The sequence below is a fragment of the Klebsiella terrigena genome, from assembly GCF_012029655.1.
Classification (GTDB): Bacteria; Pseudomonadota; Gammaproteobacteria; order Enterobacterales; family Enterobacteriaceae; genus Klebsiella; species Klebsiella terrigena.
In genome coordinates, this window is the sequence record NZ_CP050508.1 from 624,205 (window position 1) to 679,811 (window position 55,607).

Below are 55,607 nucleotides of genomic sequence, written 5' to 3' on the forward strand. Positions count from 1 at the left end.
GTGCGCATGGCGTTGATGTCGCCAAACGGCACGTGACGGAATCCCGGCAGCAGCGGCATAAACGGCTTGCGGAACGTCGATTTGGCGGTAGCGGACAGCGCGCCCAGCGATTTGCCGTGGAAAGCGCCGCTGGTGGCCACAAAGGTAAATTTGCCGCGCGGGGACTGGTAGGCTTTAGCGAGCTTCAGCGCTGCTTCGACCGACTCGGTTCCGCTATTGCAAAAGAAGCTGTACTTCAGCTTGCCCGGCGTTAGGGCCGCCAGCGTTTTGGCCAGCATGGCCCGCAGCGGATCGAGCAGTTCCTGACTATGAAGAGGTTGCTTAGCGAGCTGGTGCTCTACGGCGGAAACAACGACTGGATTACGGTGCCCTACATTAAAAATTCCAAAGCCACCCAGGCAATCAATAAACTCTTGTCCCTGAGTGTCGACAAGCGTATTTAAACTTCCCGCCTGCCACTCTACGGCTCCGTAATCCCCGCCAGCGGTAACAGATTTTCGATACGCTAAAAACCCCGGATTCACGTGCTCTTTAAAGTACTCTCTGACCTCCTGGTTAAGTGCTTTCATCTCCTCATGATCGAGCGTTTGCTTCTCAATGAGATTCAGTGCGTGTGCGCTGCAGGCCAGAGCCGATGCGCTGGAAGGTAACCTGTTCAAAGTGGGCTCCTGGGATGGGCGTATCACATGATACTGAATTAAGTATTGCAGGGATTACGCCACTTCGGTGCAGCAGCTGAAAATCGGGATAAACGCAGCGTGAAAGCGCAATTGCGCAATATTTAATCTTATGGCGATATTATTGGCATGCTTTACTCCTGAGCGGACGCAGCATGCGCTCTGCGGGCTTAGCGTCGCGTGCATCGCCGCGGTGCGCTTTGCCCAACGCTGGGGCAGAAGAGGGCTGGCTGGTGGGCGGCGACGGCCTAATCGAGCTGGGAGATTTCCATCGCCGCGCGGTCGATGACGGCAATAATCTGCTTTAGCTGCGCTTCGCTGATGGCCTGCTGATTAACTTTCAAATCCAGCACGGCTTTAAAATTTTCCAGCGCCCGTTTCATCTGCGGATTTTTACGCAGCTCGCAGCCGACCATCCGCGCCTGAAGACGCTCCCGAATGTCGGCCAGGGACTGCTGGTTTTCCGCGTGCAGGCGACGACCCTCTTCGCTAATCGAGATTTTTTTACGCCCGTTTTCCTCTTCAACGCCGATCAGCCCCTGATCCTGCAGCAGGTCGAGGGTGGGGTAGATAACGCCGGGGCTCGGGCTGTAGTTGCCCTGGGTCAGGCTCTCTATCTCTTTGATCAGCTCGTAGCCGTGGCTGGCGCTGCGGCTGAGGATATCGAGGATAACCAGCCGCAGTTCGCCGTGGCCGAAGAAGCGCTGGCGGCGCCCGCCGCCTCTGCGCCCGCCGCGTTCAGCGTGGTGTTCGCGCGAGTCGTGGTCCTCTTCATGATGATTTCGCATCGTTATCTCCTGTTAGTTTTGATATATCTAATTTATATCTAAATGTCTTACCGTTGCAATGATAATTATTGTGTGAATTTTAATTTACTGATAATTAATGAATTTGTTTTATTTTTTGGATTTTTATGGCTTTTAGTCTGACTATATCAAAAAAGATCTTGCATTCTTTTTTAATGGCAATCATTATCATTTGCATCAGGTTTAGATATATCTATTTAACTTCACGAAGGCCGCCGATGATGACAACACTCAAAAAAACGCAGTACCCGCAGCGCGTACAAAATGAACTCCGTTTCCGCGAACTTACCGTGCTGCGCGTGGAGCGCGTGAGCGCTGGCTTCCAGCGCATCGTGCTGGGAGGCGACGCGCTGGAGGGTTTCGTTTCGCAGGGTTTTGATGACCACACCAAGCTCTTTTTCCCGCAGGAGGGCGCGACCTTTACGCCGCCGCAGGTGACGGATGAAGGCATTAACTGGGGCGAGGGCGTGCGCCCGGCCAGCCGCGACTACACGCCGCTGTACGATGCCGAACGCCATGAGCTGGCCTATGATTTCTTTATTCATGACGGCGGTCTCGCCAGCCGCTGGGCGCTGGCGGCAAGCGTCGGCGATAAGCTGGTCATTGGCGGGCCGCGCGGTTCGCTGGTGGTGCCGGAAGATTATGCCTGGCAGCTGTACGTGGGCGATGAGTCCGGTATGCCCGCGCTGCTTCGTCGCCTGCGGGCATTAAGCCAGCTGCCGGTTGTGCCGCAGGTAACGGCGATCGTCACCATCGGCGATGCGGCTTATAAAGACTATCTGGCGGAGTTTGACGGCTTCAATATTGAGTGGGTGGTGGGCCATAACCCCGCCGCGGTGGCCGAGCGTCTGGCGCAGGTGCGCGTCCCGGCGGAGGATTACTTTATCTGGGTGACCGGCGAAGGCGCGGTGGTGAAATCGCTGCTTGAGCGCTTTAAAGGGGATGAGATTGACCCGCAGCTGGTGCGCTCCCAGGCCTACTGGCACAGTAAGTAGTCAATGTAGCGAAATCCCGGGCTGCGGCGATTGCTCTGCCCGGGCTACCTGAGCAAAACTCCCTGCATTCTCTGCATTCTCTGCATTCTCTGCATTCTCTGCATTCTCTGCATTCTCTGCATTCTCTGCATTCTCTGCATTCCCGCAGGCACCGCGGCGCCTGCGGGAATATCTGTCTGTCTCTATTTCTCCGCCAGGGCCTTAAACACCATCGCCACCGCGTGAGCGCCCGGGTCCATATTGCCCAGCAGGCTGTCGCTGTTGAGATACGACGCGCGCCCGGCGTTGGCTTTGCTGGCGTGGAGGGTGCTTTCCGCGCCGGCCTCGGCCGCAGCAAACGCCGCCTGCAGATTGTCAGGCGCGGCCAGTAGCGAGGCCAGCGCCGGCTGCAGCGCGTCAATCATGGTGCGATCGCCTTCGTCCGCCCCGCCGTAAAATTTCATCTGCGCAAGGCCGGCGTTGAGCGCTTCGGCGACGCTGGCGCCCTGTTCCAGCTTCTGCCCGGCGGCGGTAAAGAAAATAGACATCAGCACGCCGCTGGAGCCGCCCATCACCACGGTCAGGCGTTCGCCGATCAGCGCAAACAGGGTGGCGAGGTTGGCGAGCGGCAGCTGCTGGCGATGCAGCAGGTCGGCCACGTCGCGCGCGCCCGCGGCGAAGGTCGACCCGGTGTCGCCGTCGCCGACTTTGGCATCCAGCGCGTTGAGGTGGGCCTCAAGGTCGGACAGCGTTGCGGTCACCGTTCCGACGTAGCCCGCCACGACGCTATGGTCTGAAGGCTGGAACTCCACGCGACTGCTGCGCAGCGAGCAGGGCATGACCCCGACGGCACGCGGCTGGACCGGCTTCTGCCAGCTGGCGGTTTCCACCTCGGAGAGCAGCGCTTTCTCAATGCTCTCTTCCAGCACGATCGCGGTGATCGAGAAGCCTTTCATATCCAGGGCGGTGACCAGAGACGCCGGGCCAATCAGCCAGTCAATACGCTGATGGAGCGGAGTGTTCGCCAGCTCGCGGGTGAGGATCGCCATTTCCGCGACCGATACGCCGCCGAGATTATTGAGCATCACCGCCAGGCGGCCGGTTTCCGGCAGGGCCGCGGTCAGCTTCTCCACCATCAGCTGCATAATCTGCGCGCTGTTCTGGGTGGCGATAACCGAAGCGCCGGGCTCGCCGTGAATGCCCATCCCCAGCTCCGCCTGTTCGGGATGGTGGCGCGGAGCCGTCTCGGCATCCTGCGGCAGGTGGCAGCTGGAGAGCGCGAGGCCGAGGCTGCGGGTGTTGTTCGCCGCGTACTGCGCTTCACGCAGCACGGTCGCCAGGTTGTAGCCGCGCTCGGCGAAGTAGCCCGCCACTTTATGCACCAGGATGGTCCCGGCAATGCCGCGCGGATGCTTGTTATCCGGCAGCGAAATATCGTCGCCGACGATCAGCATCTCGACGCTGTAGCCCAGGCGACGCGCTTTCTCCGCCGCGAGGCCAAAGTTCAGGCGATCGCCGGTGTAGTTCTTAACGATCAGCAGGCAGCCCGCTTCGCCGGTGACGGCCTGGATCGCCGTCAGCACCGCATCGACGCTTGGCGAAGCAAAAATATCGCCGCAGACGGCGGCGGTGAGCATGCCTTTACCAATAAAGCCCACGTGGGCCGGCTCGTGGCCGGAGCCGCCGCCGGAGATAACCGCGACGTTGCTCTTATTCAGATCGCTGCGCACGACCACGCGGATCGCCGGATCGCTCTCCAGCCGCGCCAGATTGTTCCACGGGCTGGCGATAATCGCCCCTTCAATAACGTCGCTGACGAGGCTGGTGCGCTGATTAAAAAAGAATTGAGACATAACGGTTCCTGGAGGTTGAGCGAAAACAAAATCCCCGGAGGCAGCGCCTCCGGCGTGAGGTCAATGGGGCCGACAGCGCGGGCTACCCGCGGATAATGCGCCTTTCGGCGACATCAAGGGTGATGGCATCGCCGCTGCGCAGCGTTTTCAGCGTCTCACCCTGCTGGCACAGACAGGCGATCCCGGCCTGGCGCGCGATGATCGCGCCGTGGGAAACGTCGCTGCCTTCCTGCAGACAGATCCCTTTTACCTGCCGGGGATCGAGCTGCACCACGGTAGAGGGGAAGATATCATCGGCGATAACGATCACCGGTTCATTCACCGCCAGCGGCACCTCGCTGCGGCCCTGAAGATGGCGCAGCGTGCGGTGGAGCAGATCTTCGATATCAATATAGCGCGCCTGCAGATAGGTATCGCTCAGCTGGCGATACTGCTGGCTGAGATCGACCAGCACCTGGTACCACGCCCACTCGGCGCAGCACTGCTCCTTGCTCAGGATGGCGCAGGCGGCGTCATAGAGTTCCGGGTCGTCGAGCAGGGTGTGGTGACCGGAGAAAATGGCCGCGATATCGGCGGAGTAGCGCTCCTCCGCCAGGCGGGTCAGGGCGTTGAGATCCGCCAGCGTCTGCTCAATGGCCTGCTTCAGGCGCCGCTGCTCTTTGGCGCTATTGGCGCTGTTTCGCCGCCGCGGCTCGGCATGCGGTAGGGGGTAGAGCAGCGCCTTCCCCTGGACGCGGGCAGCGGAGGGGACGATCGCCGCGGGGGCAGCGTCCGGCTGCTCGCCAAAGTGCTCCGCCGCCAGCGCCTGGAATGCGGCCAGCGCCGCCTCGGCATCCGGCCCGCGGGCCAGCAGCCGGAGCCTGTCGTCGCGGCGCACCTGCAGCAGCGCGATTTTATTGATGCTGTCCGGCGCCACGCACTTGCCGCCTTTCTCCAGCAGCAGATCGGCGTTGAAGCCGGCCAGCACCGCCACCAGGCGCGAGGCCGGACGAACGTGCAGGCCGTTGTGGTTGCTAATCACCACCGAAACCGACCGCGCGTCGTCATCTCCGGCAAAGGGGGTCGCCTCAGGGGCGGCCTGGGCGGGCGACGGTAATCCCAGCTGGACGCGCTTAGCCTCCAGCGCGTTCATGGCGTCCTCGATAACCTTGTCGATCGTTGATCCGGTTGCCGCGCTGACCGTTGCCGCCAGCGTACCTTCGACCAGCGGGGCCGCGCAGAGGCGAACCCTGGCGGCGATGGCCGGATCGAGAAGATCCAGCGCCGTCTCGGCGCTCAGCAGAGCGCTGCCGATATCCATCATCACCAGCACGTGATCGGCGTCGGCCACCGATTCAATGGCCTCCATCACCTTAATGGGATCGGTGCCGATCGGGCTCTCGGGATCGTCAATCCCGGCGGCGATCGCCAGCCGGCAGCCGTCACCGATTAACATCTGCCGGGCCAGCTCTCCGACGCCTTCGCCCAGTCGGGCGCTATGAGACACAATCACCAGGTTTACCATCGCTTTTTCCTTACTCTTTGGCTGCGGCAGCCAGCTCCTGAATCATAAACATCACCGAGGTCGCGCCCGGATCCTGATGCCCGATGCTGCGCTCGCCGAGGTAGCTGGCGCGGCCTTTGCGGGCCTGCATGGTGATGGTGGAGCGGGTGGCGATCTCCGCCTGCTTGCAGGCGGCGTCCAGCGCGGCCTGCAACGGCAGATGCTGTTCGCTGGAATGGCGCAATGATTCAACGACCGGTAGCCAGACGTCGCACATCGTTTTATCCCCCGGCTCCGCCTTGCCGCGGTTGACCACGCCGTCCGCGCCTTCGCGCATCATCTGATACAGCTCGTCGAGGCTGAGGCTCTGGTGCGCCTGGGTTACCTGCGCCGCGCGGATAAAGAAGGTGCCGAACAGCGGGCCGCTGGCGCCGCCGACGTTGGAAAGCAGCGTCATCCCGGTATTTTTGAGGATAAAACCGATGTCCTTATCGGCAATCGAAGGCAGTTTTTCCACCACCTTGCTGAAGCCGCGATGCATGTTCAGGCCGTGGTCAGCGTCGCCGATCTCTTTATCCAGCCCGGTAAGAAAATCCCGCTCTTTGGTAAAGATCTCGCCGCAGCGATAGAGCCAGTTAACGATCTGCGTTCTGTTCAGTGACATGTTGTGCTCCTTAATGGCCCCAGTTCAGCGCCGGGGTATGGACGGGGGCATCCCACAGGGCCAGCGTCTCGTCGTCGGCTTTCAGCAGGGTGATGGAAAAGCCCACCATATCCAGAGATGTGCAGTAGCTGCCGATAAGGCTGCGGGCGATAGCGATCCCGCTCTCCTCGCAGCGTTCGGCGAGGCGGTTGTAGACGCCGTACAGCTCCGACAGCGGCGTGGCGCCGAGGTTGTTGACCAGCGCGATGACGCGGTCGCCGCTCTGTAGCGCTTTTTTCCCCTGCTGGACGTCCTGCCAGCTGCCTTTGGCCAGATCCCACTGGCGCAGGGTACGGCTGTAGGTGCCGTTCTCCAGCAGGGTGGCGAACATTTCGTCCACGGTCTGGTCGAGCGAGCTGAAGGCGCGGCGGTCAATCCCCGGTTCGCCGTGGATGCCGACGCCGAACTCCATTTCATTATCCTGGAGCTCAAAAGAGGGCTGTCCGGCGGCCGGCACGGTGCAGGCCGCGAGGGCGACGCCGATGGAGTGGCCGAGGTTGTTGAGCCTGCGGCCCAGCTCGGCGCAGGCTTCCAGCGAATCGCCGCGTTCGGCGGCGGCACCCACCAGCTTTTCAATCAGCACGGTGTTGGCCACGCCCCGACGGCCGGCGGTATAGAGGCTGTCCTTCACCGCCACGTCATCATCGATGACCACGGTGGTGACCTTGACGCCGCTCTCATGCAGCAGCTCGGTGGCGGTTTCAAAATTCAAAATATCGCCGGTGTAGTTTTTGATAATCAGCAGCACGCCTTCGCCGCCGTCGATATTCATCGCGCACTCGAACATTTTATCCGGCGTCGGCGAGGTGAAGATCTCCCCCGGGCAGGCGCCGGAGAGCATGCCCTGGCCAATGTAGCCGCAGTGCATTGGCTCATGTCCGCTGCCGCCGCCGGAGAGCAGCGCCACCTTGCCGGCAACCGGCGCATCGGCGCGGGTGACGTACACCGGGTCCTGATGCAGCATTAATTGGGGATGGGCCTTCGCCAGGCCCGCGAGCTGTTCGCTCAGGACATCTTCGACACGATTAATCAGTTTTTTCATCTTCATGCTCCGTCACAGTGGTTCGATGCCGCCTCTCTGCTGGCGGAGGGGGTCATCGTGTAGGGGGTCGCCAGCCGATAGGCGCTGTCCGGCGATGTAGTGATTCTGGCTGAGTTGACGAAAAATAAAATCTGCCCGAAGTGGGTTTCATTACGGAACGTGATTGCTGATAAATGTTCCGTAATGAAACGTTTTTTGCGAAGAAAAAAGCAAAATGCGACCCAGAGCGGTTTTTTTCATCTCGCCGCGAGGCGGATAAGCGGCGATAACGAAGCGGGTTTTTAGTTTTTTTTCGCGGCCAGGGGCCGATTTCCCGGTGAGCTATGCTGCCTGCCGGGCAAATTTACGCTGCGCGGGCGGATCGGGATCGCAATCCCGGCGTTTTACCGTGATTAATGTTTCAATATGAAACGCAAAAATATTTTCTCTGTTCCATATCAGAACAAAAAGGCGAAATATTTTTTTGTTCTCCGCTCGCCCTACAGTGATTGCATCGCTCCGGTAGCGCTCCCGTTCCCCTCATTAGTAGAAGGCTGAACGCAGCGGCACCAGAGCTCATCATGTAAAAAAATGCTCTTATTTGAGGATGAAAGGAATGCTAAAAGTTATTCAATCTCCAGCCAAATATCTCCAGGGACCTGATGCATCCACGCTGTTTGGCGAGTACGCCAAAAACCTGGCGGACAGCTTTTTCGTGATTGCCGACGACTTCGTCATGAAGCTGGCGGGAGACAAGGTGCTGAACGGCCTGCACAGCCACAACATCAGCTGCCACGCCGCGCGCTTTAACGGTGAATGCAGCCATGCGGAAATCAACCGCCTGAGCGCGATTCTGCAGCAGCACGGCTGCCGCGGCGTGGTGGGGATTGGTGGTGGCAAGACGCTCGATACGGCGAAAGCCATCGGCTTTTACCAGAAGCTGCCGGTGGTGGTTATCCCCACCATCGCCTCTACCGATGCGCCAACCAGCGCGCTGTCGGTTATCTACAGCGAAGCGGGCGAATTTGAAGAGTATCTGATCTATCCGAAAAACCCGGATATGGTGGTAATGGATACGGCGATTATCGCCAAAGCGCCGGTGCGCCTGCTGGTGGCCGGGATGGGCGATGCGCTCTCGACCTGGTTTGAAGCGAAGGCCTGTTTTGACGCCAGAGCAACCAGCATGGCGGGCGGCCAGTCCACGGCGGCGGCCTTAAGCCTGGCGCGCCTGTGCTATGATACGCTGCTGGCCGAGGGCGAAAAAGCGCGCCTCGCCGCCCAGGCGGGGGTCGTGACCGATGCCCTGGAGCGCATCGTGGAGGCCAATACCTACCTCAGCGGTATCGGCTTTGAAAGCAGCGGCCTTGCCGGGGCGCATGCTATCCATAACGGCTTTACCATTCTGGAAGAGTGCCACCATCTGTACCACGGCGAAAAAGTGGCGTTTGGTACCCTGACCCAGCTGGTGCTGCAAAACAGCCCGCTGGAAGAGATCGAAACGGTGCTGAACTTCTGCCAGAAGGTGGGCCTGCCGGTGACCCTTGCGCAAATGGGCGTCAAGGAGGGCATTGAAGGGAAAATTGAAGCCGTGGCGCAGGCAACCTGCGCGCCGGGCGAAACCATCCACAATATGCCGTTCCCGGTGACCGCCAGCAGCGTCTACGCCGCGATCCTCACCGCCGACCTGCTGGGGCAGCAGTGGCTGGCGCGGTGATAGCATGGCGGTAAGTCTCTTCTCTGGAGAGTAAAGAGGCCTTTTCTCCCCTTCGGCAGCGTCTGCCGGAGGGGTTGTCGTTTTTAATACGGTCGTTTTTAACACAGCGGAAACGGATATGACTGCGCAGACTCAGAGCTTTTCTTCGGTGATAACCCAGTCATGGCATCGCTGCAGCAAGTTTATGCAGCGCGAGACCTGGCAGGCGCCGCACCAGGCGCAGGGGCTGACGTTTGAATCGATCTGTCGGCGCAAAACCGCGCTGCTGACGATTGGTCAGGCCGCGCTCGAGGACGCCTGGGAGTTTATGGATAGCCGTCCCTGCGGGCTGTTTATCCTCGATGAGTCCGCCTGTATTCTCAGCCGCTGCGGCGATCCGCAGACCCTTGACCAGCTTGCCGAGCTGGGCTTTCGCGACGGCAGCTACTGCGCGGAAAGCATTATCGGCAGCTGCGCACTCTCCCTGGCCTCCATGCTCGGGCAGCCGGTGAAAACCGCCGGCGACAGCCACTTCAAGCAGGCGCTGCGCCCGTGGTCGTTCAGCTCGACGCCGGTGTTTGATAACCACGGCCGGCTGTTTGGCTCGATCTCGCTGTGCTGCCTCACGCAGCAGCAGGCGACGTCGGACCTGTCGCTGACCCTCGCGATCGCCCGCGAGGTGGGCAACTCCCTGCTCACCGACAGCCTGCTGGCCGAGTCCAATCGCCATCTGAACCAGATGTACGGCCTGCTGGAAAGCATGGATGACGGGGTGATGGCGTGGAACGAGCAGGGCGTCCTGCAGTTTCTCAACGCGCGGGCCGCGACGCTGCTGCATCTCGACGTGCAGGCCAGCCAGGGGCGCAATATCAATGAGCTGGTGACGCTGCCGGCGCTGCTGCGTCGGGCGATTAAGCACGCGCGCGGGCTGAATCATGCGGAAGTGACCTTCGAAAGCCAGCACCAGTTTGTCGATGCGGTGATCACGCTGAAGCCGATTGTCGAAGAGCAGGGCAACAGCTTTATTCTGCTGCTGCACCCGGTAGAGCAGATGCGCCAGCTGATGACCAGCCAGTTGGGCAAGGTGAGCCACACCTTCGAGCAGATGTCGGCGGACGATCCGGAGACCCGGCGCCTGATTCATTTTGGTCGCCAGGCGGCGAGGGGCGCCTTTCCGGTGCTGCTGTGCGGGGAAGAGGGCGTCGGCAAAGAGCTGCTCGGCCAGGCGATTCATAATGAAAGCGAGCGGGCGGGCGGGCCCTATATTGCGGTGAACTGCCAGCTGTACGCCGACGGCGCGCTCGGGCAGGATTTTATGGGCAGCGCGCCGACCGACGACGAAAACGGCCGCCTGAGCCGGCTGGAGCTGGCCAACGGCGGCACCCTGTTTCTGGAAAAAATCGAGTACCTGGCGCCGGAGCTGCAGTCCGCGCTGCTGCAGGTTATTAAGCAGGGCGTACTAACCCGCCTCGACGCCCGCCGCCTGATCCCGGTGGACGTCAAGGTGATCGCCACCACCACCGTCGACCTCGCCAACCTGGTGGAGCAGAACCGCTTTAGCCGCCAGCTGTACTACGCGCTGCACTCGTTTGAGATCGTTATTCCCCCGCTGCGGGCGCGGCGCAACAGCATCACCTCGCTGGTGCATAACCGCCTGCGCAGCCTGGAAAAGCGCTTCTCGTCGCGCCTGAAGGTGGACGACGACGCCCTGGCGCAGCTGGTGAACTACTCATGGCCCGGGAATGATTTTGAACTGAACAGCATTATTGAAAACGTCGCGATCAGCAGCGATAACGGGCACGTGCGCCTGAGCAACCTGCCGGAGTACCTGTTTACCGAGCGTACCGGCAGCGATACCTCCTCTTCGCTGCTCCCCGCCAGCCTGACGTTTAGCGCCATTGAAAAAGAGGCGATTATCCATGCCGCCCGAGTGACCAGCGGCCGCATCCAGGAGATGTCGCAGCTGCTGAATATCGGGCGTACCACGCTGTGGCGAAAAATGAAGCAATATGATATCGACGCCGGCCAGTTTAAGCGTAAACATCTGGAGTAAGCGGAAATAGCGGAAGACGACTCTATTTTATTTTTCTTTTTCCGCAATTCGGCGGCGGCGTTATGGCGCCGCGTTAATGTACCGGTGTAATACTTAAGTATTACTTCCTGGTTGTATTCTGCGTCGAATAGATTAAATCCGGCTGTAAAAACAAACGCTAAATTTTATGCGCCTCTCAGCTTTCCTCAGTCCGTTAAGGGACTGTGCTATGGTTCTTTTAAAAACATCATCTTAGACTGTTTTCACCGTATGGCCCTGCATGACTCGGAATTACCGAAGTGATTAAAACGGCTGCGTTTAGCGCCGGCCTTACCGCTCTGTTTGTTGCGTAAAAATGGCAAAAATAAAGCCCGCGATACTGGATTTTTATAGGCTTATAAACTTCACTTAAACGGCATCTTCTTCGTTACGGTAATAAGCTTTATTCATCTATCTCATTTTTGATGCAAAGATTTAAATTATTCTCTCCAATTCACCCGGTATTATTCAAATATTGAGATAAATCAGACCCATTCTGAGTCATGAGGTTTAGCAATGAAACGAAAGTACAAGGGCATTGGCGTGCTGGCCTTCGCCGCGGGTTCTTTTTTACCGGGCGCCACCGCCCAGGCCGCTGACCAGAATGCGGCAGTGTCAAATGAAGGGACGGCCAGAAAGCCGAATATCATTTTGATTGTTTCTGATGACACCGGTTATGGCGACCTTGGGGTTTACGGCGGAGGGGAAGGGCGCGGTATGCCAACGCCAAACCTCGATCGTATGGCCGATGAGGGGATGACTTTCTTTGATTTCTACGGCCAGCCGAGCAGCACCCCGGGCCGGGCCGCGATGCAAACCGGACGTATCCCCAACCGCAGCGGTATGACCACCGTGGCCTTCCAGGGCCAGGGCGGCGGCCTGCCGAAAGAGGAGTGGACGCTGGCCTCCGTGCTTAAAACCGGGGGATACAAAACGTTCTTTACCGGTAAGTGGCACCTCGGCGAGGCAGATTATGCGCTGCCAAACGCCCAGGGCTATGACGAAATGAAGTATGCCGGCCTGTATCACCTGAATGCCTATACCTACGCCGACCCAACCTGGTTCCCGGATATGGATCCAAAACTTCGCGAGATGTTTGTTCGCGTGACCCGCGGCGCCCTCTCGGGTAATGCCGGTGAGGCGGCGAAGGAAGAGTTCAAAATCAACGGTCAGTACGTGAATACGCCGGTGGTTGACGGCAAAGAGGGCGTGGTGGGCATCCCGTTCTTTGACCGCTACGTTGAAAAGGCCTCCCTCGATTATCTCGACGCCAACGCTAAATCCTCTGAACCGTTCTTTATGAGCATCAACTTCATGAAGAACCACCAGCCGAATATGCCTGACCCGGACTTTATCGGTAAGTCCATGTCGAAGAGCAAATATGCCGACTCGATGGTGGAAATGGATGCGCGCGTTGGCCATATCATGGATAAGCTGCGCCAGCTTGGCCTCGATAAAAACACCCTTGTAGTCTGGACCACCGACAACGGTGCCTGGCAGGACGTCTATCCGGACGCCGGCTATACCCCGTTCCGCGGCACCAAGGGCACCGACCGTGAAGGCGGTAGCCGGGTTCCTGCCATCGCCTGGTGGCCGGGCAAAATTAAAGAGCACAGCCGCAACCATGACATCGTGGGCGGCCTGGACCTGATGGCAACCTTCGCTTCGGTGGCCGGCATTCAGCTACCGACGAAAGACCGCGCCGGCCAGCCTATCATCTTCGACAGCTATGATATCTCTCCGGTGCTGTTCGGGACCGGTAAAGATCCGCGCACCTCGTGGTTCTACTTTACCGAAAATGAGCTCACCCCAGGCGCCGCCCGCGTTGGCAACTACAAGGCGGTATTTAACCTGCGCGGAGATAACGGCGCGAAGACCGGCGGCCTTGCCGTCGATTCTAACCTCGGCTGGAAGGGGCCTGAATCCTACGTCGCGACCGTCCCGCAGATTTTTGACCTCTGGCAGGATCCGCAGGAGCGTTACGACATCTTCATGAACAACTATACCGAGCGGACCTGGACGCTGGTGACCTTCAACGAGGCGATTAACGGGTTGATGAAGACCTATATTCAGTATCCGCCGCGTAAGCCGCAGAGTGAAGCCTACAGCGGCCCCATCACCCTGTCGCAATACCAGCGTTTTAGCAGCGTTCGTGAACAATTACAGAAAGAAGGTTTCCAGCTGGCGATGCCAAACGGGAACTAAACTCTCTCCAGCCCGGTGCGACTCTGCCGGGCTTTTTATTTTTGTGAGCCCCATTACGCAGGTCCTGGTTGATGAAAAAAAGTACCACGATCCCCCTGACGCCGCTGCAGAACCACGGGCGATACCTGCCCGCCTACAAACGTCGCTATCACATGATGGCCAAACCCAGCGGTTCAACCTGCAACCTCGACTGTAACTACTGCTTTTATCTGCATAAAGAGCAGCTTTTGCAGCAGCAGCACGACAAAGGAATGAGCGATGAGGTGCTGGAAAACTTTATTCGCCAGTATATTCAGAGCCAGGACGGCGAAGAGATCATTTTCTCCTGGCAGGGCGGCGAGCCGACCCTGATGGGGCTGGAATTTTTTGAAAAAGTGGTGGCCCTGCAAAAGAAGTATCAGCCGAAGCACCAGCGTATTGAAAACGATCTGCAGACCAACGGCGTGCTGATAAACGACAGGTGGGCCGCTTTCCTTAAGGCGCACCGCTTTCTTGTCGGCGTCTCGATTGACGGGCCTCGCGAGATCCATGACCGCTTTCGCGTCACGCGCAGCGGTAAGCCCACCTTCGATAAGGTCATGGCGGGGATCGATGCGCTGAAGCGGCATCAGGTGCCCTTTAACGCGCTGGCGGTCGTCAATCGGGTCAACGCCCGCTTTCCCCGCGAGGTGTACCGCTTTCTGACCCGCGAGCTGGGGGCGACCTATATTCAGTTCACTCCGTGCGTCGAGGCGAGCGATTTTAAAACCACCGCCCCTCAGTTCTGGCGGGAAGAGACCATCCCGCTCACCGGCTCCCGCCGCGCCAGGCCGGGAGATCTCGACTCTATCGTCACCGACTGGTCGGTTGACCCCGACGACTGGGGGCATTTCCTGACCGAAGCCTTCGATGAGTGGGTGACCTACGATTTGGGCCGGGTGCAGGTCAACTTGTTTGAAACCGCCGTGGTGCAAACCATGGGGCTGCCTTCCCAGCTGTGCATCACCGCGCCATTTTGCGGCAAGGCGCTGGCCATTGAGAAAAATGGCGACGTCTATTCCTGCGATCACTACGTTTACCCTGAATATAAATTAGGCAACATTCGCGGCCACAAGCTGACGGATATGGTGTTCTCTGAACGACAGAAAGTATTTGGTATGGGCAAGAAAGAGACGCTGCCCGCCTACTGTAAAAGCTGCCCGCATCTGAACCTATGCTGGGGAGAGTGTCCGAAAAATCGCATCGTGCGCGCGCCGGACGGTGAAGAGGGGTTGAACTATCTGTGCCCTGGCTTCCGGCATTTTTACTCTACGGTGAAGCCCACGCTGGAGAAAATTGCCGCGATGTTGAAGTAGCCACGCGGCTATCGCTTCGGTTTGCTGCGCGTAAATGACAAAGGAACAAAATGAAAAAAACAATCTTAATCAGCCTGCTGCTGGCGAGCTTTGGTAGCGCTGCGAGTACCGACATGCTCTCGGCGTGGAAAGACACGTCGGCGAAGCGGGCAATTGAACAGTGGGTGCAAAACTCGACGCGCGAAGGGAGCCCGGACTTTATTCCGCTGAATAAACGCTACGTGGTGTTCGATAACGATGGCACCCTCTGGCCGGAAGCGCCGCTGACCTTCCAGCTCCAGTTCGCGGTGGACGAAGTCAAACGCCTGGAGCCGCAGCATCCGGAGTGGAAAAACGATCCGCTCGTCGCCGCGGTCATGAAGAATGATCTGAAGACGCTGGCGGCATCCGGCGAAAAGGGGCTGCTGCAGCTTCTTGCCCTAACCCACAGCGGGATGACGACGGAGGAGTTTAGCCAGCGCGTCAGCGACTGGTTCGATCATCATCAGGATAAGCGTAGCGGATGCCGCTACGACCAGCTCGGCTATCAGCCGATGCGCCAGCTGCTGGATTATCTGCGCGCCAACGGCTTTAAGACCTGGATAGTCTCCGGCGGCGGCATCGATTTTATGCGCGTGGTCTCGGAAAAAATGTACGCGATCCCGCCGGAGCAGGTGATTGGCTCCTTCGCATTAAGCGAATTTAGCCTCACGGATAATGGCACCCAGCTGCGCAAGACGATGAAAGGGGCCTTCAATGATGATGCCGCGGCGAAGCCGGTCGCTATTCATCTATTTATGGGCCAGCGCCCGGTTGCCGCCTTCGGCAATAGCGACGGCGATCTGGCGATGCTGCAGTACACCGCGGCGAATCCGCACTACAAAACCTTTGAGCTGCTGGTCCACCATACCGATGCGGCGCGGGAATACGCCTACGACAGCCATCCGCCCGCCAGCGGAAAGCTGGTGGAAGGGCTAAAGCAGGCGACGCAAAAAGGCTGGACGGTTGTTGATATGAAGCAGGACTGGAACACCGTGTTTGACCCGGCGCTGTGTAAAGCGCAATAGCCGGACAGGGGCAAAAAGCAGGGGCGCCGATGCGCCCCTTGTTGTCTCGATTAGCGCGGCTTTCTCCCGCTCGGCATCAGCGGCGGTAAAGGCTGCGGTTGCCAGAAGTTTTGCCACAGCCCGTACAGCCGGCGAAGGCTCCGCTCAAGCCCACGGCGGGTAAACCACATGCCGCCAATGAAAAGGACGGCCAGCGATCCCCACAGCAGATCCCACCATCTTTCCCCTGCCGTCGCGCCGCGCAGCGACGCTTCGGTGCCGGCCGCACGAGCCGGTGCGACCCTGAGTGTTTCTCCTGCGAGCTCGGCGACCTGCCACTGCTGGCTCGCGGTGTTCCACCAGCGCAGCTTAACCGGCGGCAGCACGAGGGTTCCGCTCTGGGTGGGAAGATAGCGCAGCCGCTCCACCCGACGCGTACCGGTAACGTCGCCGCGATCGCCCTGCAGCGGCGTGTTAATCGGCGTGAGGCGCTGGGTTTCTCTGCCCGCAATCGCGTAGAGCAGCGGCGGTATCTGCGCGGGCAGGGCATCCAGGGCATCGACGGTAACAATACGATCGACGACATCCCCGACGCGCAGCGCCGACGTCTTACCGGCGTGGTACTGGCGAATATCCTGCGTCATCGTCAGCCGACTGGCGGGTAAAAAATGGTCTGCCTGGGTGATGCCCGCCGGCCATTTTACGCGCCTTTCCAGCGCCGGAAGGTGCACGGTTACCGGCCCCTGGCTGGCGGACGCCACGGTGACATCAACCGCCGGCAGGCGCAGCGTTCCCTGCTCCCAGGCCGCGGCCTGGCGTTCGAGACGGATCCCGCTCCAGGTAATACCGTTCTTTTTACGCGTGACCAACTGAGAAGGGAGCGGGGTGCTCAGCAGCTCGCCGTTTTTCACCGCGAAATCCGGCCATTCCGGCGGAGGGTTAAACCAGCTGTCGGTCCAGTAGGTCACCGCCACGCGCACCGGCTGGCCGGGTACCAGCAGCGCCGGGGCGTCGAGCTCGCGGGTGATATCCATCGCCGCATGGGCCGGGAGCGTGGCGATCAGTAGCCACAGAAGCGCTTTTTTCATGGGGCCTTCTCCTCTGCGCCGTTGCGATACAGGCTCTGTAAAAGCCCCGTCGGCGAGACGTCCAGAGCCTCGAACCATTGGTTGACCTGCGGAGTGCTGCCGGCGACGGCGCCCATCTGTTTCTGATCGACCCCCTGATGCTTCTGCAGATCGTGGACGATCTTATCCGGACCATCGTCCATCGCATCGCCCTGCGCCTGCTGGCGTTCACGTTCCTGCTGGCGAATGCGCATCACAATTTGTGCAACTTGCTCGCGATTTTGCAGGGCCAGCGTCCAGTCCGGACGCAGGCTAAGGGCGCGATCGTAACTGTCGAGCGCCAGCTGCCACTGCTTTTGCTGAGCCTGGCTATTGCCGGTCCATAGCAGGGCTTCCGCCGTTTGCGGGGCCTCGCGAAATGAGCGCGCGGCGAGGGTGAAGCGGCCGGCCCGATACCAGGCGATACCCTGCCACAGCGGGTCGTGAAAATGTGCCGCCGCTTCGGCGTAATCGCCCTGCGCAAAAGCGTGCTGCCCCTGGACGTCCGGCGGTATCCACGCGTCCAGCCAGGCCGCTTCCCCGTGCGGCGACCAGAGCAGGGTCGGCAGCAGAAGGGTGACGTAGATGAGCTGGCGTCGCCAGAACAGCAGGAGGATCAGCATCGGGATGACCAACAGGTAGCCGCTATTCTGCCAGCGCAAATCCTGGCGGGCGTTATTTTGCTGCGTCACCGATTGCTGGATATGGCTGAGGATCGCCTGCATATCGTCGTTATCGTCGGTGACCAGGGTGACGGGAATGCCGCCGTCGCGTACCTGGCTAAACCGTTCGACGTTGAGCCGGGTATCCACGCCGCGGCTGGCATAACGCTCAGGCAGCGCGCCGCCCGCCGCGGTGCCGGGTACCCAAATTTGCAGCGGCAGGCGCTGGCCTTTCAGCCAGACAGCGTCCGCTGGCGACAGGGTATCGGCCACGAGGATCAGGCTGCGCGGTGCGTCCCGCCCGGCGGGAAGGTTCTTCAGCGCCAGCGCCACCGCCTGCGGCAGCGATGAGCCCTCGCCTTGCGGCAGGAGCGACGGCGTTTGCGCGTTGAGGAAAAGGCTATAAAACTGCGGGTCCTGGGTAAGCGGCGTGGTCAGAAATGCCTGCGAGCTGTAGACCACGAGGCCAAAATGCGCGCCGGGCAGGCGCTGCATCAGGGCGGCGATTTTGCTTTGCATCCGCTGGTGGCGAGAAGGCGCCAGATCCCCGGCGTACATGGCCGGATCCTGTTGCAGGATAACCATCACATTGCTTTGCGGCGTCAGCGCCGCCGGCAGCTCGCGTTGCCAGGTGGGGCCCGCGAGCGCGATAACGCCGAGGGCGAGCAGCCAGGGCAGCAGGTTGGCGAGGCGCCTGCGGCGATGGATAATTAACGAGCGAAAGGGTTTATCCAGCAGCCTATGCCAGGCGGAGCGTCCGCTATGCGGGAGCCACGCCAGCGCCGCGCAGAGCAGCAGGGCCGTTAAGCGCCAGGGGTAGATAAAGTGAACGTTGCTCATGCCATTTTCTCCCGGACATAGCGGCCCACAGCGAGCGTCAATAGCAGCAATAGCGCCGTGGAAAGCGGCCACGGATAGAGCGCTTTGTGCCACGACCAGCCCAGGCTTTGTACCTGCACCGGAGTGATGGCATCGATTTTTTGCCACACCTCGTCCAGCGCGCTGCCGGAGCGCGCGGCGGTCCAGGCGTGGCCGCCGGTGGTTTTGGCGATGCGCTGCAGTAGGGCAAGGTCGACCTTGTCGTTGTCGCGGCTGTTAGGATCGCCGAAGGCGATGGTATGCACCTGTACGTGGTGCTCTGCGGCGAGCTTCGCCGCCAGCATAGGGGGAAGCTGCGAGGCGGTGTCGTTGCCGTCGGTCAGGAGAATCGCCAGCTTATCGGCCCGGCTATCGGGGCCTGCATCCAGCACTTTTACCGCCACGCCAAGGGCATCGCCAATGGCGGTCTGTTGGCCAATCATTCCCGGCGCCAGCTGATTAATCCGCGTTTGCAGCGCCTGTTTATCCTCGCTGATGGGGGCAAACGGCCAGGCCTTAGTGGCAAAAATAACCATGCCAATACGGTCCGAACGGCGGCTGGCGACGAACTTGCGCAGGGAGTCCTGTACCGCCTGCTGGCGCGTGATGCCGCCCTCGACGTCGGTTTTGCCCATTGAGCCAGAGACATCGATGATGAGCACGATGTCGCGCATTGGCCTGGTGATGTACTGCGGCGGCGTCAGGTATTCCGGGCGTGCCAGCGCGCAGATAAGCAGCGACCAGATTAACCAGAACAGGAGCGCTCCGCGCCTGCTGCCGCGCTCGGGACGGGCATCGAGCTTAAGCGCATCGATAAGCGAGGGTAGAAAGGGGACCCGCACCTGCTCCGGCACCGTTTTGCCCGGCTGCGGCAGATAACGGGTGACCAGAGGCAGAAGGAGCAGAAGCCCGGCCCAGGGCCAGGCAAAATCAATCCGCGTGAGCCATTCAGACATTCGGTAGCTCCTTTAGCCAGCGGGCAAGCTGGCGGCGAAGGCGCGCCGACTGTTCATCGCTCAGCGCGTTATCGGCCCGGCAGTAGCGGGCAATCATTTGCCGACGCAGGTCATCGTCGATGGCTATTGGCGCCAGGACTGCTTTCGGTGCCAGGGCCCGGCTCATCTCCTGACGAGGCCGGTGAACCAGCTGGATCCGCTTAATCAGCTGTAGCCAGCTATCGACGGTCTGCGGCTGGGCTAGCGCGCCCAGAGCTTCTCGCCGCCAGCGGTTGCGGCGCCAGCGGGCGTAGCGGGTGATACACAGCGCGATGGCGAGCAGCAGCAGGCCGCAGATCAGCAGATCCCAGCCGAGAGGGAGTGGGAACCATGACGCCGCCGGAGGGAGCACGGGGTCCCGCAGGGCAGGAACCACATAGCCTTTCTCAAACATTTAAATACCCTTTTGTAACTGGCGCAGCAGATCCTGAGCAACCGTCAGGTGATTCACCTTGATACCCAATCGGCTCAGGTCACGCTGCTGTTGCGCCAGCCTGACGGTAATCTGCTGTCGTATTTCGTGGCTGAGCGCGGGTGAAAGGGAGACGTTGGCCTCGCGTCCGGCGTAGCGGGCAGCCAGGGATCCGCTACGCGGCAGGCGCAGATGGAGATCGTCAAAAATAATGAAGGCGCTGATTTCACAGCGGCGACGAAGGTGGGCCAGCAGGGCCTGCGCGCGGGCGTCGAGATCGTGAAAGTCGCTCACAATCGCCACCCATGCGCCATGCGGAACGGCGTGGGCGGCGCGCTGCAGGATGTGCGCCAGCGATAGCGAGCCGTCAGGCTCCGCGGGATATTGTGCGGGCAGCAGCCGGTTGTAGCGCTGCAGATCGTCAAGGATGGCGGGCAGACCGCTGCGCGGGGAGCGGCATTTTTGCAGCGACAGCGTCGTATCGTTAAAGATGAGGCTTCCTACCCGATCGCCGTCGTGATGACAGCGCCAGGCCAGCAGCGCGGCGGCTTTCGCGGCGGCGACCGATTTAGTTTGCCCACGCGTCGCAAAATACATATCCAGGCGCTGATCGACCAGCAAAAAGACCGGGCGCTCGCGCTCTTCGTTATAGAGCCGTATCCACGGCGAACGCAGGCGCGCCGTGGCCTGCCAGTCAATCATGCGCACATCGTCGCCGGGCTGATAGCGGCGCAGGCTGTCGAAGTTAAGGCCGCGTCCCCGCTGGCGAGAAACGCGTTCGCCTGACAGCGCACCCGGCGGGATCTGCCCGGGCGGGTTGGCTATCAACCGCGCCAGCGGGGCGAGGTCGAGTAGCGCCTGGCGATCGATGCTCAGCTCGGCGGCCATCAAACCACCACGGCGTTAAGCAGCATGGCGACAACATCGTCGGCGCTGCAGCCGTCGGCATTGGCCTGATAGCTGAGCATCAGGCGATGGCGCATCACCGGCGGGGCAATATACTGCACATCGTCGGGGAGCACGGCGTCGCGGCCTTCAAGCCAGGCCTGCGCGCGGGCGCAGCGCTCCAGGGCCAGGGTGCCGCGCGGGCTAAGGCCAAAGGTGAGATAGCTCGCCAGCTGCTCGCTTACGCTTTGCGGCGCGCGGGAAGCGTTGACCAGATCGACAATATAGGTTTCGATGATCGATGAGACGTGGATATCCGCAATCTCCCGCCAGCAGGAGGCAATCTCCTGTTGCGAAAGCATCAGCGCTTCCGGCTGGGGCGGCGTTTTTTCAGGCGTCAGGCCGCGATATTTCTCCTGCTGCTCCGCGCGCACGAGCTGCATGACGCGCTGCTCGTGCTCTTTAGACGGATAGCCGACCTGCACTTTCATCAGGAAGCGGTCAAGCTGAGCTTCCGGTAGCGGCCAGGTTCCCTCCTGATCGACGGGGTTTTGCGTGGCCAGCACCATAAAGACGCCGGGCAGCGGCCAGCTTTTACCGGCGACGGTGACGTGCCGCTCTTCCATTGCTTCCAGCAGCGCGGACTGCACGCGGGCAGAGGCGCGGTTAATTTCATCTGCCAGGATGATGTTGCCAAAAACGGGCCCCGGGCGGAAACGGAACTGATCCTCTTCACGAGTCGCGTTTTGCTGATAGATCTCGCTGCCGGTGATGTCGGAGGGCAGCAGGTCCGGCGTAAACTGAATGCGGCGGAATTCGCCGCTAATGTGGCCCGCCAGTTCGCGCACGGCGCGCGTTTTCGCGAGGCCCGGCAGGCCTTCGAGAAGAATGTGGCCGTCGCAGAGCAGGGCGATGATCAGCATGCGTACCAGCGTCTCCTGGCCGAGAACCTGAGCGTTCATGCGCTGCTCCAGCTGGAGGATGTTATCGCGGATATTCATCGTGCTACTCCGTTAAAATCACGCGTCGCCAGGGTGACGATGCCCGCCAAAATGGGTTCGGCGTAGTTGAAGAAGGCTTTAATACCCGGGCAGAGATAGTTCAGGCCGAGCTCGCCGTCCGCCGCGCGAACCAGGCGATTTTTCGGGCATTCGCCGTGACACAGCTTCAGGTACGGGCACTCTTTACACTGTTTTGGCAAGGTAGCGCATTTACCCATACCGAACGCCTGCTGGCGCTCGGAAAAAGCCATGCGGGCCAGGGTGTTATCGGCGATATTGCCCATCTGATACTGGGGGTAGACGTAGTGGTCGCAGGAAAAAACGTCGCCGTTTTTTTCGATGGCGAGTCCTTTCCCGCAGAATTCAGAGGTGGTGCAGATTTGCGCCGGCATGCCCATCATCTGGGCGACGGCGGTTTCGAATAAATTAACCTGTACGCGCCCGAGGTCGTTGTTAACCCACTCTTCGAAGGTCGCGGTCAGGAAGCTTCCCCACTCCTCAGGGTCAACCGACCAGTCGGTGACGATGGCGTCGAGATCTCCCGGGCGAGCCCGGCGGCTGCCGACGACGGGAATGGTATCGTCGTGCCAGAAGTGGGGGGCGGTACGGGTGAAGTCCACCGGTTCAACGCAGGGGTTATACTGCACGTAGGTCGCGCCCAGCTCGCGAGTGACAAAGCGATACACTTCTAGCGGAAAGCGGGCGTTGGTGCGGTTTACGGTGACCAGAGCGTTAAAGGGGACGCCGTGGCGTTTCAGGGCATCGGCTCCGGCCATCACCTTGTCGAAGGTGGGCTTGCCGCTGCGGGTCAGGCGGTAGCGGTCGTGGAGCTCGCGGGGGCCGTCAATCGACAGTCCCACCAGGAAGCGGTGCTCTTTGAGAAATTCAGCCCACCTGTCGTTGAGCAAGATTCCATTGGTTTGCAGGTCATTTTCAATTTTCTGGCCGGGCTTTTGATACATTTTTTGGAATTTCACCACCTTGTGGAAAAACTCCAGCCCCATCAGCGTGGGTTCGCCACCCTGCCAGGAGAAGACTATCTGTTCGCCGTCCTGACCGTCGATATACTGGCGAATAAAATTCTCCAGTACCTCATCGCTCATGTTGGAGTGGGCCTCCTGCTGCAGCAGCTCTTCTTTGTGCAGGTAGAAGCAGTAGGTGCAGTCGAGGTTGCATGCTGAGCCGGTAGGTTTGGCCATCACGTGAAAGCGGCGTTGATATTGTGGTCCGTTACCCGCGTACTTTTCTGCCGAGGGTAGCGCTTTAACGGGCACAGTAGTGCTGTGTTTCATCAATAACTCCTGGATCGATAGGTCGAGGGTAAAGCGGAGAGAGGAAGCGGCAACGGGGGCGGCGAACCGCCCCTGAAGTAGAGGTGCCGTTATTTGTTGGCGTTAGCGCCCTGCTCGAGCATCGCGCCCACATCGGAAACGGTGAATGAGCCTGGTTTCTGACGCGGGGGGAACTCTTTGAAGGTTGCCAGCATATCTTTCGCTGACTTCTGCGCGCCGCCCAGCAGGAACAGACGGTCGTAGAACCAGCTGTCGTAGCCCATACCGTCGGTACCTTTTTCTAACGGATCGGCTTCAAGATCGAAGATCAGCGGCGTGCGCAGCCTGGTGAACGGATAGCGCCACAAATCAAGACCGGTATGTTCCTGAATCATAAAGTGGATTTTCCAGCGTCCCTGGCGCATAGCCAGCAGATCGCCGTCATCGCTCCAGTAGAAGAACTCGTTACGCTGGTCCTTCGCTTTACCCTGCAGGAAGTCGAGCTGGTTGTAGCCGTCCAGGTGAACTTTGTAGGTGATCGACGGCGTCTTATAGCCTTTCAGCAGCTCCTGCTTGATACCGGCGTCGCCCGCGGCGGCGGCCAGCGTCGGGAACCAGTCGTAGCTGGCGAACATATCGTTAATAACGGTGCCCGGCTTGATGTGGTTCGGCCATTTGATCATTGCCGGTACGCGGAAGCCGCCTTCCCAGCCGGTGTTTTTCTCGCCGCGGAACGGCGTTTCGCCGCCGTCTGGCCAGGTTGCTGTCATCGGGCCGTTATCGGTGGTGTAGATAACGATCGTATTATCTTCGATGCCCAGGTCTTTGATTTTCTTAAGCACTTCACCAACGGTCTTATCGTGCTCAACCATACCGTCGGCATAGGTTCCGAGGCCGGTTGCACCAATGCTGGCGTCTTTGAGGTGCGTTTTGTTGTGCATACGGGTGGTGTTATACCAGGTGAAGAACGGCTTCCCGGCTTTTACCTGGCGTTCCATAAAGTCGTTATTCGCCGCCAGGGTTTCATCATCCACGGTACCCATGCGCTTCACGGTTAACGGACCGGTATCTTCAATTTTGCCGTCAGCGCTGCTCTTGATGACGCCGCGTGGGCCAAACTGCTTGCGGAATGCCGGATCTTTCGGATAGTCCGGGTTTTCCGGCTCTTCTTCAGCGTTCAGGTGGTACAGGTTGCCGAGGAACTCGTCGAAGCCGTGCGCGGTCGGCAGGAACTCATCGCGGTCGCCGAGATGGTTTTTACCAAACTGACCGGTGGCATAGCCCAGCTGCTTGAGGATATTGGCGATAGTCGGGTCTTCTTTCTGCAGACCCTGCGGAGCGCCCGGCATACCGACTTTACTCATCCCGGTACGGAACGGCATCTGGCCGGTAATGAAAGCCGAACGACCGGCCGTCGAGCTTTGCTCGGCGTAATAGGAGGTAAACTTCGCCCCCTGCGCGGCGATGCTATCGATGTTCGGCGTTTTATAGCCCATCATGCCCTGGTTATAGGTACTCAGGTTCCAGTAACCGATATCATCACCGAAAATAACGACGATGTTCGGCTTAGATGCATTTTGCTTGGTGGGGGCGGCATTCGTCGCGGCATGTGCCACGGTGGCGGCGCCTGAGACTAACGTCAGCATACTGGCTAACATTGTTCTCTTGAACGGAATATGTTTAAACATTATCGAGTTCCTTTTATTTTACTTTGCGCAGGGTTACACGGCGTAAAATAGGTTGTTGGTGAAGTGCTTTGTTTATTTTTAAAATATCAATGTGAGATTTATTTAAAAATAAATCAGCTGCTTCAGCGATCGTGAAAACCAGGTGTTCATGTTTTCGTCGGTTTTCGCATTCTACGAAGATAGATGGTGGTATACGAGAGGGGAGTCTCTTAAGGGACTCAAAATTTTAGCCGGTCACTATTTCGCGGCGCAACAATATGAACAAAAGATGCTATAGTTAATTGACGAATTTAATCTTAGATACGTATTTTTAACTGTTTTTAAAAGGAATTGTGAGGTGATATGAAAACTGCCTATTCCGGGTTCATTGATAACTATAATGATACGGTGGCCAACGATATCGAAATTATCCAACCGTTAATTTCTGCCCGGCAGCCGAGAATCATCAGAGATAACGGCGTTTTCAAAGTGAATCAAGGTGAAATCGTTATTGTGGTTGACGGTATTGTCTCTGTGGAGATTGAGTACAACGTTGGCTTTGGCGCCGAAGACAAGGGCGGGCAGGGGCGTAAAAAAAAGGAGATGCTGCAGATCGGAAAAGGGCTGCGGGGGATGATCTTTGGAATTATTGAAAATTACGGTCCAGCAATCGCCCTAAAATATACTGCCAAAAAAAATGTTAAGATCGTGACCTGCGATAAGGAGCTGTTCGAGCGTTATTTTATTCAGCGCGACCGCTTTGCCTATCTGATGGAGATCATGGCATTTCAGCTGGCATTAATTATCGATGCCCATCATGAAAAAAATCTTCCCTCGCGATATGACACGATAAAGTCGATGATTTATCGCTATAAAAAGCAAAAGGATGAAGGGGTTTTACATGATAAAAGCCTGGCGAGCTTTATCCTTAAACGTACCAAAATGTCCCGTAGCCATCTTTTTAGAGTGCTGGCTGAATTAAAAACCGGGGGGTATATAAAAATCGAGAATGGCGTGCTGGTCGAGATTGTTAACGAGCTTCCCGATAAATATTAGGGTGCGCTGCTTAATAAACATGAGGCTATTCGGCCGGCGCGAAATTTTAAATATGGCCGGCGGCTGGACTTGATGCGGCGGCGCGGAGATGTTAGCCGGGGCAACAATGGGGATGGCGCATGGCATCGAAGGCAGCGGTGTGGCTGCGTGGGTATCGTACGAGCTCTCTGCCGACCTGCTGTGGGCGTTCTGAAAAGAGTAAGGGCCGACGATTGCTCGCCAGCCCTTGCTGTGTTTGGTGGCCCCTGCTGGACTTGAACCAGCGACCAAGCGATTATGAGTTCCTATAAGAACAACCGAAAATCAATAGTTTGCCTTGTTTATCATTGACATATATTGCCATCGTTTGCCAGTGCTTACCCATTGTTCGCCATTTCTACCGCCACTTCATCGCCACTATTCAATGCTTCTTTATGTCAGAAAGGTGTGCTTTCATCCATTTCAATGTCAGAAGATGAAACTGAGACATGATGAATTTCATTTCTTTCCATCTCCATCATTTGAGCCTCCTGCTCTCCATCATCGTACCAAGAAGAAGTGTCTACCTCTAAAGCTTCAGATATGACTTCGAATGTTTCAGGGGAGTCTAGATGAGAGGCCATGCGCAACGTGAATGGATAACTTTCGTCCAAACTAACCCCATCATTGCTGGGTCCATACTCTTGAGTAACATAAACGGTGCCGGTTGCATAAATATTGATGTACTCATCATCAATGGAAGTGATTCCAAATTCTTCGACCTCTGTGTAATCTACAAATGCATGATTCGCGATAGTCACAAGATTTTCAGGCATTGTGCTTACTGCTGTGTCGATGACTGCATCTCTGATTTTATCTTCGAGGGTACGAATCAATTCATCTCTACAATTATGTATACCATTTAGTATCTCTGTTGCGGTCTGAAGTATTTGTTTGGACTTTTCGAAAAATTCTTGAGGGGATGGGTGCATATATTTTTCAGTTATATGCGTGTATGTGTTTAAGAAGAAAAAGAGTTTAAGCATCTCATCTATTCTTTCATTAGATTCTTCTAGGAACTCTTCACCCAAGTATGCATCTGAAATTTTAGCCTGGGAGCAGTACTTTAAACGCTGTTTCCTGGATATTTTGTAATGTTCATGTTCTCTTTCATACCATGATGCTTGTAATAACTTATCATTTGGCGATTTTTTCTCAATGATGTGTGTTATTAGTTCGCGAATTGAAAATGCAAAGTTATGAAAACGTAATGGATTGCCGTGTGAGGCATAATTTCGTAAGCAAGCTGTGAATAATTCTTTTTCAAAATTAGTTTCTAAATGATTCAGGAAGTCATTTACAAAATCAAGAGACTGTAACTTTTTAAGTTTCATCGTTTAACCTTACATTCCTATCTCAGATTTGATATCGGATTCAATCGAACGGCTTCTTCTAAGTGGTCAGGGGCGAAATGAGAATATCGCATGGTCATTTTGATGTCGGTATGCCCGAGCACGCGTTGCAAGACCAGAATATTACCGCCATTCATCATAAAATGGCTAGCGAAGGTGTGGCGCAAAACGTGGGTAAGCTGTCCTGCCGGTAGTTCGATGCCTGTTCTTTCCAGAGCTGACCGGAACGCGCCATAACAATCACTAAACAATCGGCCTTTTTTATCATCAGGCAGAGACTCATAGAGCTCTTTGCTGATTGGAACGGTGCGATTTTTTCTGCCCTTTGTGTTGGTATAGGTGATTTTGTATTTCGCTAGCTGGCTTTTTTTCATTCTCTCGGCTTCAGACCACCGTGCACCAGTTGCCAGGCAGATTCTGACCACGCTTTCTAAATCAGGGTGGTCATGGCGTTTGCACTCACCGAGCAGTAGCGAAATCTGATCGTGAGTTAGCCAGGCCATTTCCATTTCTTCTGTGCGGAATGGGCGCATGTTTTTCAGTGGGTTTTCGCCCTTCCATTCTCCGAGGCGGTTTAGCTCATTGAACACTGCCCGGAAGTAGGCCAGCTCAAGATTAAGCGTGCGAGGCGATACCTCTTTCACTCTGTTTGAACGGGCATGCTCACCTTTCAACCGTTTTTCTCGGTAGCGGGAAAACATCTGCGCATCGAAATCGCGTGCGAGTGGTTCGCCCATACACTCAAAAGCATGGTGCATGGCTAACTGACGTTTCAAGCCATCTTTCAGTGTAATGCCATGAGCGCTATACCATGAGTCAACCAGCTCTTTTAACGTGCGCCTGTCTTCCTTTTCTTCCTGCCACGGGTTTTGAACGGTGTACTGTTCAAACGCCAGAGCCTCGCCCTTAGTAGCGAATTTCCTTCTGATGCGCTTGCCTTTTGCCCCGTTTGGATAAAGCTCACAAATCCAACCGCCAGCCGGATTTTTACGGACGGTCATCAGTTAACCTCGCTGTATACACCCACTACTCGCCCCAGCGCTTTAATATCATCAATGCCGCATTCGAAAGGAACCTTCCCGCCTGCAACATGTAGTTTTCTGCCCGGTAGTTTTGTTAACTCTCGAATGCTTATTGCTCCCTCAATGTCGACTAGCCATAGGCCATCAGACAATGATGCTTGCTTGTCCACAAAATAAATTTTCCCCTCGGAACGGATAGCCATCCCATCTGTGAGCGGTTTTGTGAAAAATTGGGCATCAATACTCAGTTGCTTGTCGGATTTGAGGATTTCCTCACTTAATGTGAACCCCTCAATCCTTTTGGCGTCGCTCGATTCTCTGTTATTTACAAATGCTTCCCCTTCTCCGGTAAGTAACCACCGAAGATTAGCACCTGTTTCAAGGGCGCAGTGAGCCGCAAAGTCATAGGAGATGGCGCCTCGGGTGTACCTATTTGACAATGAACTGGATGCGATATCGAAGTGGTTAGCTAATTGAGTTTTCTGTGAAAATCCGTACGCCTCGCAGATGCGGTCGAGTACATCTACGTTGCTCCATCCTAAAGAATCTATTCTCATTTCGATAAAACCTATTTACTATATCTCAATTGGGAGATATATTTTGGCTAAACCCACGCAATTGATGGCAAGTGTTGGCAAACAGAGTCAAATCAATTGCAAACTTTGGCTAACAGGGAATCATGCAATATGGCTTCTGAAATCGCAATCATCAAAGTGCCTGCACCTATCGTTACTCTGCAACAATTCGCAGAGCTTGAGGGTGTTTCTGAACGCACCGCCTACCGCTGGACAACCGGCGACAACCCTTGTGTACCAATCGAACCACGCACCATCCGTAAAGGCTGCAAGAAAGCAGGTGGCCCGATTCGTATTTATTACGCACGCTGGAAAGAAGAGCAGTTGCGTAAGGCGTTGGGTCATTCCCGTTTTCAACTCGTCATCGGCGCTTAATTCACTTTATGTGAATTGTAAGGATGCAACATGTTTGATTTTCAGGTTTCCAAACATCCCCACTATGACGAAGCGTGCCGGGCTTTTGCACAGCGTCATAACATGGCGAAGCTGGCCGAGCGTGCGGGTATGAACGTTCAAACTTTACGTAACAAGCTCAACCCGGAACAGCCTCACCAGTTCACGCCGCCTGAATTGTGGCTACTGACTGACCTGACTGAAGACTCAACCCTCGTTGATGGTTTTCTGGCGCAGATTCATTGCCTGCCATGCGTACCGGTTAATGAGCTGGCTAAAGACAAATTGCAGTCTTATGTCATGCGCGCAATGCGTGAACTCGGCGAACTGGCAAGCGGTGCGGTATCTGATGAACGTCTGACCTCTGCCCGTAAGCACAACATGATTGAAAGCGTTAATGCTGGCATTCGCATGTTGTCATTATCGGCTCTGGCGCTGCATGCGCGTCTGCAGACTAATCCCGCTATGTCGAGCGTGGTCGATACCATGAGCGGTATTGGCGCATCGTTCGGGCTTATTTGAGGTGCGTATGCTGAAAAGTGAACCGTCATTCGAGTCTCTACTCGTTAAGCAAAGCCCCGGCATGCACTACGGCCACGGCTGGATCGCAGGTAAGGACGGCAAGCGTTGGCACCCGAGCCGCTCGCAGGCTGATTTACTGGCTGGCCTCTCTACTCAAAAGCAGGGGGAATCATGGCTATCGAAGCTGTTTCCGCAACTGTTCAGCTAAAAGCGGGTGAACGTCTGGCCGGTCTCAATCATGTGGCTGAATTGCGCGCGAGATATTGGGGCGATAGCTGGAAAGAGGTTGAACGTTTTGTCGATGATATGCGCGATAAACGTGACCCACAATTTGAAGAAAATAATCGGGCGCTGGCCGCTATTTTCTTTCTGGCAAAAATACCGGCGGCTCGTCATGAGCTCGAATTAAGTGAGCTGACTACTGACGAGAAAAAGGCGCTTATTACAGCGATGAATAATTTTCGTGCAGTGGTGAGTTTATTTCCCAAACGGCTAACCATGCCGAATTAATACACGAATTTTATTAACTGACGTCAACCCGTCGGGCTTCCCATTGCCCGAATTCAGGAGAAAGCACTATGCAAAATATCGAAACCCGTCAATTCAAAGTTGATAAAGACGCGCTGGCCGTGTTGCTGGATGAGGCCAAATCTGAAGAGCGCAAGGGTCGCGCGCTGGCTGTATCAATCCGCCTTGAGGCACTGGCTACCCATATCACTAACAAAGGTTTAAGCGCTATCGAAGCGGCCGAGCTGTTGCGCCGCGAAGCCACCCGCTACGAAAACGAATCTCAGGAGCTGCACTAATGGCCGACGCAATGGATATCGCACAACAGCGCGAACAGGCAGAACGTGAGCGCCTTATCAACAACGCGCGCAGCCGTATCGCTGCGCCATCTCGTTTTACATGCGAGGTATGTGACGCACCAATCCCGGAAGCTCGCCGCATTGCGATTCCGGGCGTGGCCTTTTGCGTGACCTGTCAGCAAATCGCCGAGCTTAAATCAAAACATTACAGGGGCGTATAAATGGGTATTCGTATCGAAGTCGGCGAAAAGTGGGTTATTACCAGCGACCAATATCAATTCATCCTGAATGAAAAGAAAGTCGTAAAGACAGGCAATAAAGCTGGCGAGGAATGGCTCGACACTATCGGATATTACCCGAAGATTAACCAGCTTATTTCCGGTCTGGCACATCACTACATCCATAACTCGGAGCTTCAAACTCTGAATGGCATTGCCTCAGAAATTGAGAGATTGGGGATGTTATGTGAGTCAGCCTTTCATACTGGGATTGCGAAATAACATATGGTTAAGGGCGTGGCAGACGTTACTCATTACCACGGAACACCTGTATGGGGTGACGCCGGTAACGTTCACCGTATTGCGGTCACCGGTGCTGGCGCATTTGTATCGTATGCACGTCCTGACCAATTAGCTGCATCAATTAAATACGCCCTCTCTGTTGCTATAGATAATGGAGCTTTTTCAGCGTGGAAGCGTGGCCTTGTTATTGACTGGCAGCAATTCTATCAATGGCTGATTCCTTATTATCACCATCCCAAGCTGTCATTTTTTGTTATCCCTGATGTGGTTGAAGGTGGCGAAGCTGACAATGACGCACTTATCGCCAAATTACCACGCTGTTTCAAAGACAAAGCTGCGCCAGTCTGGCATTTGCATGAATCATTGCACCGTCTGGTTGAGCTTTGCCGGGAGTGGCCGCGTGTGTGCTTTGGGTCGTCAGGTGAGTACGCAACTATCAGAACCCAGCTCTGGCATCGCAGGATGTCAGAAGCGTTTGAAACCATTTACTGCAAACATAGTTTCTCAACGCAGGTGCACGGGCTACGTATGCTTGATGGTAGAGTGCTGGGAAACTACCCTCTAGCGACAGCGGACAGCACTAATCTTGCCTGCAATGTACCAAAGTTCGATGTTAAATATCCTGAGCTCACAAAGGTAATTCGTGACGCGGATTATTCGAGGAACCTTTCAGAAATAGAGCTTAAAGCGGTAATACTGAAACGCCGCTGCGCCATTCTCAAAAATACCATTGAGGCAGTAACACCACTGTCAATTTCAGAGTGGCAATCAAAAGGGCTGACTCCACGCCAATTGGAGTTAGCTATCGCATGACAAACTATGTTTACGCGTGGAATAAACCTAAGCAGGCCATAGCGAGCCCATATCTGACCTACGCAGAGCAACACCGCCGCGACCGCATGTTCGCGGCTTTGCTGCATGCGAGAAAAGTGCTTTCTCTTCAGCCTGAGTGTGTGCGTTTTGATGTTTATCGCACCGCTGCGGTGCTGGAGCAAAATCAGGGCAGTCAACGAGCCAATGCCTTTATAATCAGCTTCTGCAAAAAGGCATTGCCACGTCTGGAACTGGTCGCAAAAAAATATGAGTGCGCGGGTATCAATAGCAACGTATCAGCCGCTGTTTTTAGTGGTCATTTTGATACCCGGCTTATGCAATATCTAGCATCCCGCATGGTCAATATGGTCGCCAGATATAACCGCATCCCGGATATGTCGCGCGCCGATATTGACCTGCTGGCAGGTGATATAGCTAATTTCATTCGTTCTGAGCTGGCAAATATTGATGACTCAGGTTTTGGTGAGCTCAAAACGCTATACACCTGGTACATGCACGCTGGTTTTATTTCTCTGCAATTCAATGTCACCCCTCCCCATTGGGATCGCGTGACAAATAAATACTTTAACAAAGATGATATCGCCCCCGCAGTAATCCGTATGTTTACTGAGTCATGGTGGCGTAGTCGTCTGCGTCGTGTCGCGTCGGCATGGCGCGAACATCTACAAATTGCAGTCGGCAACGTCAGCAAGAAACGACACGCCTACGCGAGTAAAAACTGCGTGACTGACTGGCGCGAGCAGAAGCGCCGCACGCGTGAGTTTCTGAAGGGCTTAGAGCTCGAAGACGAGGACGGCAACCGAATCAGCTTGATTGAAAAGTATGACGGTTCGGTCGCAAACCCTGCGATACGCCGCTGTGAGCTTATGACCCGCATCCGTGGGTTTGAAAATATCTGCAATGAACTCGGTTATGTCGGGGAGTTTTACACCCTGACCGCGCCGTCTAAATACCACGCCACCACCAAAGCGGGCTACCGTAACAGCAAATGGAACGGAGCCAGCCCGGCAGATACACAAAGCTATCTTACTGGCTTATGGGCGCGTATCCGCGCGAAGCTGCACCGTGAAGAGATTCGTATTTTCGGGATCCGCGTAGCAGAACCCCACCACGACGGAACCCCTCACTGGCACATGCTTATGTTCATGCTGCCGGAAGATGTCGAGCGCGTGCGCCACATTATCCGTGATTATGCGTGGGAGGAAGACCGCCACGAACTGAGAAGCGATAAAGCCAAAAAAGCCCGCTTTCATGCTGAGGCCATCGACCCGGAAAAGGGCAGCGCTACCGGCTATGTCGCTAAATACATTTCCAAAAATATCGACGGCTATGCACTCGATGGTGAAACAGATGACGAAAGCGGTGAGCTGCTGAAAGAGACTGCCCCCGCCGTATCAGCATGGGCGGCGCGCTGGCACATCCGTCAATTCCAGTTTATCGGCGGTGCGCCGGTGACGGTTTACCGTGAATTGCGTCGTCTCGCTGATACAGAGACAGCGCACGGCCTGAGCGTTGAGTTTGCCGCCGTTCATGATGCCGCCGACGCCGGTGATTGGGCTGGTTACGTTAATGCGCAAGGTGGCCCGTTTGTCCGTCGTGATGATTTGCAGGTGCGCACGCTGTATGAACCGCGCGCCGAGTTTAACCAGTATGGTGAGGAAACCGTCTGCATCCGTGGCGTATACGATTCCGCCGTAGGCATAGACACCCCGATTTTAACCCGGCTAACGCAGTGGAAAATTGTGCCGAAGCGTGCCGTTGATTTGGCCGTTGACGTTCAGGGCGCTCCTGCGCCCTCTCGGAGTTCTGTCAATAACTGTACGGGAAGCGAAAGCGATCCACCGAAACTGGATTTAACAAAACCTCTGAGTCGGCGTGAAAGACGAGAGCTGACCAACCGACTCAGGAAGCAAAAGCTAGCAATACGGAAAGAATTCATCCACGGAGCGGATAAGCAAAACGCAGCTATAGCGAAAACTATAGACGAGATACATCTGACAACCGGCATCACTATCAGCCGGGGCGAAGCCCTGCACCTGATGGCGGGTGGTAGAAGTTGTTTTGACGGCAAATGGCTACGCGGAACGGCCAAAGGAGAAATATATGCTGCGGCTCCTTCATACCAGAAAAAAGCCAAGGAAATCCTTGATCGTGTCGCGATATTGCGAATAAAGGCTAAAGACACAGGGCACTAATATTCATCGATATCATGTACATACATGGTAGACATTTTTTATTTTTTCTTCCCAATTCTTATCATTACATGATACTGTATGTTTATACAGTATTCTCGTGAGGGGGTGATGTGAACAGAGAACTAAGCGAATTAGTGATGCTTGAACGGGTTGAGCTTATTGCTCGACTGGTGACTGAAGGCGCAAGCCAAGAAAAAGACAGGGAAATTGCTTTAGGATTGATTGCTGAGATTGCTAAAGGAAATTTAATTAAAAATCATGAGTTTTCAGTAGCTTTCTCCACATCACCGATTTTGAACACTGAATAGTGGAAAAATAAATGAGGCTATAAAGATGTTAAATCAGGCTGTTACGCGGCATTTCGGCGCGTTTTTCCATTCAAGAGAACAACAGCATTTTGGCTCTAACAGCCTGCTGTTGAGCTATGGACATACGATCAAGGTCAACTTAATTGATGCCTATTTTTTGGTCAGTTATATTTACTCCCTAGAGAACAAGAAGTTATACTGGGGGAAATTTTTTTCAACGGACTTGGAAATGCACATTGACCCTCATAGCGACCCCAAAGCATGGGAATCGTTCTTTAAGAGCATTATCTGGCTACATTATAAGCCCGCGAATTGCTGTGACTTGCCTGATTCACATGGCGGAGATTTTGGCCTTGAATGCTATACTTTAGATGGGCATGTTTTTCAGTGTTATTTGCCGGAACAGTCGAGTGATATTGATAAACTTTATAAAGCACAGCAAAAGAAAATTTATAATGATATCCAAAAGTTCTCTAAAGATAATATAAAAGAGTTAGAGGAACTATTTGGAGCATTAAAAATAAGTCGCTGGGTTTTAGCGACACCTTATAATAAATCTGCAAAGTTAAGTCAATACTGTACAAAAAAATCCCTCAAGGTTCGTCAGTTAGGTCTTCCGTATGTAGCTGACGATTTTCAAATTATTGTTCAAACTGAGGAAAGCTATTCTCAAGAAGCTTTTCTGCTTCGTAGAGACTCATACCAATTAAGTCTAAATTTAGATGACACAACTGTTGATGGAGCAATGGAGTTTATCAGTAGCAATAGTTCTTTTCTCGAAAAGTTGAATTTAAAATTACCTAAGATCCACGATGCTGTATCAAGACAAGAGCAAATGAGAAACTTTTTAATTCAAAAGTTCCTTGATTATCAGAATCTATTAGACACGCTAAAGCAAAATTGGGTTGATATTTATGAGATTGTTTATAAATGCATTCAGCAGAGAGAAACTAATTTAGTTGGGATTTTTATGCTTGCTCCATCTAATGCCCAACCATCAGGAATAATGAAAGATCAAATTGAAACTTTAAAAAAATGCATTGAAGAAGAAGTCCCAACGTTTAAACAAGCGGATCTCGAGAAAATTACATGGGGTGTAATTTCAGACTGGTTAATACGATGCCCATTAGACTTTTAAGGTGGAAAAAGAGATGCATATAACCATAGAAGAAATAGTTGGGAAACCTTTCACCTTTACTAAAAGGCCTGAACACTTACCTTGTGATATGAGGCCGTTGTGGCGTTGTAGTTTAATTTTATTGATTCTTTCTATACTTGGTCGTTCTGGCTGCTGCTCGTTAAAAAAAATGCATGTTGTTAATTGGGTTTTGAAGTCAGATCAAAATATAGCCAGCCTTGAGTTTTGGATTTTAAACAAGGAAAGCCTTAAACCTGAGGTTCGCATGGATCCTACACTCGATCGCGCCCTTGAGTTAATGTTAGCCGAAGGATTTATAATTAGAGATAATGACAAATATAAAATAGTTGAAAAGGGCGAACTATGTGCAGCTAAGTTAATAGCACTTGATGTATTAAAGGATGAATCTTTTAAACTCCATAAGATTAAAAAAGGATTGTCCGAAACTAATGTTAATAAAATATTCCAGGTAGGATAATATGTCATTAGAAATCGTTTCGTTGGATATTGTTGCAAATACTACTGATGGCCGATATGGAGTTACTATTCCATTTTCTAAGGGCTTGTTTTTATTGCGCATGGAAAATTCTCATGGTAAATCAACATGTATGAATGCAATAGCATATGCGCTGGGCATGGAAAGAGCATTGGGAATGGGGGGCGCCAGAATTCCATTTCCACCATCTCTAACAAAGGTGCTAACGACAATTGATGGTCGAGAAATTAATGTCATCTCATCTTTTGTTATTTTACAAATAAAAAATAGCGATGGTGTAACTGCCTCCTTGAAAAGAAATATTGTTGGTTTTGAAAGTGACAATATTATTTATATTGATGAAACTCATGCTAATGGAAAGGAAAAAAGAGGTTCTTACTTTCTACATCGAGAAGGTGATACTGATAGAGATATGGGGTTTTATAAATGGCTGACTGTCTTTTTAGGTTGGGATTTACCTCTGGTTCCCAATCACAACGGTAAAGAGACTCCTCTTTACCCGTCAGTATTATTCCCCTCATGGTTTGTTGAACAAAAGAAAGGTTGGTCATCGATAATGGCCACAATACCAACGCAATTTGGTATTAAAGAAGTTAAAAAAAGATCACTTGAATTTTTAATGGCTCTTGATGTTAATGAAAATATACTTAAGAGAAGCGCTATAAAAAATAGTATTGATGAAGTTGTTTATCAATGGAAAATAATTAAACGAAATGCAGAAATAATTGCTTCAAAAGTTTCATCAGTTGTGACAGGTATTCCAGAACAACCAGAAGTAAAGTTTGATCATTATAAAATAGATCTGGTTATAAAAGAAAACGATCATATTAAATCATTAACAGAGCTACGGACTGTTTATGCTAACGAATTGAAAGCGATGGATGCTCAAAATTTTGAGCAGGTTGATGATGCTGAATTGCAGTTAACTGTTGTGAACTCAATAAGTTCAAAAGTAGATGAGATTCATCGTTTAGAACTAACTTTGCAAGAAATCAGTGACCATAAAAGCTATATAAATTATCAAATATTTTCAACAAATAAAAGGTTGGCAAACCTTTTGGAAGATAAAAGAAAATATGAGGATTTGAAGAAGATTTCAGATTCTAGTGTTTATGAATCGACTCAATTACTCAGTAATGAATGTCCCACTTGCGGAGCTCAATATAATGATAATCTCTTGGGTTTTTCATCGCAAGAGAATCTTATGACATATGAAAGTAGCTTGAGCTTTATTAAAGAGCAGATAAAGGCCTTTGATTTTGTTTTGTTAGATTGTAGCAGTCAGTTGAAGTTTAAAGAAGTTGAACAAAGTAAAATTGAATCAAAAATAGCTGCTTTAAAAGTTGAGATTAACAAACTTAAACATACTGATTATCCTTCTCTTGCTATTCAAGAAGAGTATCTACGTCATAAAATCAACCTAGAAAATGGCATTGATGAAATTGATGAAGCGGTTAGGGATATAACCAATATTCGTCTTGAATTGGATGAATTACACAAGAAATTTAATAAGCTAATGGCGGATAAGAAATCATTACCGCAAAGAATACTATCAAAAAATGATGTGTCAAAATTACAGTTATTGAATTCTGGCCTCGTAGGGAGGTTGAAAAAATATAAGTTCGATAGTTTTGATGCGGAACTTGTAGAGATATCTGAAGATAATTACCTGCCAACAAGGGAGGGCTATGATATTGGATTTGATACATCTGCAAGTGATGGTATCAGAATAATTTGGGGATATTTGATTAGCCTGTTCACTGTTGGGCAACACTTTGCTACTAATCACCCTGGAGTTCTCATTTTCGATGAGCCGAGACAGCAAGAAGCAAAAAAAGTCAGTTTTGCTGAGTTGCTTAGAGATGCAGCAGAAACTACAAAAGTCAGTGGCCAGATTATCTTTGCCACATCTGAAGATGAGAATGTCTTAGTTGAAGCTTTAAATGGCTATGAATATACAATTGTATCCTTTAATGAAATTGACGGAAAAGTGATAAGGAAGTTGTAATTTTAGTTTGCATCTTTACGCATTATTTCGCGTTTAATTTTAAAGTATGTTTTCCCGGTCCGCCCCACAGAGGAGGCGGGCTGGGAACGGTCATGCAACTGCATTAAAACCGACCCATAAAGCGGGCAGGCGAGGCGGGGAAAGCACTGCGCGCCAGACTACATTTACGCATTTATTTTCGCAGCCTGAGCGCGTCGCTGTGCTGTGCGAGTTCGCGAGGGTGTCCGGTGAGTGATGCGGGGGCGTTCGAGGCCGTGGCGGGCTTCTGAGACGGTCAGGCGTGGGGGTAAGAAAAAGCCGCCCGGAGGCGGCAGAAATCAGTCACTTTCAGTATCGAGGGTGTAGCTTTTGAACCGGATCACCTCCTGACCGGCCCACGCGTTAACCTCGCGCATTCGGTCCTGTAGCGGGATGAGCTCGTTACGCACAAACACCTTTGCCACCTTCTCGATGTCGCCGAGCGAGCCGACGTTTTCCGGCTTGCCGCCCATCAGCTGGAACGGGATGCGGTGAGCGTCGAGCAGGTCGGCGGCGCTGACTTTTTTGATATTGAAGAAATCGTCTTTCGTTGCCACCTCGCTGAGCGGCACAATTTTAATGCCGTCCGGTTTTCCGTGCGGTGCGTAGAAAAACAGATTTTTAAAGTTGCCGAGCCCCTTCGAGCTGCGCATCGCATCACGCAGCGCCTCAACATCGGTACCACTTTGCGCGGCATCCGTCACATACATGATGTAGCCCGCGTGTGCGCCGTTCTGGTAATACCGGCGACGGAACAGCGTCGCCGCCTCATTCAGCCAGGCGGAATTTAAAGCGCTGAGATATTCCGGCATGCCGTACAACTCCTGATTGATGTCAGGCTCCAGCAGGTGAAACACGGAGCCCGTCGCGAACGGGTGCGGCTGGTCGAATGACGGCACCCACCAGTAGACATCCTCCTCAATGCCGCGTCGCGTGTATTTTGCCGGTGACGCTTCCAGTTTCAGCGGGCGACCAGTAACGCTCTTTCGGAGTTCTAAAAAGGCGTTGCCAAACACCAGGAAATCGAGCGCGAAGCGGCTGAAATCCTGTTGTGATAAAAGCGGGTGCGGAATAAACGTTGACGCCAGAATATTGCGCTTAACGTAAATCGGCGAGCTGTGATGAACGGCGGCGCGCAGGCTTTTTGCCAGCCCGTTAAAGCTGACCGGCGGTTCGAACCATTTGCCGTTATTGACGCATTCCACGTAATCCAGAATATCGCGGCGGTCGAGCACGGCGCTCGGTTCACCAAAAGTAAACGCCTCCACTTTTTGGGGCGCGGAGCTATTCATGTTGCGCAGCCGCTTTTGTGGCTGCGGCTTGCGACCTTTGTATTTACTCATCAGTTGAACTCCAGAATGGACGATGTGGCCTGGCCGCTGCCAGCGGTAAGTGGTTCGTTTAACAGCGCGTGCATAGTCGCCCAGGCGACGTCCGCGTGGCTGGCTTCCTCGGTACGGCTGGCCTCATAGGTGGCGCTGCGCCCGCTGCTGGTCATGGTCTTGCGGATAGCCATAAACGAGGTGGTGATGTCGGTGGCGCTGACGTCATATTCGAGACAGCCACGGCGAATAACGTCTTTTGCTTTCAGCACCATCGCGGTTTTCATTTCCGGCGTGTAGCGGATATCGCGGGCGGCGGGATAAAACGAGCGAACAAGCTGGAAAACACCAATGCCGAGGCCGGTTGCATCGATACCGATGTATTCGACCTTGTATTTTTCCGTGAGCTGGCGAATGGATTCGGCCTGCGTCGCAAAGTCCATGCCTTTCCACTGGTGACGCTCCAGAATGCGGAACTTGCCACCAGCGACAACCGGCGGAGCGAGCACCACGCACCCGGCGCTGTCGCCGCTGTGCGACGGGTCGTATCCAACCCACACCGGGCGGGAGCCGAACGGGTTGTCGGCGAACGGCGCAAAGTCCTCCCACTCTTCCAGACTGTCGACCATGCAGCGCTGCAAATCCTCGAAGGGGAACACCGAGGCCTTGTCATCAACGAACTCGCACATAAACAGGTTGCGGAAGTCATCGACGCTGTTTTCCTGCCGGAGCTGCTCCAGGTTGAACAGCGTACAGCCCCCGGCGAGCGCATCCTCAATGGTGACAATCTGCCGCCACTGGCCGTCAGGACATGCCACGCCAGCGGCGAGGGCGTCATGGCTGATATCGATGTCGACGCGTTCACTGACGCGGGCGCGGCCACGGTTAAATAATTCCCCCGACCAGAACGGGTAAGCGCCGTGCGCCAGGGTGGACGGTGTTGAAAAATAGGTGCTACGCAGGTGGCTTTGTGAGGCCATGCCCGACGATACTTTTCGCAGTTTCTGGAAGTTGGGGATCCAGAATATTTCATCGACATACAGGTCGCCGTTATGACTCTGCGCGGTGTTTGAGTTGGTGCCGAGGAAAATCAGCTTTGCGCCGTTGTTGCCAATGACGATCGGGTCGCCGGTCAGCTCCACATCAACCCGGCGGGCAAACTGGATGATGTACTCACGGAATACATACGCCTGCGTTTTACTCGCGGACAGAAAAATCTGGTTATGGCCGGTTTTCAGCGCGTGCAGCAGTGCCTCGCGGGAAAAATAGAACGTCGCCCCAATCTGGCGCGATTTCAGAATGTCGCGAATGCGGTGCTCAAGCCCCGCGCGGTGCCAGCGGAGCTGATACTCGAAAGACTCCGCGAAAAAAATCTCTTCCAGTTTTTCGATAGCCTCGTCGCTGAAAAAGTTCTTTGTCGGCTTTTTGCGGTCGCCTTTGTTGCGGTTGGCCACACGGGGATTCAGGTCAGCCTCGTTTCCGGTCTGGCCGTAACGGTTAATCCGTGCAAAGCGCTCCATCTGCCGGGCCAGAAAATCGGCGACCTTGAAATCGTGGGGCGTGAGGCTGGGCTTGGCATAAAGCTGGATCAGCCGGGCCTCAAGGGTGCTTTCGACCCGGTTCAGCGGTGCCGTTTCCTCCCAGTGGTCGCGCTGTTTCCAGCTCTGCACCGTGGGGCGTTTGGTCTGCAACATGTCGGCAATCTGCGGCACGGAGAACCCCTGCCAGTACAGCAAAGCCGCCTGACGTCGCGGGTCGTTTAACAAAGTGGTGTCGGTGGTGATGGTCATGGATGCCTCGCCGTGATTGATACAGGGCAAGGCTAAAGAAACGGGGGATGTGAATCGCTAAGGTGCTGTTGTGTGAGGGATAAGCCATCCGGGACTGATGGCGGGAGAGCATCGACGTCGGGAAACTAGCCCCGACCCGTTAACCCGATATCAGGACTCCTGACAATGGCAAAAAAAGTTTCAAAATGGTTTCGCATCGGCGTCGAAGGCGATACCTGTGACGGCCGCGTTATCAGCGCGACGGATATTCAGGAAATGGCCGAGACCTTTGACCCCCGCGTCTACGGTTGCCGCATCAACCTCGAACACCTCAAAGGCATCCTGCCGGAGGGTCCGTTCAGCCGTTACGGCGATGTGGTCGAGCTGAAGTCTGAAAAAATTGACGACGATTCGGTACTGAACGGCAAGCTGGCGCTGTTCGCTAAAATCACCCCGACCGATGACCTGATCGCAATGAATAAAAAATTGCAGAAGGTTTACACCTCCATGGAAATCCAGCCGAATTTCGCCAATAGCGGTAAATGCTACCTGGTTGGCCTCGCCGTGACCGATGACCCGGCCAGCCTCGGCACCGAATACCTCGAATTTTGCCGGGGGGCCAAATTTAACCCCCTTAACCGCTTCAAAGCCGCACCGGGCAACCTGATTTCTGTTGCCACCCTCGCGGAGCTGGAATTCGAAGACCTGCCAGAAAATGTGTTCACCGCCCTGAGCGACAAGGTGAAGACGATTTTCAGCCGCAAACAGGCCAGTGATGACGCCCGTTTTCAGGATGTGCATGAAGCCGTGACGACCGTCAGTGAGCATGTGCAGGAAAACCTCACCGCTACTGAGCAGCGTCTTGCCACGCTGGAAAATGCCTTTGCGACGCTGAAACAGGACGTCACCAGTAAAGCCGACCAGACCCGCCAGGCATTCAGCCAGTTAAAAACGTCGCTGGATAACACCGAAAGCACCACGCAGCCCCGCCGCAAGCTCTCCACCGGTGGCGGAGGTGATGAGCTGCTGACCGACTGCTAAACGGTCGTGAATTTATCGCCGGGCGACAGACCAGCCCGGTCAGACAACCCGATTTAACCCAACAGGAAAGACTATGCGTCAGGAAACCCGTTTTAAATTCAATGGCTATCTGTCCCGCGTTGCCGAGCTGAACGGCATTGACCCGGACGACGTGAGTAAAAAATTCTCCGTCGAGCCGTCCGTCACGCAAACCATGATGAACACCGTGCAGATGTCCTCGGCCTTTTTGCAGAAAATTAACATCGTGCCGGTGGATGAGCTGAAGGGTGAAAAAATTGGCGTCGGCGTCAATGGCACCATCGCCAGCACCACCGACACCAACAGCGGCCAGGAGCGTAAAACCGCCGACTTTACCGCGCTGGAGTCCAGAAAGTACGAGTGCGACCAGGTCAACTTTGACTTCCACTTCAAGTATAAAAAGCTGGATTTGTGGGCGCGCTTCCAGGACTTCCAGCGCCGTATTCGCGACGCCATCATCCAGCGTCAGGCGCTTGATTTCATCATGGCCGGTTTCAACGGCGTTGAGCGCGCCGAAACCTCTGACCGCAAAACCCATCCGATGCTTCAGGATGTCGCCGTGGGCTGGCCGCAGAAATACCGCAATGAAGCGGCGGCCCGTGTGATGAGCAAAATCGTCGACGAGGAAGGGAAAGTGGTGTCCGCTGTGATCCGTGTGGGTAAAAACGGCGATTACGTCAATCTCGATGCACTGGTCATGGATGCCACCGACAACCTGATTGACGAGATTTATCAGGAAGATTCGGAGCTCGTCGCGATTGTGGGGCGTAAGTTGCTGGCCGACAAATATTTCCCCATCGTCAACAAAGACCAGCCCAACAGCGAAGCGCTGGCGGCTGACATCATCATCAGCCAGAAACGCATCGGCAACCTGCCTGCCGTGCGTGTGCCGTATTTCCCGCCGAACGCAATTATGGTGACGCGTCTCGATAACCTGTCCATCTATTTCATGGACGAAAGTCACCGCCGCTCCATCATCGAAAATCCGAGACTCGACCAGGTGGAAAACTACGAATCGATGAACATCGATTACGTGGTCGAAACCTACGCTGCCGGGTGCTTCATTGAAAATATCAAGCTGGGCGATTTCTCTGCTGCGCAACCGGAGGGCTAACCGATGACGAGCCCCGCACAGCGTCACATGATGCGGGTCTCGGCCATTGAAACCGCGCAGCGGGAAAACAACCCGCTGCGGCATGCCACTGCCTACGAGCAGATGCTGGTTAAGCTGGCCGCAGACCAACGCACGTTAAAAGCCATCTTTGGTAAAGAGCTGAAAGCCAGGAAAAAGCGCGAGCTGCTGCCGTTCTATCTGCCGTGGATCAGTGGCGTGCTGGAACAGGGCAAAGGTGCGCAGGATGACATCGTGATGACCGTCATGCTGTGGCGTCTTGATGTCGGTGATATCAGCGGCGCGATGGACATCGCCCGCTACGCCTTTAAGTACGGTTTGACCATGCCAGGCAGGCACCGCCGACCGCCGCAGTACATGTTCACCGAGGAGGTGGCACTTGCCGCCATGCGCGCCCATGCCGCCGGTGAACCGGTCGTCATCAGCCAGTTGCTCGACACGCTGGCGCTGACCGCCGCCGCCGATATGCCGGACGAGGTGCGCGCAAAACTGCACAAAATCACCGGCCAGGTGTTGCGGGATAACAAGCAGCCCGCCGACGCGCTGGCCCACCTCAGGCGAGCGATGCAGCTCGACTGTCAGGCAGGCGTCAAAAAAGACATTGAACGGCTTGAGCGTGAGCTGAAGCCCAAACCGGCAACGGTCGTTAAAGCCCCGGCAAGCGCGCCGCGCGTCGTGAAAACCACGGCACCGGCTAAACGTGGCCGACCAAAAAAGAACCCCGGTTAACAGAATGCGCCCCGCGCCAGGGCGGCACGCCGGTCGATGAGGGTGTTTTACCCGACCTGAGACCGGCGTCCACCGCCCACCTATTCAGAGGTAGTCATGACGACGCTGATTATTAAAAAGAACGATGAGCCGCAGTCGGGGGGCATGGTGGTTATCCCGCCGCCTGCCAGCGATGAGCCAGTGATTAAGAATACGTTTTTCTTTCCTGACATCGACCCGAAACGCGTGCGTGAAGGGATGCGCCTTGAGCAGACCGTTGCCCCGGCCCGGCTGCGTGAGGCCATCAAAACTGGCATCGCCGAAACCAATGCCGAGCTGTTTTTGTGGCGGGAACAGCAGATTGCCGGGGGGGTTAACACGCTGGCCGACGTGCCGGCTGACGACCTCGACGGCGAGAGCGTGCGCGTTTTCTACTACCTGCGTGCCGTGACCTCAATGGCGACCGCCACGCTCTATGAGCGTTATCGCGGCGTGGATGCCAGCGCCAGAGGCGATAAAAAGGCCGACAGTATCGACACCACGGTCGACGAGCTGTGGCGGGACATGCGCTGGGCGGTATCTCGCGTCCAGGACAAACCCCGCTGCATCGTGAGCCAAATCTGATGCAGGCCATCGCGCAACAGGGCGACACGCTCGACATGATTTGCGCCCGGTATTACGGGCGCACTGAGGGGGTGTTCGAGGATGTGCTCGCCGCAAATCCGGGGCTGGCCGAGCTCGGCGTATTGCTGCCGCATGGCACGGTGGTCGAACTGCCCGACGTCCAGTCATCCCCCGTAACTGAAACAATTAATCTGTGGGAGTAAACACATGACAGAAGGTGAAAAAAGCGTCCTGTCACTGTTTTTGATCGGCGTGCTGATTGTCGTCGGTAAAGTGCTGGCCGGTGGTGAACCCATCACTGCACGCCTTTTTATTGGTCGCATGTTGCTGGGCGGCTTTGTCTCAATGGTGGCCGGGGTGGCACTGGTGCAGTTTCCCGACCTGCCGCCCGCTGCCGTGTGCGGATTTGGCTCCATGCTGGGTATCGCCGGTTATCAGGCGGTGGAAATTGCGATTCAGCGCAGGATTAAAAAAGGGGAAAACGATGGCGGTCATTAAGACACATCCCAACGTCGCGGCATTCCTCGACACGCTGGCGTTTTCAGAGGGTACGGCGACGCACCCGCTGACCAGAAACAACGGGTACGACGTCATTGTCACGGGTATCGATGGCAAGCCGGAGATTTTTACCGACTATCGCGATCACCCGTTTGCCGGTGGGCGCCCGGCGAAGGTCTTCAATCGTCGCGGGGAAAAATCCACGGCATCCGGACGCTACCAGCAGCTTTACCTGTTCTGGCCGCATTACAAAAAGCAGCTCGCTTTGCCGGATTTCAGCCCGGCATCACAGGACAGACTCGCCATTCAGTTAATTCGTGAGCGCGGCGCGCTGGAAGACTTGCAGCAGGGGCGCATTGAACGCGCCATTTCCCGTTGTCGCAATATCTGGGCTTCATTGCCGGGGGCCGGGTATGGTCAGCGCGAGCACAGCCTCGACAGGCTGGTCGCAGTGTGGCGCAAGGCCGGAGGCGTATCCGCATGAAAATAGTCATTATCCTGCTGGCGCTGGCCTGTGCGGGTCTGCTGTGGATGCGACACGATAACAGCAATTTGCGTGCTTCTTTTGAACGCGCGAACCGGGTCGCCGGTACGCAGAAGACCACGATCACCATGCTGAAAAATCAGCTCAACGTTGCCGCAGAGCAGTCGCAGCGCAAAGAGTTGGCGCAGGTTGCCATGAGGGATAAGCTCACCGCCGCTAACCAACTGTCCTTCAGGCGTGAACAAACTATCACGAGGTTACTCAATGAAAATGACGCGTTTCGCCGCTGGTATCGCGCTGATTTACCTGATGCTGTGCGCCGGTTGCACCAGCGTGCCGCCTGCACCAACGCCGCCACCGGTGATTGTTTACAACGCCTGCCCGAAGGTCAGCCCCTGCCCGATGCCGGGCAGCGACCCGGTGACTAATGGCGACCTGAGTGCGGATATACGCCAGCTCGAAAACGCCCTGAAAGGCTGTGCAATCCAGGTCGACGCGATTAAACAATGCCAGGATGAAATCGATGCAAAAACCCAACAGTCTGCGAAAAGCCTTAACTGATGCGGTGCCGGTACTGCGTACCAACCCCGATATGCTTTGTCTTCGCCTGGACGATGGCAACAATACGGCGACGCTGGCGCGCTCCCTGTCGTTTGAAAAGCGGTACACGCTTAACATCGTGGTGACGGATTTCACCGACGATATTGACCTGTTGTTTGCGCCGATTATGGCCTGGCTGCGCGTCAATCAGCCAGACATCATGACAACCGACGAGGGGAGAAAAAAAGGATTTGCCTGGTACGCTGACATTAATAACGACAGCAGCCTCGATGTCAGCATCAGCCTGTTGCTGACCGAGCGCACCCTTGTCAAAGAGGCCGACGGCGCAATGTACGTTGAGAACATCCCGGAGCCACTACCGCCGGAGCCAGTGGCGCGCCCTGTTGAGATGTGGAGTAATGGCGAACGTGTGAGTAAATGGGATGAATGACTTCAAACCCTTTGAGGACAAGCTCGCCGGGTTGATAGCGGCCCTTTCTCCTGCCGGGCGGCGTCGGATGACCGCCGACATTGCGAAGAAACTGCGCCAGCGGCAACAACAGCGCATTAAATCGCAGAAAGCGCCGGACGGTTCCCCGTTCGCCCAGCGTAAACGCCAGCCAGTCAGGGAAAAGAAAGGCCGGATTAAGCGCGAGATGTTTTCGAAACTGCGTACTAACCGTTTTATGAAAGCGAGCGGTAACGACAGCGCGGCGGTGGTCGAATTTACCGGGAGGGTGCAGCGCATCGCCCGCGTACATCAGAACGGGTTATCAGATAAACCGCAGAAAAACAGTCGTATGGTCAAATATGAAAAAAGAGCACTGCTTGGATTTAATAGCGAAACAGAAAGCGATATAAATGACATTGTTGTTCAATGGGTTTTGCTAAATATTGAGTAGCCTCAAGTGAGGCTACTTTTTTATTTAAATTCTACCTTTCCATTTCTGTACTATCTCTATAGTATCGACAGGGTAAATGTGTCCTGTGTTTTGTGATTTGATGTAATACTTGTGAATGTGGTTTTTTAATGGCAATGAGAATGATGATGAATGTTTTGTAACCTCGCCTTTATGGTAATCATACGGATTTAGTGAATCTAAAACTTCATGAACTGTTGATATGAGTGTCTTGTTTTTATCATATAGTGGGATTACATCTTTCTTAAATAAATGGGTGGAGTATTCCACGGGTTTAAAGTCGGCCTCCATTAATGTTAAAGGCTCACCTTTATTATAGAATGTGTATTCTATCGGACCCATGCAGACATCAAAAGCTTCTTGTAATGTTAGCTTGTTGAATGTTCCATTATCGACATCATTAACACCAATTATTGAAGATTTAAATTCAAAATACGTTGAGTCGGAAAGCTTAATCCCTATATAGTAAACGTAATTAATTATGATTAGACAAAAAAGCTTGCTGTCATAGTTTAGCAACATGAGATAGTGTTTGTTTTTCTCTATGTCAAAGATGCTTTCAAATGGTTCAATAATACGCTTATCGAATCCATCGCCTATTAAGATATACTCTTTTGCTTTATCTGCATCAGCATTGAAAAGCACATCTGATATTTGAGCCGCCATTTTATCATTGAAGTACGAAGGGATAGAGTCCACGGCAAATTCATAGGCTATTTTCAATGCCCCAAGATTTATTTCATTTAAATTTATTGACCATGTGATTTTATGTTGATGCACATTACTTACAGTTTCAGAGGTTGTTTTTTTAATATCACTTTTCTTTAGTCCGTTTCTGTTGAGTATTTTTTCAATCAATTTCCCCGCGCTGTCCTTCTCACTTTCGTCAACCTCTATCAAAATCTGATTTATTGCACCATTTTCATCTTTTTTAATTTTAATGTATGGTAACAGGTGTGGCTCAAAACTACCGTCTTGATTTCTTTTGAATTTTGATTTTCTTTCAGGGTCTTCGATGCTTGAAAATGTTCCCTCATAAGGATTTGGTATGTTGCCGGTTTTTCCTTTTAGATTATAAGTGCTTCTATAAAACTCACCGAACTTATTGTTAATTAAATGCGCATCAACCTTCGCGCCAAGCATTGAATTACAGTCGGTGCAGACATTAAAAATATGATAGTACCCACCGAGTGACTCAGGAATGACGTGCTCGTCAGACATGTTGTCTTTTTCAAGTCGGCATATTATGCACTTTGCCATACATATTGCTCCTGTTGTGTTTTATTTGTCACTCAAGGTACCATCGTTATTTTAGATATGGCAATATATTGTTGGTGCTAATTTTAATAAAAACTAACTGTTAATGTTATATAGCTAGACGTTCTAATTGTTGTGCCATGGACCACCAAATTAGGATTTATTGTCCTGACCAGTTTCAAACTGCATTCTTATCCTCATGAATACTCTCGCATCTATCCAGGAACTCGCCCGGGCGATACGCAACATGATCCGCACCGGCGTTGTTGTCGAAACTGACCTCGACGCCGGGCGCTGTCGCGTGCAGACCGGCGGCATTTATACCGACTGGCTCCAGTGGTTAACCCACCGCGCCGGACGCTCGCGCACCTGGTGGGCTCCCTCTGTTGGTGAGCAGGTGATGATTCTGGCCGTGGGCGGTGAGCTCGATACCGCCTTTGTGCTGCCGGGAATTTATTCCGACGACAACCCCGCTCCGTCGGCCTCGGCGGATGCCTGGCACGTTGAGTTTCCCGACGGTGCCGTTATGAGTTATGAGCCGGAAACCGGCGCGCTGACCGTCTCCGGCATTAAAACCGCCGATGTGACCGCATCCGATTCGGTTGCCGTCAGCGTGCCGGTGGTGCTGGTAAAAGCCTCGACCCGCGTCACCCTCGATACGCCGGAGGTGGTCTGCACCAACAAGCTGACGACCGGCACGCTGGAAGTAAAGAACGGCGGCAAGATGTCCGGCGACATCGAGCACGGCGGCGGCTCATTCTCTTCTAACGGCAAGGTGCTCCACACACATAAACACCCTGGCGACAGCGGCGGACAGACGGGGGAACCACTATGACAGCGCGTTATCTCGGCATGAACCGCACGACCGGTGAAAGTATTTCAGACGTTGACCATATCAGCCAGAGCATCGTGGATATTCTGCGCACGCCTGTCGGCTCCCGAGTCATGCGTCGTGAATACGGCTCGCTCCTGTCGCAGATGATTGACCAGCCTCAGACCCCGGCGCTTGAGCTGCAAATTATGGCCGCTTGCTACATGGCGATCCTGAAGTGGGAACCGCGCGTCAGGCTGACCAGCATCACTACAGCGCGGCAGTTTAACGGGCAGATGGTCGTCGATGTGACCGGCCAAATCACCGATACCGGCGAGAGCCTTTCCTTAACCATCCCTGTGAGTTGAACCTATGGCAGTTATCGACCTGAGCCAGCTCCCCGCGCCTGATGTGGTGGAAACGCTGGATTTTGAAGCCATCCTCGCCGAGCGCAAAGCGACGCTGATTTCACTGTACCCGGAAGACGAGCAGGAAGCGGTCGCCAGGACGCTGACGCTGGAGTCAGAGCCACTGGTGAAATATCTCGAAGAGAATGCCTATCGCGAGGTGATTTTACGCCAGCGCATTAACGAGGCGGCGAAAGCCGGGATGGTGGCCTATGCCATCAAAAACGACCTCGACCAGCTCGCGGCAAATAATAACGTTGAGCGCCTGGTCATTACCCCCGAAGACGATACCCAAATCCCGCCGGTGGCGGCGGTCATGGAATCCGACAGCGATTTGCGCCAGCGTGTACCGGCCGCATTTGAGGGGATGAGTGTCGCCGGGCCAACCGGTGCCTATGAATTTCACGCCCTGAGCGCCGATGGTCGTGTCGCGGATGCCTCGGCGAACAGCCCGGCCCCGGCTGAGGTGACTATCGCCGTGCTGTCGCGGGAAGGTGACGGCACAGCATCGGATGATTTATTGCTGGCTGTCAGTACCGCGCTGAATGATGAGAGCGTGCGCCCGGTCGGTGACCGCCTGACAGTCGTCTCGGCCGAAATTGTCAGTTATGCGGTCAATGCGGTGTTGTACGTCTACCCCGGCCCGGCGACCGAGCCCATTCTAGCCGCCGCGAAAGCGCAGTTAACCGCCTATATCACCGAGCAGCGCCGCCTCGGTCGGGATATTCGACGATCTGCCATCTATGCCGCGCTGCATGTGCAGGGTGTCCAGCGCGTCGAACTGCGCGAACCGCTGGCCGACGTCGTGCTCGATAAAACCCAGGCCGCGTACTGCACCGAAACCAGTGTCGTGATCGGGGGTTCCGATGAGTAACTCGCTGATGGCGACCGGGTCGTCGGTGCTGGAACAACGAGCCGCCGAAGCGTGCGCCGTCATCAGCGATTTATCTGTGCCGCTGCGTGATTTGTGGAACCCCTGGAAGTGCCCGGCAAAGTTCCTGCCGTATCTGGCCTGGGCTTTTTCTGTGGACGGATGGGATGAGAGATGGAGTGAACAGGAGAAGCGCCGCGTTATCGGTGAATCCTTCTGGCTCCATCAGCGCAAAGGCACCGTCGCCGCCCTTCGTCGGGTGGTGGAAAGCATGGGGTACAACCTGTCCGTTGAGGAATGGTGGCAGGTAGCTGACCCGGCAGGCACATTCCGCATCACCGTCGATGTGAATGATATAGGTATTACAGAGGCCCTGTTAATCGAGCTGGAAAGGCGGATTGATATCACAAAACCGGTCAGTCGCCACCTGTCCGGCATCACCATGCTCACCCGGACGGCGGGAGACATTTATTACGGCATGGCGGTAAGCGAGGGGGATGTTATCAGCGTCTGGCCTGCGGGCTATGAGCCGGATATGAGTATTTTTTATAACGGTCGTCAGTATTTTGACGGCGAATGTGTGTTTACCGGGAATGCCAGCGATGAAAATTAACGAGATTTCACAGTGGGAAGAAGAAATTTATCTCCTGCGACGAAATGACCGGGTGCTGGGCGGTGTGAATGGTGTCGCCAACACGCAGGCGCAGCAGCTGGCCAACCGCACGCAATACCTGAAAGAGCTTGCGGAGCAGCAAGGTGAAGACATGGGCGGTGCGATCATCTCCCTGCGCGGTGACCTGAAAAGTCCAGCTGGCTGGGGGGATACTATTTCCGCCGGTTATCAGAGCATGGAAAGCCGCTTTCAGGAGCAGGCGACCATCTTTGATTTTATTAAAAACGAAACGGATATCCAGACCCTGAAATATGCCGCCGGGGTGGATGTGGACGTGTCCCGCGCGGTTGAGGATGCCATTAAAGCCGGTAAGACTGCCCTTTATTTTCCGCCGGTACCGGGCGTTTATAACGTCGGCGATGTGGATGGCGCACAGTCCGGTTTTATTATTCATGGTCATGCCCGCAAGCCTTACACCATCAGTACGGATGCTTCATTCAATGGCTGCGGTACGGTCATTCGTCTTTTGCCGGGCGCGACGCGCCTGATGACCCTTAACAGCCGCATGACATTTATGAATGTTCTGCTGGATGGCCGTTCGCTGTCCGTGAATCTGATGCAGGGCACCACGCAGCTGAACGGTTGTCGCTTTATCAGCTGTGGGGTATATCGCTGGGCAACGGCATTTGGCAAGAGTAACTACGTCGGCACGCTTTATGTCAAAGACACTAACGTCAGTGAGAACGTCACCGGCTTTTATAACCTGATTGACTCCCGCGTTATCGACTCGACGATTAACAAAAATTACGGTCGCGGCGTGAGCCTGCTGACCGGCGCAAATAATAATGTTTTCCTGGGCGTTCGTAACGAATGGAATGAAAAGGAAAACTATTATTCCTACGGCGGAAAACTGAATGAGGTTTCCGGGGAGTTATGCGACCGTGCCGGGTTGGCCGCGTTTGTGGCTTCCGGCGGCGGTCAATGGATTGTCAGTAACCATGTTATCAGGCGCTCCGGGAAAAGCGCCCTGGCAGGCTCTGACGATAACTGTCATTTCCGGGTCGAAGGTGCCGGCTCCTTTATCATGCTGTCCAACGTCATGACGCAGGCCGGTCGCGGAGACAGTGGCGAAGGCAACCTCAGCCCGGAGCGCACCTTTATCACGACGGGTGATTCCGGCGACATGAAAGTGATTGCCGCCGGGTGCGACCTGTCCGGGTGTACTTCCGTCTCCGGCATTATCCGGGAAAAAACCACCGCCATTAAAAACATCAGCGGGTGCATCGGCATTCCTGATACCTGTAATACCGGGGTGGCGCAGTGTGAGGATGGTCGCGAGTATTTTGGCCGCCCCCTGAAAAAAGGCATTCTCAGCGCTAAAGGGACTTTAGCCTACACGCATACGCAAAAAGCACTCGAATCATGGCAGTCACCCGTTTTCAGGATACTGAAAATCGAGGTCCGACGCCCGCCAGACGGCAATACCGAATATTACCGGGTCCCGATGAGCCTGAAATATGAAACCTCCACCGTGGCTGTCAATGTGATTTCATCCGAGCAGAAGAGCGGCCCGTCCGGTGCGTGGGGATATGGTGACGGCTCATCCGTTGCGGTCAGCATCACCGTGTCGGCGGATGGCTCGACCCTCAGCGTCACGCTGACCGGCAAGGATAATTACGACCGTGAGGTTAACTCATATCTGGAGAACTGGTGATGGAAAGCTTTGAGAGCTATGAAAACTTTAACGACTGGTACGAGGCGTTGATTAAAGTCGGTGAGGCGGCGGACAAAACGTTTTCCTACAAACTGATGTTCCTGGAATTTTACGACCGGGGCATGACGCCGGAAGAAACGCTGACTCACATTATCGAAAACGGCATTGTGACGGAATAAGGAATAATCATGCCTGATTTAACTTTCAGCACCATTCTGACCACCGCCGGTGCGGAAAAGCTGGCGCGACTCCATGCGGCAGGTCAGGCGCTGACCCTTACCGAAATGGCGGTGGGTGACGGCAATGGTCAGAGTCTTGCCCCGACCCCGGAGGCGACAGGGCTGGTCAGTGAGCGTCACCGGGGCTTTCTGAACAAAATCCGTGTCGCCGACAGCGCCGCCAGCATTATCGAATCGGAACTGCTGATTTCAGCCCAGACTGGCGGATTCTGGACTAACGAGGCCGCGCTCTATGATGAAGACGGGGTCTGTATCGCGGTTTCCAGTCTGCCCCCGACCTATAAGCCCCTGTCATCGCAGGGGGCTGCGAAATACCAGATAGTGCGGATGAATATTGCGGTCAGCAGTACCGATGCCGTCACCATCACTGATAATCCGTCGGTGGTGATTGCCACGGCGGAGGACGTCAATCGGGCCGAAGATAACGCCAAAGACTATGCCGATGAGCAGTTGCAGGCACTGGACACCGCGACGCAGGATGCCATCCGGCAGGTGTTGCGGGATGCCTGGGAGCAGGACAACCCCGTCGGCACCACGCGCTTTTTCAGTCAGAACCTGAATCCGAATGAACAATGGCCGTGGTCACAGTGGCAGTACACCGGGGAAAACAGATCTATCCGTATCGGCAAGGCGGACGGCTCGAACGTGGGCGCGACCGGCGGCAGTGATACCGTCACGCTCCAGCGCACTAACCTGCCCGCCGTGCAGATTGACGTTACCGGCGAAACCAGCGAATTGCCCGAGGCGACGCTAACCTCTGAACCTGCCGGCAGGCACAAACATGGCGGCGTACCCAGCCGGGAAGACCCCTGGGAGATTGGTGGTGATATCAGCCAGCGTTTTAACCCGGCAAACCTGGGCGACACGGATGAAGCTGAAGACCATCAGCACGAAGTTGTGCAACCGGCGCACAAACACACGACCACCGGCAAAACTGCCAACCTCGGCGAGGGTAAATCGTTCAGCGTGGTGGAAGCCCACACCCTGCTGATGTGCTGGAGCCGCGTCGCCTGACCCTGTGACGGTCATTCCTGTTGTGCCGTTCCTGCTACAGCGGGGATGACTCGTCACCCCTTCCCCCACGATTGAAAATAATGCTCACCCTTAACCACGGAGTTAAACGGATGAGCGATTTTCATCACGGCGTCCAGGTTGTCGAGATTAACGACGGCACCCGCGTCATTTCCACCGTATCAACGGCGATTATCGGCATGGTCTGCACGGCCAGCGATGCCGATGCCGTCACCTTCCCACTCAATAAGCCCGTACTGATTACCAGCGTGCAAAGCGCCATTGCCAAAGCGGGTACAAAAGGCACCCTGGCCGCATCCCTCCAGGCAATCGCCGACCAGTCGAAACCGGTCATTGTCGTCGTGCGCGTTGCCGAAGGTACCGGCGATGATGCTGAAGCGCAGACTGTCTCTAATATCATCGGCGGCACCGACGAAAGCGGCAATTACACCGGGCTGAAAGCGCTGCTCACGGCGGAGGCCGTCACCGGCGTTAAACCGCGCATCCTCGGCGTGCCGGGTCTCGATTCCCTTGAGGTGGCGACCGCGCTCGCGCCGATTTGCCAGAAGCTGCGCGCCTTTGGTTATATCAGTGCCTGGGATTGTCAGAACATTTCCGAGGCGATGCTCTATCGCGAGAATTTCAGCCAGCGTGAGCTGATGGTTATCTGGCCGGATTTTCTGGCATGGGATACCACGGCGAACGCGACCGAAACCGCCTGGGCGACCGCCCGCGCGCTGGGTCTGCGCGCCAAAATAGACCAGGACACCGGCTGGCATAAAACCCTGTCAAACGTTGGTGTGAATGGCGTCACCGGCATCAGCGCGTCGGTCTTCTGGGATTTGCAGGAATCCGGCACCGATGCCGACCTGCTTAACGAGGCTGGCGTCACCACGCTCATTCGCAAAGATGGTTTTCGATTCTGGGGTAACCGCTGCTGCTCCGATGACCCGCTGTTCCTGTTTGAGAACTACACCCGCACCGCGCAGGTTATCGCCGACACAATGGCCGCTGGTCACATGTGGGCGGTCGACAAGCCGATCACTGCCACGCTGATTAAAGACATCGTTGCGGGTATCAATGCGAAATTCCGCGAGATGAAAACGGCGGGCTATATCGTCGATGCGACCTGCTGGTTTGATGAATCGGCCAACGACGCGGCGACCCTCAAAGCCGGGAAACTGTATATCGATTACGACTATACGCCGGTTCCCCCTCTCGAAAACCTGACGCTACGCCAGCGCATTACCGATAAATACCTGGCGAATCTGGTGTCATCGGTTAACAGCAATTAAGGAGCCCTGACCAATGGCAATGCCGCGCAAGCTCAAATACCTGAACACGTTTCTGGATGGCGTCAGCTATCTCGGCGTTATCGAGTCCGTCACCCTGCCAAAGCTGACCCGTAAGCTGGAAAATTACCGGGGCGGCGGGATGTCAGGCTCGGCCCCTGTCGATTTTGGCCTCGACGATGACGCGTTGGCGATGGAGATTTCCCTCGGCGGCTTCCCTGATGATGCGATCTGGTCGCTTTACGGTGCCGTCGGTACCGGGACGCTACTGCGCTATGCAGGCTCTTACCAGCGGGACGATACCGGCGAAACCGTGGCGGTGGAAGTTGAGACCCGTTTCAAGGTGAAGGAAGTCGATAACGGCGAGAGCAA

Annotated in this window: 60 protein-coding genes (2 of these 60 only partly in view); 40 read left to right on the forward strand and 20 right to left on the reverse strand. The window is 54.7% G+C overall.

The window, feature by feature from the left end; all coding sequences use genetic code 11:
- Window positions 1-659 carry the beginning of a putrescine aminotransferase gene (gene ygjG / locus HCK03_RS03000; RefSeq protein ID WP_041147324.1) on the reverse strand. Its footprint begins 721 nt before the window's first position, so the window shows 659 of its 1,380 coding nt (coding positions 1-659); the start codon lies at window positions 657-659; its stop codon lies beyond the left edge, outside the window.
- Window positions 660-925: 266 nt separating this feature from the next.
- Window positions 926-1,465 carry a PadR family transcriptional regulator gene (locus HCK03_RS03005; RefSeq protein WP_041147323.1) on the reverse strand — a complete coding sequence of 180 codons (540 nt, stop codon included), beginning with the start codon at window positions 1,463-1,465 and terminating at the stop codon, window positions 926-928.
- Window positions 1,466-1,704: 239 nt separating this feature from the next.
- Here HCK03_RS03005 and HCK03_RS03010 point away from each other — a divergent pair, with 239 nt between their 5' ends.
- Entirely contained in the window at window positions 1,705-2,478 is a 774-nt protein-coding gene (locus HCK03_RS03010) for a siderophore-interacting protein (RefSeq protein WP_041147755.1), read from the forward strand.
- A 182-nt stretch (window positions 2,479-2,660) separates the two neighbouring features.
- Here HCK03_RS03010 and HCK03_RS03015 read toward each other — a convergent pair whose 3' ends face one another.
- From HCK03_RS03015 to dhaK, 4 genes are all read right to left on the reverse strand, one after another.
- Complete coding sequence (locus HCK03_RS03015) at window positions 2,661-4,310, reverse strand: glycerone kinase (RefSeq protein WP_167691106.1); 1,650 nt, start codon at window positions 4,308-4,310, stop codon at window positions 2,661-2,663.
- Window positions 4,311-4,392: 82 nt separating this feature from the next.
- Window positions 4,393-5,814: a dihydroxyacetone kinase phosphoryl donor subunit DhaM gene (gene dhaM, locus HCK03_RS03020; RefSeq protein ID WP_167691107.1), complete on the reverse strand. Its 1,422-nt coding sequence runs from the start codon at window positions 5,812-5,814 to the stop codon at window positions 4,393-4,395.
- Between the two features lie 10 nt (window positions 5,815-5,824).
- On the reverse strand, window positions 5,825-6,457 hold the full coding sequence (gene dhaL, locus HCK03_RS03025) for a dihydroxyacetone kinase subunit DhaL (protein WP_041147320.1): 633 nt from the start codon (window positions 6,455-6,457) through the stop codon (window positions 5,825-5,827).
- Between the two features lie 10 nt (window positions 6,458-6,467).
- The gene (dhaK, locus tag HCK03_RS03030; protein WP_167691108.1) at window positions 6,468-7,538 is read right to left on the reverse strand and encodes a dihydroxyacetone kinase subunit DhaK; all 1,071 of its coding nucleotides are present in this window, start codon (window positions 7,536-7,538) and stop codon (window positions 6,468-6,470) included.
- 595 nt (window positions 7,539-8,133) lie between these two features.
- Between dhaK and HCK03_RS03035 the strand changes: the two genes are divergently transcribed.
- The 5 genes from HCK03_RS03035 (at window position 8,134) to HCK03_RS03055 (ending at window position 15,866) form a co-directional block, all read left to right on the forward strand.
- Window positions 8,134-9,231 carry a glycerol dehydrogenase gene (locus HCK03_RS03035; RefSeq protein WP_115191819.1) on the forward strand — a complete coding sequence of 366 codons (1,098 nt, stop codon included), beginning with the start codon at window positions 8,134-8,136 and terminating at the stop codon, window positions 9,229-9,231.
- A 118-nt stretch (window positions 9,232-9,349) separates the two neighbouring features.
- Window positions 9,350-11,263 carry a dihydroxyacetone kinase operon transcriptional regulator DhaR gene (dhaR, locus tag HCK03_RS03040; RefSeq protein ID WP_167691109.1) on the forward strand — a complete coding sequence of 638 codons (1,914 nt, stop codon included), beginning with the start codon at window positions 9,350-9,352 and terminating at the stop codon, window positions 11,261-11,263.
- 534 nt (window positions 11,264-11,797) lie between these two features.
- Window positions 11,798-13,486, forward strand: a complete 1,689-nt coding sequence (locus HCK03_RS03045) for an arylsulfatase (RefSeq protein ID WP_167691110.1) — start codon at window positions 11,798-11,800, stop codon at window positions 13,484-13,486.
- Between the two features lie 71 nt (window positions 13,487-13,557).
- On the forward strand, window positions 13,558-14,820 hold the full coding sequence (locus HCK03_RS03050) for an anaerobic sulfatase maturase (protein ID WP_076946604.1): 1,263 nt from the start codon (window positions 13,558-13,560) through the stop codon (window positions 14,818-14,820).
- Window positions 14,821-14,870: 50 nt separating this feature from the next.
- Window positions 14,871-15,866 carry an HAD family hydrolase gene (locus tag HCK03_RS03055; RefSeq protein WP_041147314.1) on the forward strand — a complete coding sequence of 332 codons (996 nt, stop codon included), beginning with the start codon at window positions 14,871-14,873 and terminating at the stop codon, window positions 15,864-15,866.
- 50 nt (window positions 15,867-15,916) lie between these two features.
- Here the strand turns inward: HCK03_RS03055 and HCK03_RS03060 are convergent, their stop codons facing one another.
- From HCK03_RS03060 to HCK03_RS03095, 8 genes are all read right to left on the reverse strand, one after another.
- Window positions 15,917-16,933 carry a BatD family protein gene (locus HCK03_RS03060; protein WP_167691111.1) on the reverse strand — a complete coding sequence of 339 codons (1,017 nt, stop codon included), beginning with the start codon at window positions 16,931-16,933 and terminating at the stop codon, window positions 15,917-15,919.
- Window positions 16,930-18,453 (reverse strand): VWA domain-containing protein, encoded by a 1,524-nt coding sequence (locus tag HCK03_RS03065; RefSeq protein ID WP_167691112.1) that lies wholly within the window; start codon window positions 18,451-18,453, stop codon window positions 16,930-16,932. Before HCK03_RS03065 ends, HCK03_RS03060 begins: the two co-directional genes overlap by 4 nt.
- Window positions 18,450-19,427, reverse strand: a complete 978-nt coding sequence (locus HCK03_RS03070; protein ID WP_123551916.1) for a VWA domain-containing protein — start codon at window positions 19,425-19,427, stop codon at window positions 18,450-18,452. The genes HCK03_RS03065 and HCK03_RS03070 overlap by 4 nt, the downstream gene beginning before the upstream one ends.
- Window positions 19,420-19,860 (reverse strand): DUF4381 family protein, encoded by a 441-nt coding sequence (locus HCK03_RS03075; protein ID WP_143966430.1) that lies wholly within the window; start codon window positions 19,858-19,860, stop codon window positions 19,420-19,422. Before HCK03_RS03075 ends, HCK03_RS03070 begins: the two co-directional genes overlap by 8 nt.
- A complete protein-coding gene (locus HCK03_RS03080; RefSeq protein ID WP_167691113.1) occupies window positions 19,861-20,766 on the reverse strand; it encodes a DUF58 domain-containing protein in 906 nt (301 codons plus the stop codon). It lies immediately after the preceding gene.
- Window positions 20,766-21,764, reverse strand: coding sequence for an AAA family ATPase (locus HCK03_RS03085; RefSeq protein ID WP_115191824.1), 999 nt, complete (start codon window positions 21,762-21,764; stop codon window positions 20,766-20,768). Before HCK03_RS03085 ends, HCK03_RS03080 begins: the two co-directional genes overlap by 1 nt.
- Window positions 21,761-23,056: an anaerobic sulfatase maturase gene (locus HCK03_RS03090; protein WP_167691114.1), complete on the reverse strand. Its 1,296-nt coding sequence runs from the start codon at window positions 23,054-23,056 to the stop codon at window positions 21,761-21,763. Before HCK03_RS03090 ends, HCK03_RS03085 begins: the two co-directional genes overlap by 4 nt.
- An 89-nt stretch (window positions 23,057-23,145) precedes the next feature.
- Window positions 23,146-24,723, reverse strand: a complete 1,578-nt coding sequence (locus tag HCK03_RS03095; RefSeq protein ID WP_167691115.1) for an arylsulfatase — start codon at window positions 24,721-24,723, stop codon at window positions 23,146-23,148.
- A gap of 342 nt (window positions 24,724-25,065) precedes the next feature.
- Here HCK03_RS03095 and HCK03_RS03100 point away from each other — a divergent pair, with 342 nt between their 5' ends.
- Window positions 25,066-25,758, forward strand: coding sequence for a helix-turn-helix domain-containing protein (locus tag HCK03_RS03100; protein ID WP_041147305.1), 693 nt, complete (start codon window positions 25,066-25,068; stop codon window positions 25,756-25,758).
- Between the two features lie 416 nt (window positions 25,759-26,174).
- On the opposite strand, the gene HCK03_RS03105 is transcribed toward HCK03_RS03100, so the two are convergent.
- The 3 genes from HCK03_RS03105 to HCK03_RS03115 are packed head-to-tail and all read right to left on the reverse strand — an operon-like array spanning window position 26,175 to window position 28,707.
- Entirely contained in the window at window positions 26,175-27,110 is a 936-nt protein-coding gene (locus HCK03_RS03105; RefSeq protein ID WP_167691116.1) for a pPIWI-associating nuclease domain-containing protein, read from the reverse strand.
- 17 nt (window positions 27,111-27,127) lie between these two features.
- Window positions 27,128-28,129, reverse strand: coding sequence for a phage integrase (locus tag HCK03_RS03110; protein WP_167691117.1), 1,002 nt, complete (start codon window positions 28,127-28,129; stop codon window positions 27,128-27,130).
- Window positions 28,129-28,707: a phage repressor protein CI gene (locus HCK03_RS03115; protein WP_167691118.1), complete on the reverse strand. Its 579-nt coding sequence runs from the start codon at window positions 28,705-28,707 to the stop codon at window positions 28,129-28,131. The genes HCK03_RS03110 and HCK03_RS03115 overlap by 1 nt, the downstream gene beginning before the upstream one ends.
- A 129-nt stretch (window positions 28,708-28,836) precedes the next feature.
- On the opposite strand from HCK03_RS03115, the gene HCK03_RS03120 reads away from it, so the two are divergent.
- The 13 genes from HCK03_RS03120 (at window position 28,837) to HCK03_RS03180 (ending at window position 37,946) form a co-directional block, all read left to right on the forward strand.
- Window positions 28,837-29,100, forward strand: a complete 264-nt coding sequence (locus HCK03_RS03120; protein ID WP_001630878.1) for a hypothetical protein — start codon at window positions 28,837-28,839, stop codon at window positions 29,098-29,100.
- 30 nt (window positions 29,101-29,130) lie between these two features.
- Window positions 29,131-29,640 carry a phage regulatory CII family protein gene (locus HCK03_RS03125; protein ID WP_020316738.1) on the forward strand — a complete coding sequence of 170 codons (510 nt, stop codon included), beginning with the start codon at window positions 29,131-29,133 and terminating at the stop codon, window positions 29,638-29,640.
- Between the two features lie 7 nt (window positions 29,641-29,647).
- On the forward strand, window positions 29,648-29,848 hold the full coding sequence (locus HCK03_RS03130; RefSeq protein ID WP_167691119.1) for a phage filamentation protein Fil family protein: 201 nt from the start codon (window positions 29,648-29,650) through the stop codon (window positions 29,846-29,848).
- Window positions 29,812-30,150 (forward strand): DUF5347 domain-containing protein, encoded by a 339-nt coding sequence (locus HCK03_RS03135; RefSeq protein ID WP_167691120.1) that lies wholly within the window; start codon window positions 29,812-29,814, stop codon window positions 30,148-30,150. The genes HCK03_RS03130 and HCK03_RS03135 overlap by 37 nt, the downstream gene beginning before the upstream one ends.
- A gap of 68 nt (window positions 30,151-30,218) precedes the next feature.
- The gene (locus tag HCK03_RS03140) at window positions 30,219-30,446 is read left to right on the forward strand and encodes a DUF2732 family protein (RefSeq protein ID WP_167691121.1); all 228 of its coding nucleotides are present in this window, start codon (window positions 30,219-30,221) and stop codon (window positions 30,444-30,446) included.
- Window positions 30,446-30,667 carry a TraR/DksA family transcriptional regulator gene (locus HCK03_RS03145; protein ID WP_071081269.1) on the forward strand — a complete coding sequence of 74 codons (222 nt, stop codon included), beginning with the start codon at window positions 30,446-30,448 and terminating at the stop codon, window positions 30,665-30,667. The genes HCK03_RS03140 and HCK03_RS03145 overlap by 1 nt, the downstream gene beginning before the upstream one ends.
- Window positions 30,668-30,946 carry a DUF5405 family protein gene (locus tag HCK03_RS03150; protein WP_167691122.1) on the forward strand — a complete coding sequence of 93 codons (279 nt, stop codon included), beginning with the start codon at window positions 30,668-30,670 and terminating at the stop codon, window positions 30,944-30,946.
- 3 nt (window positions 30,947-30,949) lie between these two features.
- Entirely contained in the window at window positions 30,950-31,780 is an 831-nt protein-coding gene (locus HCK03_RS03155) for a hypothetical protein (RefSeq protein WP_167691123.1), read from the forward strand.
- Window positions 31,777-33,996, forward strand: a complete 2,220-nt coding sequence (locus tag HCK03_RS03160) for a replication endonuclease (RefSeq protein ID WP_167691124.1) — start codon at window positions 31,777-31,779, stop codon at window positions 33,994-33,996. The genes HCK03_RS03155 and HCK03_RS03160 overlap by 4 nt, the downstream gene beginning before the upstream one ends.
- A 110-nt stretch (window positions 33,997-34,106) precedes the next feature.
- On the forward strand, window positions 34,107-34,304 hold the full coding sequence (locus HCK03_RS03165) for a Tum protein (protein WP_167691125.1): 198 nt from the start codon (window positions 34,107-34,109) through the stop codon (window positions 34,302-34,304).
- A gap of 25 nt (window positions 34,305-34,329) precedes the next feature.
- The gene (locus tag HCK03_RS03170; protein WP_206110931.1) at window positions 34,330-35,442 is read left to right on the forward strand and encodes a hypothetical protein; all 1,113 of its coding nucleotides are present in this window, start codon (window positions 34,330-34,332) and stop codon (window positions 35,440-35,442) included.
- 13 nt (window positions 35,443-35,455) lie between these two features.
- A complete protein-coding gene (locus tag HCK03_RS03175; protein WP_167691126.1) occupies window positions 35,456-35,920 on the forward strand; it encodes a DUF1803 domain-containing protein in 465 nt (154 codons plus the stop codon).
- 1 nt (window position 35,921) lies between these two features.
- Window positions 35,922-37,946 (forward strand): hypothetical protein, encoded by a 2,025-nt coding sequence (locus HCK03_RS03180; RefSeq protein WP_228283758.1) that lies wholly within the window; start codon window positions 35,922-35,924, stop codon window positions 37,944-37,946.
- Window positions 37,947-38,263: 317 nt separating this feature from the next.
- Here the strand turns inward: HCK03_RS03180 and HCK03_RS03185 are convergent, their stop codons facing one another.
- Complete coding sequence (locus HCK03_RS03185) at window positions 38,264-39,307, reverse strand: phage portal protein (RefSeq protein ID WP_167691127.1); 1,044 nt, start codon at window positions 39,305-39,307, stop codon at window positions 38,264-38,266.
- Window positions 39,307-41,076 carry a terminase ATPase subunit family protein gene (locus HCK03_RS03190; protein WP_167691128.1) on the reverse strand — a complete coding sequence of 590 codons (1,770 nt, stop codon included), beginning with the start codon at window positions 41,074-41,076 and terminating at the stop codon, window positions 39,307-39,309. The genes HCK03_RS03185 and HCK03_RS03190 overlap by 1 nt, the downstream gene beginning before the upstream one ends.
- Before the next feature lie 165 nt (window positions 41,077-41,241).
- Here HCK03_RS03190 and HCK03_RS03195 point away from each other — a divergent pair, with 165 nt between their 5' ends.
- The 11 genes from HCK03_RS03195 (at window position 41,242) to HCK03_RS03240 (ending at window position 47,002) form a co-directional block, all read left to right on the forward strand.
- Entirely contained in the window at window positions 41,242-42,096 is an 855-nt protein-coding gene (locus HCK03_RS03195) for a GPO family capsid scaffolding protein (RefSeq protein WP_167691129.1), read from the forward strand.
- A 73-nt stretch (window positions 42,097-42,169) separates the two neighbouring features.
- Window positions 42,170-43,228, forward strand: coding sequence for a phage major capsid protein, P2 family (locus HCK03_RS03200; RefSeq protein ID WP_167691130.1), 1,059 nt, complete (start codon window positions 42,170-42,172; stop codon window positions 43,226-43,228).
- A gap of 3 nt (window positions 43,229-43,231) precedes the next feature.
- Window positions 43,232-43,975, forward strand: coding sequence for a phage terminase small subunit (locus HCK03_RS03205; protein WP_266096256.1), 744 nt, complete (start codon window positions 43,232-43,234; stop codon window positions 43,973-43,975).
- A gap of 96 nt (window positions 43,976-44,071) precedes the next feature.
- Window positions 44,072-44,578 (forward strand): head completion/stabilization protein, encoded by a 507-nt coding sequence (locus HCK03_RS03210; protein ID WP_167691131.1) that lies wholly within the window; start codon window positions 44,072-44,074, stop codon window positions 44,576-44,578.
- Window positions 44,578-44,781, forward strand: a complete 204-nt coding sequence (locus tag HCK03_RS03215) for a tail protein X (RefSeq protein WP_167691132.1) — start codon at window positions 44,578-44,580, stop codon at window positions 44,779-44,781. The genes HCK03_RS03210 and HCK03_RS03215 overlap by 1 nt, the downstream gene beginning before the upstream one ends.
- Before the next feature lie 4 nt (window positions 44,782-44,785).
- Entirely contained in the window at window positions 44,786-45,076 is a 291-nt protein-coding gene (locus HCK03_RS03220) for a phage holin family protein (RefSeq protein ID WP_049157366.1), read from the forward strand.
- A complete protein-coding gene (locus HCK03_RS03225; protein ID WP_108979127.1) occupies window positions 45,063-45,560 on the forward strand; it encodes a glycoside hydrolase family 24 protein in 498 nt (165 codons plus the stop codon). The genes HCK03_RS03220 and HCK03_RS03225 overlap by 14 nt, the downstream gene beginning before the upstream one ends.
- On the forward strand, window positions 45,557-45,988 hold the full coding sequence (gene lysB, locus HCK03_RS03230) for an Rz-like lysis system protein LysB (protein ID WP_167691133.1): 432 nt from the start codon (window positions 45,557-45,559) through the stop codon (window positions 45,986-45,988). Before HCK03_RS03225 ends, lysB begins: the two co-directional genes overlap by 4 nt.
- Window positions 45,870-46,121: an Rz1-like lysis system protein LysC gene (gene lysC, locus HCK03_RS26245; protein ID WP_228283759.1), complete on the forward strand. Its 252-nt coding sequence runs from the start codon at window positions 45,870-45,872 to the stop codon at window positions 46,119-46,121. The genes lysB and lysC overlap by 119 nt, the downstream gene beginning before the upstream one ends.
- A complete protein-coding gene (locus HCK03_RS03235; RefSeq protein ID WP_167691134.1) occupies window positions 46,084-46,551 on the forward strand; it encodes a phage tail protein in 468 nt (155 codons plus the stop codon). The genes lysC and HCK03_RS03235 overlap by 38 nt, the downstream gene beginning before the upstream one ends.
- Window positions 46,544-47,002, forward strand: coding sequence for a phage virion morphogenesis protein (locus HCK03_RS03240; RefSeq protein WP_167691135.1), 459 nt, complete (start codon window positions 46,544-46,546; stop codon window positions 47,000-47,002). Before HCK03_RS03235 ends, HCK03_RS03240 begins: the two co-directional genes overlap by 8 nt.
- A gap of 24 nt (window positions 47,003-47,026) precedes the next feature.
- Here the strand turns inward: HCK03_RS03240 and HCK03_RS03245 are convergent, their stop codons facing one another.
- The gene (locus HCK03_RS03245) at window positions 47,027-48,280 is read right to left on the reverse strand and encodes an HNH endonuclease (protein ID WP_167691136.1); all 1,254 of its coding nucleotides are present in this window, start codon (window positions 48,278-48,280) and stop codon (window positions 47,027-47,029) included.
- A gap of 196 nt (window positions 48,281-48,476) precedes the next feature.
- Between HCK03_RS03245 and HCK03_RS03250 the strand changes: the two genes are divergently transcribed.
- The 9 genes from HCK03_RS03250 to HCK03_RS03290 form a co-directional block, all read left to right on the forward strand.
- Window positions 48,477-49,112, forward strand: a complete 636-nt coding sequence (locus HCK03_RS03250; RefSeq protein ID WP_167691137.1) for a phage baseplate assembly protein V — start codon at window positions 48,477-48,479, stop codon at window positions 49,110-49,112.
- Window positions 49,109-49,456 (forward strand): GPW/gp25 family protein, encoded by a 348-nt coding sequence (locus HCK03_RS03255; protein WP_110202218.1) that lies wholly within the window; start codon window positions 49,109-49,111, stop codon window positions 49,454-49,456. The genes HCK03_RS03250 and HCK03_RS03255 overlap by 4 nt, the downstream gene beginning before the upstream one ends.
- 4 nt (window positions 49,457-49,460) lie before the next feature.
- Window positions 49,461-50,369, forward strand: coding sequence for a baseplate assembly protein (locus HCK03_RS03260; protein ID WP_167691138.1), 909 nt, complete (start codon window positions 49,461-49,463; stop codon window positions 50,367-50,369).
- Window positions 50,362-50,979 (forward strand): phage tail protein I, encoded by a 618-nt coding sequence (locus tag HCK03_RS03265; RefSeq protein WP_167691139.1) that lies wholly within the window; start codon window positions 50,362-50,364, stop codon window positions 50,977-50,979. Before HCK03_RS03260 ends, HCK03_RS03265 begins: the two co-directional genes overlap by 8 nt.
- Window positions 50,969-52,693, forward strand: coding sequence for a hypothetical protein (locus HCK03_RS03270; protein ID WP_167691140.1), 1,725 nt, complete (start codon window positions 50,969-50,971; stop codon window positions 52,691-52,693). Before HCK03_RS03265 ends, HCK03_RS03270 begins: the two co-directional genes overlap by 11 nt.
- Complete coding sequence (locus HCK03_RS03275; RefSeq protein WP_167691141.1) at window positions 52,693-52,872, forward strand: hypothetical protein; 180 nt, start codon at window positions 52,693-52,695, stop codon at window positions 52,870-52,872. Before HCK03_RS03270 ends, HCK03_RS03275 begins: the two co-directional genes overlap by 1 nt.
- Before the next feature lie 9 nt (window positions 52,873-52,881).
- Entirely contained in the window at window positions 52,882-53,946 is a 1,065-nt protein-coding gene (locus tag HCK03_RS03280) for a phage tail protein (RefSeq protein ID WP_167691142.1), read from the forward strand.
- 110 nt (window positions 53,947-54,056) lie between these two features.
- Entirely contained in the window at window positions 54,057-55,238 is a 1,182-nt protein-coding gene (locus tag HCK03_RS03285; protein WP_167691143.1) for a phage tail sheath protein, read from the forward strand.
- 13 nt (window positions 55,239-55,251) lie between these two features.
- Window positions 55,252-55,607 carry the 5' portion of a phage major tail tube protein gene (locus tag HCK03_RS03290; RefSeq protein ID WP_014343412.1) on the forward strand. The gene runs 160 nt beyond the window's last position, so only the first 356 of its 516 coding nucleotides appear in the window; its start codon is at window positions 55,252-55,254; its stop codon lies off the right edge, out of view.

Excerpts from the sequence above, each read along its gene's own strand:
- HCK03_RS03005 (WP_041147323.1), bottom strand. The coding sequence starts at position 1,465 with ATGCGAAATCATCATGAAGAGGACCACGACTCGCGCGAACACCACGCT.
- HCK03_RS03010 (WP_041147755.1), top strand. The coding sequence starts at position 1,705 with ATGACAACACTCAAAAAAACGCAGTACCCGCAGCGCGTACAAAATGAA.
- HCK03_RS03015 (WP_167691106.1), bottom strand. The coding sequence starts at position 4,310 with ATGTCTCAATTCTTTTTTAATCAGCGCACCAGCCTCGTCAGCGACGTT.
- dhaM (WP_167691107.1), bottom strand. The coding sequence starts at position 5,814 with ATGGTAAACCTGGTGATTGTGTCTCATAGCGCCCGACTGGGCGAAGGC.
- dhaL (WP_041147320.1), bottom strand. The coding sequence starts at position 6,457 with ATGTCACTGAACAGAACGCAGATCGTTAACTGGCTCTATCGCTGCGGC.
- dhaK (WP_167691108.1), bottom strand. The coding sequence starts at position 7,538 with ATGAAAAAACTGATTAATCGTGTCGAAGATGTCCTGAGCGAACAGCTC.
- HCK03_RS03035 (WP_115191819.1), top strand. The coding sequence starts at position 8,134 with ATGCTAAAAGTTATTCAATCTCCAGCCAAATATCTCCAGGGACCTGAT.
- dhaR (WP_167691109.1), top strand. The coding sequence starts at position 9,350 with ATGACTGCGCAGACTCAGAGCTTTTCTTCGGTGATAACCCAGTCATGG.
- HCK03_RS03045 (WP_167691110.1), top strand. The coding sequence starts at position 11,798 with ATGAAACGAAAGTACAAGGGCATTGGCGTGCTGGCCTTCGCCGCGGGT.
- HCK03_RS03050 (WP_076946604.1), top strand. The coding sequence starts at position 13,558 with ATGAAAAAAAGTACCACGATCCCCCTGACGCCGCTGCAGAACCACGGG.
- HCK03_RS03055 (WP_041147314.1), top strand. The coding sequence starts at position 14,871 with ATGAAAAAAACAATCTTAATCAGCCTGCTGCTGGCGAGCTTTGGTAGC.
- HCK03_RS03060 (WP_167691111.1), bottom strand. The coding sequence starts at position 16,933 with ATGAAAAAAGCGCTTCTGTGGCTACTGATCGCCACGCTCCCGGCCCAT.
- HCK03_RS03065 (WP_167691112.1), bottom strand. The coding sequence starts at position 18,453 with ATGAGCAACGTTCACTTTATCTACCCCTGGCGCTTAACGGCCCTGCTG.
- HCK03_RS03070 (WP_123551916.1), bottom strand. The coding sequence starts at position 19,427 with ATGTCTGAATGGCTCACGCGGATTGATTTTGCCTGGCCCTGGGCCGGG.
- HCK03_RS03075 (WP_143966430.1), bottom strand. The coding sequence starts at position 19,860 with ATGTTTGAGAAAGGCTATGTGGTTCCTGCCCTGCGGGACCCCGTGCTC.
- HCK03_RS03080 (WP_167691113.1), bottom strand. The coding sequence starts at position 20,766 with ATGGCCGCCGAGCTGAGCATCGATCGCCAGGCGCTACTCGACCTCGCC.
- HCK03_RS03085 (WP_115191824.1), bottom strand. The coding sequence starts at position 21,764 with ATGAATATCCGCGATAACATCCTCCAGCTGGAGCAGCGCATGAACGCT.
- HCK03_RS03090 (WP_167691114.1), bottom strand. The coding sequence starts at position 23,056 with ATGAAACACAGCACTACTGTGCCCGTTAAAGCGCTACCCTCGGCAGAA.
- HCK03_RS03095 (WP_167691115.1), bottom strand. The coding sequence starts at position 24,723 with ATGTTTAAACATATTCCGTTCAAGAGAACAATGTTAGCCAGTATGCTG.
- HCK03_RS03100 (WP_041147305.1), top strand. The coding sequence starts at position 25,066 with ATGAAAACTGCCTATTCCGGGTTCATTGATAACTATAATGATACGGTG.
- HCK03_RS03105 (WP_167691116.1), bottom strand. The coding sequence starts at position 27,110 with ATGAAACTTAAAAAGTTACAGTCTCTTGATTTTGTAAATGACTTCCTG.
- HCK03_RS03110 (WP_167691117.1), bottom strand. The coding sequence starts at position 28,129 with ATGACCGTCCGTAAAAATCCGGCTGGCGGTTGGATTTGTGAGCTTTAT.
- HCK03_RS03115 (WP_167691118.1), bottom strand. The coding sequence starts at position 28,707 with ATGAGAATAGATTCTTTAGGATGGAGCAACGTAGATGTACTCGACCGC.
- HCK03_RS03120 (WP_001630878.1), top strand. The coding sequence starts at position 28,837 with ATGGCTTCTGAAATCGCAATCATCAAAGTGCCTGCACCTATCGTTACT.
- HCK03_RS03125 (WP_020316738.1), top strand. The coding sequence starts at position 29,131 with ATGTTTGATTTTCAGGTTTCCAAACATCCCCACTATGACGAAGCGTGC.
- HCK03_RS03130 (WP_167691119.1), top strand. The coding sequence starts at position 29,648 with ATGCTGAAAAGTGAACCGTCATTCGAGTCTCTACTCGTTAAGCAAAGC.
- HCK03_RS03135 (WP_167691120.1), top strand. The coding sequence starts at position 29,812 with ATGGCTATCGAAGCTGTTTCCGCAACTGTTCAGCTAAAAGCGGGTGAA.
- HCK03_RS03140 (WP_167691121.1), top strand. The coding sequence starts at position 30,219 with ATGCAAAATATCGAAACCCGTCAATTCAAAGTTGATAAAGACGCGCTG.
- HCK03_RS03145 (WP_071081269.1), top strand. The coding sequence starts at position 30,446 with ATGGCCGACGCAATGGATATCGCACAACAGCGCGAACAGGCAGAACGT.
- HCK03_RS03150 (WP_167691122.1), top strand. The coding sequence starts at position 30,668 with ATGGGTATTCGTATCGAAGTCGGCGAAAAGTGGGTTATTACCAGCGAC.
- HCK03_RS03155 (WP_167691123.1), top strand. The coding sequence starts at position 30,950 with ATGGTTAAGGGCGTGGCAGACGTTACTCATTACCACGGAACACCTGTA.
- HCK03_RS03160 (WP_167691124.1), top strand. The coding sequence starts at position 31,777 with ATGACAAACTATGTTTACGCGTGGAATAAACCTAAGCAGGCCATAGCG.
- HCK03_RS03170 (WP_206110931.1), top strand. The coding sequence starts at position 34,330 with ATGTTAAATCAGGCTGTTACGCGGCATTTCGGCGCGTTTTTCCATTCA.
- HCK03_RS03175 (WP_167691126.1), top strand. The coding sequence starts at position 35,456 with ATGCATATAACCATAGAAGAAATAGTTGGGAAACCTTTCACCTTTACT.
- HCK03_RS03180 (WP_228283758.1), top strand. The coding sequence starts at position 35,922 with ATGTCATTAGAAATCGTTTCGTTGGATATTGTTGCAAATACTACTGAT.
- HCK03_RS03185 (WP_167691127.1), bottom strand. The coding sequence starts at position 39,307 with ATGAGTAAATACAAAGGTCGCAAGCCGCAGCCACAAAAGCGGCTGCGC.
- HCK03_RS03190 (WP_167691128.1), bottom strand. The coding sequence starts at position 41,076 with ATGACCATCACCACCGACACCACTTTGTTAAACGACCCGCGACGTCAG.
- HCK03_RS03195 (WP_167691129.1), top strand. The coding sequence starts at position 41,242 with ATGGCAAAAAAAGTTTCAAAATGGTTTCGCATCGGCGTCGAAGGCGAT.
- HCK03_RS03200 (WP_167691130.1), top strand. The coding sequence starts at position 42,170 with ATGCGTCAGGAAACCCGTTTTAAATTCAATGGCTATCTGTCCCGCGTT.
- HCK03_RS03205 (WP_266096256.1), top strand. The coding sequence starts at position 43,232 with ATGACGAGCCCCGCACAGCGTCACATGATGCGGGTCTCGGCCATTGAA.
- HCK03_RS03210 (WP_167691131.1), top strand. The coding sequence starts at position 44,072 with ATGACGACGCTGATTATTAAAAAGAACGATGAGCCGCAGTCGGGGGGC.
- HCK03_RS03215 (WP_167691132.1), top strand. The coding sequence starts at position 44,578 with ATGCAGGCCATCGCGCAACAGGGCGACACGCTCGACATGATTTGCGCC.
- HCK03_RS03220 (WP_049157366.1), top strand. The coding sequence starts at position 44,786 with ATGACAGAAGGTGAAAAAAGCGTCCTGTCACTGTTTTTGATCGGCGTG.
- HCK03_RS03225 (WP_108979127.1), top strand. The coding sequence starts at position 45,063 with ATGGCGGTCATTAAGACACATCCCAACGTCGCGGCATTCCTCGACACG.
- lysB (WP_167691133.1), top strand. The coding sequence starts at position 45,557 with ATGAAAATAGTCATTATCCTGCTGGCGCTGGCCTGTGCGGGTCTGCTG.
- lysC (WP_228283759.1), top strand. The coding sequence starts at position 45,870 with ATGCTGTGCGCCGGTTGCACCAGCGTGCCGCCTGCACCAACGCCGCCA.
- HCK03_RS03235 (WP_167691134.1), top strand. The coding sequence starts at position 46,084 with ATGCAAAAACCCAACAGTCTGCGAAAAGCCTTAACTGATGCGGTGCCG.
- HCK03_RS03240 (WP_167691135.1), top strand. The coding sequence starts at position 46,544 with ATGAATGACTTCAAACCCTTTGAGGACAAGCTCGCCGGGTTGATAGCG.
- HCK03_RS03245 (WP_167691136.1), bottom strand. The coding sequence starts at position 48,280 with ATGGCAAAGTGCATAATATGCCGACTTGAAAAAGACAACATGTCTGAC.
- HCK03_RS03250 (WP_167691137.1), top strand. The coding sequence starts at position 48,477 with ATGAATACTCTCGCATCTATCCAGGAACTCGCCCGGGCGATACGCAAC.
- HCK03_RS03255 (WP_110202218.1), top strand. The coding sequence starts at position 49,109 with ATGACAGCGCGTTATCTCGGCATGAACCGCACGACCGGTGAAAGTATT.
- HCK03_RS03260 (WP_167691138.1), top strand. The coding sequence starts at position 49,461 with ATGGCAGTTATCGACCTGAGCCAGCTCCCCGCGCCTGATGTGGTGGAA.
- HCK03_RS03265 (WP_167691139.1), top strand. The coding sequence starts at position 50,362 with ATGAGTAACTCGCTGATGGCGACCGGGTCGTCGGTGCTGGAACAACGA.
- HCK03_RS03270 (WP_167691140.1), top strand. The coding sequence starts at position 50,969 with ATGAAAATTAACGAGATTTCACAGTGGGAAGAAGAAATTTATCTCCTG.
- HCK03_RS03275 (WP_167691141.1), top strand. The coding sequence starts at position 52,693 with ATGGAAAGCTTTGAGAGCTATGAAAACTTTAACGACTGGTACGAGGCG.
- HCK03_RS03280 (WP_167691142.1), top strand. The coding sequence starts at position 52,882 with ATGCCTGATTTAACTTTCAGCACCATTCTGACCACCGCCGGTGCGGAA.
- HCK03_RS03285 (WP_167691143.1), top strand. The coding sequence starts at position 54,057 with ATGAGCGATTTTCATCACGGCGTCCAGGTTGTCGAGATTAACGACGGC.